At 53.7% G+C, this 57,671-nt stretch carries 47 protein-coding genes and 1 other annotated feature (1 of these 48 only partly in view); of the genes, 26 read left to right on the forward strand and 21 right to left on the reverse strand.

Annotation, left to right across the window (positions count from 1 at the left end):
- Positions 1–628 (reverse strand): tRNA isopentenyl-2-thiomethyl-A-37 hydroxylase MiaE (locus ED901_RS11560; RefSeq protein WP_122095977.1); only part of this gene is annotated, 628 nt, incomplete at its 3' end.
- 180 nt (positions 629–808) lie between these two features.
- Between ED901_RS11560 and purE the strand changes: the two genes are divergently transcribed.
- Both purE and purK read left to right on the forward strand, forming a co-directional pair.
- Positions 809–1,318, forward strand: a complete 510-nt coding sequence (purE, locus tag ED901_RS11565; RefSeq protein WP_122095978.1) for a 5-(carboxyamino)imidazole ribonucleotide mutase — start codon at positions 809–811, stop codon at positions 1,316–1,318.
- Positions 1,315–2,379, forward strand: a complete 1,065-nt coding sequence (purK, locus tag ED901_RS11570) for a 5-(carboxyamino)imidazole ribonucleotide synthase (protein WP_122095979.1) — start codon at positions 1,315–1,317, stop codon at positions 2,377–2,379. Before purE ends, purK begins: the two co-directional genes overlap by 4 nt.
- A 41-nt stretch (positions 2,380–2,420) precedes the next feature.
- Here purK and ybbP read toward each other — a convergent pair whose 3' ends face one another.
- Positions 2,421–4,853 (reverse strand): putative ABC transporter permease subunit YbbP, encoded by a 2,433-nt coding sequence (gene ybbP / locus ED901_RS11575; protein ID WP_122095980.1) that lies wholly within the window; start codon positions 4,851–4,853, stop codon positions 2,421–2,423.
- Complete coding sequence (gene ybbA, locus ED901_RS11580; RefSeq protein WP_056771257.1) at positions 4,850–5,536, reverse strand: putative ABC transporter ATP-binding protein YbbA; 687 nt, start codon at positions 5,534–5,536, stop codon at positions 4,850–4,852. Before ybbA ends, ybbP begins: the two co-directional genes overlap by 4 nt.
- Between ybbA and tesA the strand changes: the two genes are divergently transcribed.
- The 6 genes from tesA (at position 5,507) to ED901_RS11610 (ending at position 15,933) form a co-directional block, all read left to right on the forward strand.
- Positions 5,507–6,136 (forward strand): multifunctional acyl-CoA thioesterase I/protease I/lysophospholipase L1, encoded by a 630-nt coding sequence (gene tesA, locus ED901_RS11585; protein ID WP_122096121.1) that lies wholly within the window; start codon positions 5,507–5,509, stop codon positions 6,134–6,136. The genes ybbA and tesA overlap by 30 nt on opposite strands.
- A 121-nt stretch (positions 6,137–6,257) precedes the next feature.
- Positions 6,258–7,034 (forward strand): SDR family oxidoreductase, encoded by a 777-nt coding sequence (locus ED901_RS11590; RefSeq protein ID WP_056771250.1) that lies wholly within the window; start codon positions 6,258–6,260, stop codon positions 7,032–7,034.
- Positions 7,035–7,121: 87 nt separating this feature from the next.
- Complete coding sequence (locus ED901_RS11595) at positions 7,122–7,979, forward strand: co-chaperone YbbN (protein ID WP_122095981.1); 858 nt, start codon at positions 7,122–7,124, stop codon at positions 7,977–7,979.
- A 369-nt stretch (positions 7,980–8,348) separates the two neighbouring features.
- The gene (locus tag ED901_RS11600; protein WP_256370284.1) at positions 8,349–14,318 is read left to right on the forward strand and encodes a S6 family peptidase; all 5,970 of its coding nucleotides are present in this window, start codon (positions 8,349–8,351) and stop codon (positions 14,316–14,318) included.
- A 239-nt stretch (positions 14,319–14,557) separates the two neighbouring features.
- On the forward strand, positions 14,558–15,478 hold the full coding sequence (locus tag ED901_RS11605) for an SPFH domain-containing protein (protein WP_056771239.1): 921 nt from the start codon (positions 14,558–14,560) through the stop codon (positions 15,476–15,478).
- On the forward strand, positions 15,478–15,933 hold the full coding sequence (locus ED901_RS11610) for an NfeD family protein (RefSeq protein WP_122095983.1): 456 nt from the start codon (positions 15,478–15,480) through the stop codon (positions 15,931–15,933). The genes ED901_RS11605 and ED901_RS11610 overlap by 1 nt, the downstream gene beginning before the upstream one ends.
- Here ED901_RS11610 and cueR read toward each other — a convergent pair.
- The 3 genes from cueR to ED901_RS11625 all read right to left on the reverse strand — a co-directional run bounded on the left by cueR (position 15,930) and on the right by ED901_RS11625 (position 18,081).
- The gene (cueR, locus tag ED901_RS11615) at positions 15,930–16,331 is read right to left on the reverse strand and encodes a Cu(I)-responsive transcriptional regulator (RefSeq protein WP_056771234.1); all 402 of its coding nucleotides are present in this window, start codon (positions 16,329–16,331) and stop codon (positions 15,930–15,932) included. The two genes, ED901_RS11610 and cueR, sit on opposite strands and share 4 nt — an antisense overlap.
- Before the next feature lie 72 nt (positions 16,332–16,403).
- Positions 16,404–17,189 carry a molybdenum ABC transporter permease gene (locus ED901_RS11620; protein WP_122095984.1) on the reverse strand — a complete coding sequence of 262 codons (786 nt, stop codon included), beginning with the start codon at positions 17,187–17,189 and terminating at the stop codon, positions 16,404–16,406.
- The gene (locus ED901_RS11625) at positions 17,161–18,081 is read right to left on the reverse strand and encodes an extracellular solute-binding protein (protein ID WP_122095985.1); all 921 of its coding nucleotides are present in this window, start codon (positions 18,079–18,081) and stop codon (positions 17,161–17,163) included. The genes ED901_RS11620 and ED901_RS11625 overlap by 29 nt, the downstream gene beginning before the upstream one ends.
- Positions 18,082–18,265: 184 nt before the next feature.
- Between ED901_RS11625 and copA the strand changes: the two genes are divergently transcribed.
- From copA to ED901_RS11655, 6 genes are all read left to right on the forward strand, one after another.
- Positions 18,266–20,773 carry a copper-exporting P-type ATPase CopA gene (gene copA, locus ED901_RS11630; RefSeq protein WP_122095986.1) on the forward strand — a complete coding sequence of 836 codons (2,508 nt, stop codon included), beginning with the start codon at positions 18,266–18,268 and terminating at the stop codon, positions 20,771–20,773.
- Between the two features lie 77 nt (positions 20,774–20,850).
- Positions 20,851–21,651 carry a TraB/GumN family protein gene (locus tag ED901_RS11635; RefSeq protein WP_122095987.1) on the forward strand — a complete coding sequence of 267 codons (801 nt, stop codon included), beginning with the start codon at positions 20,851–20,853 and terminating at the stop codon, positions 21,649–21,651.
- A gap of 248 nt (positions 21,652–21,899) precedes the next feature.
- Positions 21,900–22,379: a Cys-tRNA(Pro)/Cys-tRNA(Cys) deacylase YbaK gene (gene ybaK / locus ED901_RS11640; protein WP_122095988.1), complete on the forward strand. Its 480-nt coding sequence runs from the start codon at positions 21,900–21,902 to the stop codon at positions 22,377–22,379.
- Positions 22,380–22,421: 42 nt separating this feature from the next.
- Positions 22,422–23,639 carry an MFS transporter gene (locus ED901_RS11645; RefSeq protein ID WP_056771217.1) on the forward strand — a complete coding sequence of 406 codons (1,218 nt, stop codon included), beginning with the start codon at positions 22,422–22,424 and terminating at the stop codon, positions 23,637–23,639.
- A gap of 230 nt (positions 23,640–23,869) precedes the next feature.
- Positions 23,870–25,561: a YbaL family putative K(+) efflux transporter gene (gene ybaL / locus ED901_RS11650; protein WP_056771213.1), complete on the forward strand. Its 1,692-nt coding sequence runs from the start codon at positions 23,870–23,872 to the stop codon at positions 25,559–25,561.
- Between the two features lie 158 nt (positions 25,562–25,719).
- Entirely contained in the window at positions 25,720–26,955 is a 1,236-nt protein-coding gene (locus tag ED901_RS11655) for a sensor domain-containing diguanylate cyclase (RefSeq protein WP_122095989.1), read from the forward strand.
- Positions 26,956–26,992: 37 nt separating this feature from the next.
- Here ED901_RS11655 and ED901_RS11660 read toward each other — a convergent pair whose 3' ends face one another.
- The 7 genes from ED901_RS11660 to dnaX all read right to left on the reverse strand — a co-directional run bounded on the left by ED901_RS11660 (position 26,993) and on the right by dnaX (position 35,352).
- Positions 26,993–28,312, reverse strand: coding sequence for an inosine/guanosine kinase (locus tag ED901_RS11660; RefSeq protein ID WP_056771206.1), 1,320 nt, complete (start codon positions 28,310–28,312; stop codon positions 26,993–26,995).
- A 38-nt stretch (positions 28,313–28,350) separates the two neighbouring features.
- Positions 28,351–29,313, reverse strand: coding sequence for a ferrochelatase (gene hemH, locus ED901_RS11665; RefSeq protein ID WP_056771203.1), 963 nt, complete (start codon positions 29,311–29,313; stop codon positions 28,351–28,353).
- Between the two features lie 225 nt (positions 29,314–29,538).
- Complete coding sequence (adk, locus tag ED901_RS11670) at positions 29,539–30,183, reverse strand: adenylate kinase (protein ID WP_122095990.1); 645 nt, start codon at positions 30,181–30,183, stop codon at positions 29,539–29,541.
- 182 nt (positions 30,184–30,365) lie between these two features.
- Positions 30,366–32,231: a molecular chaperone HtpG gene (htpG, locus tag ED901_RS11675; RefSeq protein WP_056771993.1), complete on the reverse strand. Its 1,866-nt coding sequence runs from the start codon at positions 32,229–32,231 to the stop codon at positions 30,366–30,368.
- Between the two features lie 171 nt (positions 32,232–32,402).
- Positions 32,403–33,008 (reverse strand): recombination mediator RecR, encoded by a 606-nt coding sequence (gene recR / locus ED901_RS11680; protein WP_056771197.1) that lies wholly within the window; start codon positions 33,006–33,008, stop codon positions 32,403–32,405.
- Entirely contained in the window at positions 33,008–33,337 is a 330-nt protein-coding gene (locus tag ED901_RS11685; RefSeq protein WP_056771195.1) for a YbaB/EbfC family nucleoid-associated protein, read from the reverse strand. Before ED901_RS11685 ends, recR begins: the two co-directional genes overlap by 1 nt.
- Before the next feature lie 41 nt (positions 33,338–33,378).
- Positions 33,379–35,352, reverse strand: coding sequence for a DNA polymerase III subunit gamma/tau (gene dnaX / locus ED901_RS11690; protein WP_122095992.1), 1,974 nt, complete (start codon positions 35,350–35,352; stop codon positions 33,379–33,381).
- Positions 33,982–34,046 (reverse strand) — a sequence feature (DnaX frameshifting element). (Overlaps the previous gene by 65 nt.)
- 321 nt (positions 35,353–35,673) lie before the next feature.
- On the opposite strand from dnaX, the gene ED901_RS11700 reads away from it, so the two are divergent.
- Complete coding sequence (locus tag ED901_RS11700) at positions 35,674–37,737, forward strand: alpha-amylase (protein ID WP_122095993.1); 2,064 nt, start codon at positions 35,674–35,676, stop codon at positions 37,735–37,737.
- Between the two features lie 62 nt (positions 37,738–37,799).
- Here the strand turns inward: ED901_RS11700 and apt are convergent, their stop codons facing one another.
- Positions 37,800–38,351 carry an adenine phosphoribosyltransferase gene (gene apt / locus ED901_RS11705; protein WP_056771179.1) on the reverse strand — a complete coding sequence of 184 codons (552 nt, stop codon included), beginning with the start codon at positions 38,349–38,351 and terminating at the stop codon, positions 37,800–37,802.
- Between the two features lie 184 nt (positions 38,352–38,535).
- Entirely contained in the window at positions 38,536–38,904 is a 369-nt protein-coding gene (locus ED901_RS11710) for a DUF454 family protein (RefSeq protein WP_122095994.1), read from the reverse strand.
- A 104-nt stretch (positions 38,905–39,008) separates the two neighbouring features.
- On the opposite strand from ED901_RS11710, the gene priC reads away from it, so the two are divergent.
- The gene (gene priC, locus ED901_RS11715) at positions 39,009–39,545 is read left to right on the forward strand and encodes a primosomal replication protein PriC (protein WP_056771173.1); all 537 of its coding nucleotides are present in this window, start codon (positions 39,009–39,011) and stop codon (positions 39,543–39,545) included.
- Between the two features lie 95 nt (positions 39,546–39,640).
- On the forward strand, positions 39,641–39,814 hold the full coding sequence (gene rsmS / locus ED901_RS11720) for a pleiotropic regulatory protein RsmS (protein ID WP_072158052.1): 174 nt from the start codon (positions 39,641–39,643) through the stop codon (positions 39,812–39,814).
- Between the two features lie 75 nt (positions 39,815–39,889).
- Here rsmS and mscK read toward each other — a convergent pair whose 3' ends face one another.
- Both mscK and acrR read right to left on the reverse strand, forming a co-directional pair.
- Complete coding sequence (gene mscK, locus ED901_RS11725; protein WP_122095995.1) at positions 39,890–43,285, reverse strand: mechanosensitive channel MscK; 3,396 nt, start codon at positions 43,283–43,285, stop codon at positions 39,890–39,892.
- Between the two features lie 164 nt (positions 43,286–43,449).
- Entirely contained in the window at positions 43,450–44,097 is a 648-nt protein-coding gene (acrR, locus tag ED901_RS11730) for a multidrug efflux transporter transcriptional repressor AcrR (protein ID WP_122095996.1), read from the reverse strand.
- Positions 44,098–44,238: 141 nt separating this feature from the next.
- Here acrR and ED901_RS11735 point away from each other — a divergent pair, with 141 nt between their 5' ends.
- From ED901_RS11735 to ykgO, 4 genes are all read left to right on the forward strand, one after another.
- Positions 44,239–45,414 (forward strand): efflux RND transporter periplasmic adaptor subunit, encoded by a 1,176-nt coding sequence (locus ED901_RS11735; protein WP_056771160.1) that lies wholly within the window; start codon positions 44,239–44,241, stop codon positions 45,412–45,414.
- Between the two features lie 16 nt (positions 45,415–45,430).
- Positions 45,431–48,583 carry a multidrug efflux RND transporter permease subunit AcrB gene (gene acrB, locus ED901_RS11740; RefSeq protein ID WP_122095997.1) on the forward strand — a complete coding sequence of 1,051 codons (3,153 nt, stop codon included), beginning with the start codon at positions 45,431–45,433 and terminating at the stop codon, positions 48,581–48,583.
- Between the two features lie 121 nt (positions 48,584–48,704).
- Positions 48,705–48,959 carry a type B 50S ribosomal protein L31 gene (locus tag ED901_RS11745; RefSeq protein ID WP_056771154.1) on the forward strand — a complete coding sequence of 85 codons (255 nt, stop codon included), beginning with the start codon at positions 48,705–48,707 and terminating at the stop codon, positions 48,957–48,959.
- A gap of 21 nt (positions 48,960–48,980) precedes the next feature.
- The gene (gene ykgO / locus ED901_RS11750) at positions 48,981–49,121 is read left to right on the forward strand and encodes a type B 50S ribosomal protein L36 (RefSeq protein ID WP_015698299.1); all 141 of its coding nucleotides are present in this window, start codon (positions 48,981–48,983) and stop codon (positions 49,119–49,121) included.
- Between the two features lie 123 nt (positions 49,122–49,244).
- Here ykgO and ED901_RS11755 read toward each other — a convergent pair whose 3' ends face one another.
- From ED901_RS11755 to ED901_RS11765, 3 genes are read right to left on the reverse strand one after another with little or no spacing between them, the layout of a single operon-like run.
- Positions 49,245–50,123 carry a metal ABC transporter substrate-binding protein gene (locus tag ED901_RS11755; protein WP_056771151.1) on the reverse strand — a complete coding sequence of 293 codons (879 nt, stop codon included), beginning with the start codon at positions 50,121–50,123 and terminating at the stop codon, positions 49,245–49,247.
- 43 nt (positions 50,124–50,166) lie between these two features.
- Positions 50,167–51,024, reverse strand: coding sequence for a metal ABC transporter permease (locus tag ED901_RS11760; RefSeq protein WP_056771149.1), 858 nt, complete (start codon positions 51,022–51,024; stop codon positions 50,167–50,169).
- A complete protein-coding gene (locus ED901_RS11765; RefSeq protein WP_205965092.1) occupies positions 51,021–51,749 on the reverse strand; it encodes a metal ABC transporter ATP-binding protein in 729 nt (242 codons plus the stop codon). The genes ED901_RS11760 and ED901_RS11765 overlap by 4 nt, the downstream gene beginning before the upstream one ends.
- Positions 51,750–52,105: 356 nt before the next feature.
- On the opposite strand from ED901_RS11765, the gene ED901_RS11770 reads away from it, so the two are divergent.
- The 3 genes from ED901_RS11770 to ED901_RS11780 all read left to right on the forward strand — a co-directional run bounded on the left by ED901_RS11770 (position 52,106) and on the right by ED901_RS11780 (position 53,319).
- Positions 52,106–52,459 (forward strand): hypothetical protein, encoded by a 354-nt coding sequence (locus tag ED901_RS11770; RefSeq protein ID WP_122095999.1) that lies wholly within the window; start codon positions 52,106–52,108, stop codon positions 52,457–52,459.
- A gap of 242 nt (positions 52,460–52,701) precedes the next feature.
- Positions 52,702–53,070: an Hha toxicity modulator TomB gene (gene tomB / locus ED901_RS11775; RefSeq protein ID WP_056771141.1), complete on the forward strand. Its 369-nt coding sequence runs from the start codon at positions 52,702–52,704 to the stop codon at positions 53,068–53,070.
- A gap of 45 nt (positions 53,071–53,115) precedes the next feature.
- Complete coding sequence (locus tag ED901_RS11780) at positions 53,116–53,319, forward strand: HHA domain-containing protein (protein WP_056771138.1); 204 nt, start codon at positions 53,116–53,118, stop codon at positions 53,317–53,319.
- Positions 53,320–53,402: 83 nt separating this feature from the next.
- On the opposite strand, the gene ED901_RS11785 is transcribed toward ED901_RS11780, so the two are convergent.
- A complete protein-coding gene (locus tag ED901_RS11785; protein ID WP_122096000.1) occupies positions 53,403–54,350 on the reverse strand; it encodes a LysR family transcriptional regulator in 948 nt (315 codons plus the stop codon).
- Positions 54,351–54,490: 140 nt separating this feature from the next.
- Between ED901_RS11785 and ED901_RS11790 the strand changes: the two genes are divergently transcribed.
- Both ED901_RS11790 and ED901_RS11795 read left to right on the forward strand, forming a co-directional pair.
- Positions 54,491–56,278, forward strand: a complete 1,788-nt coding sequence (locus ED901_RS11790; protein WP_122096001.1) for an adenine deaminase — start codon at positions 54,491–54,493, stop codon at positions 56,276–56,278.
- A gap of 70 nt (positions 56,279–56,348) precedes the next feature.
- Positions 56,349–57,671: the 5' portion of an NCS2 family permease gene (locus ED901_RS11795; RefSeq protein ID WP_056771129.1), read on the forward strand. It continues 27 nt past the right edge of the window; 1,323 of the gene's 1,350 nt are visible here — the first part of the coding sequence; the start codon lies at positions 56,349–56,351; the stop codon falls past the right edge of the window.

Raw genomic sequence — 57,671 nt, forward strand, 5'->3', positions numbered from 1 at the left:
TTCCCGTTTTAAGGCTGCACACCGGCGTACCACTGTGGAAACGGAATTGCTCATCCGGCGTCAAAATCAGTTCCGCTTCTATTCTGCCAAAAAACTCTACCCGATCGCTGATGTCCCCTCCGGCATATTGCTCCGCCAGCGCCAGATAATCGGCAAAATGACGTGATTCTGAGCGCAGCAGCGAAGTGTAAAAACGCGACAACGTGTCATCGAGATGCGGCGCGATTTTCGCAAAACGCTCGCACGAACGCGCTTCGATGTACGCCCCGATAATCAGGCGGTCGACCAGAATATTTAAATCATCATGATGACGGGTGTGTTTAATCATCCCGCTGGCGTAGCGCGACGGTGAAAGCTGAGTGTAGGTGACATTGCGTTTTTGCATGATTTCCACCACCTGCTCGAAATGATGAAGTTCTTCCCGCGCCAGGCGCGCCGCGCAAAACAGCAGTTCAGTGCGATCCAGATATTTCGTCATCAGGCTCATCGCCGTGGCCGCCGCTTTTTTTTCACAGTTGGCGTGATCAATCAGCATCACCGCCTGATTTTCCAGCGCCACATCCACCCACAAAGCCGGTGTTTCACAGTGCAAAAAATCATAAATCGGTGCCAGTAAAGCCTGCGTCATCATTCAGTTTCCAGTGTTGATTGCTCATCATAGTGTGGTCCGGATTATACAAATCTGCCCGCCACTTCTCATCAAAAATGCACCGTATTCCGGCGACGCAACCGTTTTCCTTGCTCCGTGAGCATGATATCATTTGCGCCCTCGCAGTTTCTATTTCCGAATCACAGGAGCTTTACAGACATGTCATCCAACGTTACCCCGGCAAAAATCGCCATCGTTATGGGGTCTAAAAGTGACTGGGCGACCATGCAGTTCGCCGCCGAAGTCCTCACAACGCTGAATATTCCTTTCCATGTCGATATTGTCTCCGCACACCGCACGCCGGACAAATTATTCACTTTCGCTGAACAGGCTTCGGCGAATGGCTTTGATGTGATCATCGCGGGTGCAGGCGGCGCGGCGCATTTACCCGGTATGCTGGCAGCGAAAACGCTGGTGCCGGTGCTCGGTGTGCCGGTGCAAAGTGCTGCGCTGAGCGGCATCGACAGCCTGTATTCCATCGTACAAATGCCGCGCGGTATTCCGGTTGGGACACTGGCGATTGGTAAAGCCGGTGCGGCAAATGCTGCGCTGCTGGCCGCACAGATTCTCGCGCTGCACGATGCTGAGATTGCGAAAAGTCTGGCTGCATGGCGCACCGCTCAAACCGATGAAGTGCTGAATAATCCCGATCCACGGGAGCAAGCATGAAGCCGGTTTGCGTGCTCGGAAACGGCCAGTTAGGCAGAATGCTGCGTCAGGCCGGTGAACCGCTGGGGATCGCCGTTTTTCCCGTCGGCCTGGATGCTGAACCGGAAGCCGTGCCGTATCAGCAAAGCGTTATTACGGCTGAAATCGAACGCTGGCCGGAAACCGCGCTGACCCGCGAACTGGCGACACACAATGCGTTTGTTAACCGCGAAATCTTCCCGCGTCTGGCCGACCGCCTGACGCAAAAGCAGTTGCTCGATCAGCTCGGTCTGGCAACCGCACCGTGGCAGTTACTGGCCGATGCCGCCGAATGGCCGCAGGTATTCTCCGAAATTGGCGAACTGGCGATTGTGAAACGTCGCGTCGGCGGTTACGACGGTCGCGGTCAGTGGCGTTTGCGCTCCGGCGAAGAAAATACGCTGCCGCAGGATTGCTACGGTGAATGCATCGTTGAACAGGGCATCAATTTTTCCGGCGAAGTGTCGCTGGTCGGTGCGCGGGGTCACGACGGCAAAACCGTGTTTTACCCGCTGACCCATAACCTGCATCAGGATGGCATTCTGCGCACCAGCGTCGCACTGCCGCAGCCGGACGCCGCCCTGCAACAGCAGGCGGAACGCATGTTGTCAGCCATCCTCAACGAACTGAATTACGTCGGCGTGATGGCGATGGAATGTTTCGTGGTCAGTGAAGGTTTGCTGATTAACGAGCTGGCCCCGCGCGTGCACAACAGCGGTCACTGGACGCAAAACGGTGCATCCTACAGCCAGTTTGAAATGCACCTGCGCGCGATCCTCGGTCTGCCGTTGCCGCAACCGGTGGTCAGTACGCCGTCGGTGATGGTGAATCTGATTGGTACGGAGGTGTCAGAAGCATGGCTGAGCCTGCCGCTGGTCAATCTGCACTGGTATGAGAAGGAAGTGCGTCCTGGGCGTAAAGTCGGACACCTGAATCTCAACGACGCCAGCGCCAGCCTGCTGAAAGACAATCTCAACGCACTGATCCCGATGCTGCCGGCAGAATACGCCAGCGGTATTGAATGGGCGATTGAAAAGCTGTGATTTTCAGGCTTCCTCCCCTGCAAAGGGGAGGAATTTAAACACTACGAATCATATTGCCTGAACAACGCCCTTCCCCGCAGTAACCGCACACCCAGCCAGCCACCGCAGACCGACAGCAGCAACGCGCTCACCACCGGTACGGCGATCCACATCAGGTAATTCGGTTCCCACGGGAAATCGAACACTTTGCGTTGCAGCAGCCACAATGCGGCTTCCGCACCGATGGCGGCAGCGACACCGGCCACCAGCCCGAGCACGGCAAACTCACACCACAGCGTGCGATGCAGCATCTTTTTGCTGGCGCCCAGCGTGCGGTAAACGATCAGCTCCTGACGGCGCTGACGCATGCCGACCTGAATCTGCGCCAGCAGCAGTAAGCCGCCGCACAGCATCACCAGAATCACCATCACTTCCAGCGCCCTGCTCACCTGCTGCAATACCTGCCCCACCTGACGCAGGATCGAGCCGATATCCATCAGGCTCACCGTCGGGAACTGGCGATTGAGCTGCGTGATGGTGCGGTCATCGCCGTGATAACGGAAGCTGGTCAGCCAGCTTTGCGGCTGGCCGTCGAGCGCGCCCGGCGGGAAGATAAAGTAGAAATTCGGCTTCAGGCTGTCCCAGTCCACTTTTCGCAGGCTGGTGATTTTGGCGCTGAACTCCTGGGTATCGCCGCTGAACGTGACGGTATCGCCGAGTTTCAGCCCCAGACGCCCCGCCAGCCCTTCGTCGATCGACACTTCACCGGCTTTCGGCGGCCCGTTGCCTGCCACCAGCGGATTATGATCCGGCAGCCCTTCCATCCAGGTCAGATTCAGTTCACGGTTTACGGCTTCACCGCCCGCGTCGTCCGGTTTGATGATCTCGGTGGCGACCTTGTCGTTAATCCCGGTCAGGCGAACCCGCACAATCGGATAGAAGGTTTCCGGCTGCGCTTTATGCTGATGCAGGAAATCCGTCACCTGCGGAATTTGCTCTTTGGTGATATTGAGCAGGAAGTAATTCGGGCTGTCCGGCGGCAGCTGTTGCTCCCAGCGATCCAGCAAATCCCCGCGCATCACCAGCAGCAAAGCCAGCAACATAAACGACATGGAGAACGCCGCCAGTTGGCTGAGCGTCACCCACGGCTGTCGCAGCAGACGGTTAACGGCTAAACGCAGCGGCAACTGACGGAAAGTTAGACGGCGCAGTAACAACAGCGCCCCCCAGCCAATCACGCCCAGCAGCAACGACAGCACCAGCACGCCAGCCAGCAAAGACCACAGCAGCGAACTTCCGCCCATCAGCGCTGCCAGCAGACCGACCACCACCAGAATCATGACCGGCAGGAAGTAGCGCAGCGGCCAGACGTTGGCGACCACATCATTACGCAGCACGCGCAATGGCTGGGTAGCCAGTAACTGGCGATAAGGGCGAATACCAATCAGGAAAGAGATCACCACCATCGCGCCCATCGACCAGACCCACGGCCAGACACCGGCGGGAGGAAGCGCCGCGGGCAGTACCGGGGCCAGAACTTTCATCAGCACCGCTTCAAATGCCAGACCGACCAGACTGCCGCAAATTCCCGCCAGCACCATTACCGCAACCCACTGGCCGATGATCAGCCTGCGCAGGGCTTTTTTCCCCGCGCCGAGGGTTTTGAGCACCGCCACCAGATCGTAACGGCTGCGGCAGTAATGCCCCATCGACACGGCAATGGCGGCAATCGACAGCATCAGCGTCAGCAATGCTGATAACGTCAGGAACTGCTGCGAGCGCTGCAACGATTTCCCCAGCGCACCGTCGGAATCTTCCATCCCGGTCCAGCGCTGATCGGGTTTCAGCAGCCCTTTTATCGCATCGCCATAGATCTGAATCGCCTGCGGCGAACCGGCAAACATATAGCGGTAGGTCAGGCGGCTGCCCGGCTGAACCGCGCCGGTTTTCGGCACATCCGCCAGATTCATGATCACCCGTGGCGCGGTCTGGAACGGGTTGAAGCCCGAATCCGGCTCCTGCACCACCACGCCGGCAATTTTCAGCGTGGAGTCACCCACGTCCAGATTGTCACCCACTTTCACGTTGAGCAGCGCCAGCAGACGCGGCGCAACCAGCACGGTGCCCGGCTCAGGTTTCAGCCCGGCGGGTTCGGTTTGCAACGTGCCATACAGCGGGTAAGCCAGATCGGTGGCTTTTACCGCCGCCAGCTGCGGCGTTTCACCGGCAAACGTCATGGTCATGAAAGAGAGCTGACGGCTGACCTTCAGCCCCTGCTTTTCCGCGTCCTGCAACCAGGCTTCGGTGATCGGTCGGGCGGAGCGCAGCACGCGGTCACCGGCGATAAACTCGCGGCTTTGCTGACTCAGCCCTTTGTCCATACGTTCACTGATGCTGCCGAGCGCCAGCACGCAGGCCACCGCCAGCGTCAGTGCCAGCCAGACAATCAGCAGCGAAGGCGAACGCCATTCGCGCCAGAACCAGCGCCAGATCATGCTTCCTCCCACAACTTCCCGTCACGCAGACGCAAGCGCCGCTGGCAACGCGCCGCCAGTTGCTCGTCGTGGGTGACCAGAATAAGGGTGGTGGCCGCATCGCGGTTCAGGGAGAACAGCAGATCGACAATGCGTTCGCCGGTCGCACGATCCAGATTGCCGGTCGGCTCATCGGCGAACAGCAGTTTAGGTTTTCCGATAAATGCCCGCGCCAGCGCCACGCGTTGCTGCTCGCCGCCCGAAAGTTGCGCAGGCAGATGGTGCAGACGCCCGCCGAGCCCGAGACTTTCCAGTAACTGCACCGCCTGCTGACGGCTGTTGCTGTCGCTTTCGCCGCGCAGCAATGCCGGAAGCTGGACGTTTTCCAGCGCGTTGAGCGTCGGCACCAGCATGAAGGACTGAAACACGAAGCCCACATTTTTTGCCCGCAGCGCGGCGCGACCTTCTTCGTTAAGTTTACTGAGAGATTTGCCGAGCAAAACCACATCGCCGCTGGTGCCGTCATCCAGCCCGGCAAGAATGCCCAGCAGGGTGGATTTACCGGAACCGGATTCCCCAATCAGCGCAATTGTCTGCGCCGGTTTGACAACCAGCTCCACACCGGACAGGATGGTGAGCTGTCCTTCACCCTGACCGACGTGCTTATTAAGATGATGAACTTCAAGAACGTTTTCCGCTGGCATCTCCCCTTCCTTATGTTGTTAGGATTACTGAGTTTTCGCGCCGTTGCTGCTGATAACTTGCTGATTATTGGCGACAGTTTAAGTGCTGTCTATCGCCTGCCTGTAGCCGAATCATGGCCGTCACTGCTGAATAAAAAATGGCAAAAAGAAGGGGGGAAACCCACCATTATTAACGCCAGCATCAGCGGAGATACCGCCGAACAAGGGCTGGCGCGATTGTCTGCGCTGCTGCAACAACATCATCCGCGCTGGGTGCTGATTGAGTTGGGTGCCAACGACGGTTTACGCGGATTCCCGCCACAAACCATTTCGCAAACCCTGACCCAAATTATCGCTCAGGTTAAACACGCCGATGCCCAGCCGTTGCTGATGCAAATCCGCCTGCCGCCAAACTATGGCCGCCGCTACGGTGATGCGTTCTATGCCATCTATCCGGCGCTGGCGAAGCAGGAGAATATCCCGCTGGTGCCGTTCTTTATGGAACAGGTCGCCGTGAAACCGGAATGGATGCAGGATGACGGCTTGCACCCGGCGCTGGCAGCCCAGTCGTTTATTGCCGACTGGATGTCTGAAAAACTCACGCCGCTGCTGACGCATTAGGTTTAAAATACGAAAAATAAAATAATACCGGGACGTGAGTAAAACCAGGACGTTACCTTTTTCACCCGACTCCCTAGTAAATCACAGCCATAAAAAATAGGGACACCTCACAGGTAAAGTTATGCAAAAAGCAGTATTAATCACCGGTTGTTCCAGCGGTATCGGGCTGGTGGCTGCACAAGATTTGCGCAGCCGTGGTTACCGGGTGCTGGCTGCATGCCGGAAACCGCAGGATATCGACACACTTCAGCAGATGGGTTTTGAAACCATACCGCTGGATCTTGATGATGAAGAGAGCGTCATACACGCCGCCGCGCAGGTGATCGCGTTGACCGGCAACCGCCTTTATGGCCTGTTCAATAATGCCGGATATGGCGTTTACGGCCCGCTGAACAGCATCAGCCGTGCGCAGTTCGAGAAACAATTCTCCACCAACCTGTTCGGCACACATCAGCTGACTCAACTTTTGTTGCCCGCCATGCTGCCGCACGGCGAAGGCCGCATAATCCAGACCAGTTCGGTGATGGGGCTGATTACCACGCCCCGCCGTGGCGTTTATGCCGCCAGTAAATTCGCGCTGGAAGCCTGGTCCGACACGCTGCGCATGGAGCTGCACGGCACGGGCATTCAGGTCAGCCTGATTGAACCCGGCCCGCTCAGCAGCAATTTCACCGCCAACGTCAGTCAGTCACAAGCGGACCAGCCGGTAGAAAATCCGGGCATCGCCCGTCGTTTTACGCTCAAGCCGGAGGCGGTTTTACCCAAACTGCACCATGCTTTAGAGAACCCGCGTGCGCGCCTGCGTTATCCGGTGACCCTGGTCGCCCATGCGCTGACGGTGCTCAAACGCCTGTTGCCCGGCCGGTTGCTGGATAAAATATTGCGCGGAAACAGCTAAGTAAAAGCGCCGGGGGGTTGAAGCAGTAAGAGTCGCCCCCATCTCATTTTTAACGCTTTAAACGCCTTAGTCAGAGAGAACGAATTCATGCTTGCACAACCTACGATTATTGATATTGACGAAACAAACCTGCAACAGGCACTGGAGCAATCCATGTCTGTACCGGTGATGTTCTATTTCTGGTCAGAACGCAGCCAGCATTGCCTGCAGCTCGGGCCGATTCTCGACAAACTGGCGGTGGAATATGCCGGTCAGCTGATTCTGGCGAAGGTCGATTGCGATGTGCAGCAAATGGTCGCTCAGCAGTTTGGTCTGCGTTCAATTCCGGCGGTTTACCTGTTTAAAGACGGTCAGCCAGTCGATGGTTTCCAGGGCCCGCAGCCGGAAGAAGTGATCCGCGAACTGCTGCAAAAAGTGCTGCCGAAAGAAGAAGAGCTGAAGCTGGCTCAGGCACAGGAACTGTTGCAGGCAGGCAATGCGGCTGAAGCCCTGCCGCTGCTCAAAGAGGCATGGCAACTGAGCAATCAGCGCAGTGATATCGGCCTGTTGCTGGCTGAAACGCACATTCATCTCAACCGTAGTGATGACGCCGAGGCCGTACTGGCCACCATTCCGTTGCAGGACAAAGATTCCCGCTATCAGGGGCTGGTCGCACAAATCGAGCTGATCAAACAGGCAGCGGATACCCCGGAAATTCAGCAACTTCAGCAGGAGCTGTCGCAGGATCCTGATAATGCAGAGCTCATTGTTAAACTCAGCCTGCAACTGCATCAGGTTGGCCGCAACGAAGAAGCGCTGGAACTGCTGATGGCGCCGCTGAAGAAAGATTTAGCCGCGGCTAACGGCGCGGCGCGTAAAACGCTGATGGATATCCTGGCCGCACTTGGCACCGGTGATGCCCTGGCTGCGAAATATCGACGTCAGTTATATTCCTTGCTTTACTGATTCATCAGAATTTTAATTTAAAAATGCCGGCCTTGCGCCGGCTTTTTTATTTCCACGTATTAAGAAGAAGTTACATATTCCATCACAATATAAAATATATTCAGCGCTTTTAATTTGATATGTGAATGTATTTATTTTCTCTTAAAGAAGAATACATCCTTACAATCACGTGATATTCTCGCCGCCCTAAAAACATCGAAGGCAGATGTTATTCGCAAAATAATTAAACGATCAGCGCAGAACCTGAAAATAATTGTCAGCAAAAACAATTCAATAAAACCGTTATTATCCATCGAGCATGAGTAATATTATTTACATGGAGTTTGTTATATGAAGTTTAAAAAAGGATTGATTTCTTCAATATTATTCATGGGGCAAATTAGTGATGCGTCAGCTGCCTTAATGCGTGATGATATCAATGTTCAGGTTTACCGGGATTACGCGGAGAACCGTGGCGTATTTTTCCCCGGCGCAGTTAACGTTCCGGTCTATCATATTGACGGTTCCATGAGTGGTACGCTTAACGTTATCCCTGATTTCAGTTCGAATGCTGATGGCGGTTTTTCAACGCTTATCTCTGCACAGGTCGCCCCCTCTGCTGTCCATGTTGGTTATACGGACAATCTCACTTTCGGCAAACGATTCCAGCAATTAGATGCCACCCTTTTCAGCGGTGCCGAGAAAGCCGAAAGCTACACCTTAATGAACGAAGTGACCAAACGCGCTTATGATGTGGAGGCAACTGACGATTATAAAATTACACGTCTGCGCACCCTCGTGACCGATGCGGCCCCTTCAGAATTATTTACCGATACGTCGCAAATAAAAAAAGGACTTGTTATTGCCCGTGTGGGTGGCGGGACTTTTGCCGTTGCTCTGGACAAAAATACGATTCAGGATCTGGGTTATGGGCCAATGGCAGGCGGCACAAACATCATCGAAACCGTGAGCCTTAATGGCCAGGTATACAACCTAAGAATAACGCTGACAGAAGCGCAGAAGACCGCTCTTGATGTCGGCACTCTGGGCGGTGACAGTGGCAGTGGCGTATGGGGATGGGATACAAAATCTCAGAGCTGGAAACTGGTGGCGATCAACTCGGCTGGCGGCGGAACGAAAGGCTACGGAAAGACGAGTTTCTTCAGGACAGCCCCGCAGTGGACGCTGGACACCATGGAAAGCTTTAACGATGCGGCGATTAGCACGTTAAATAGCTCGGATATTATTTACGCAGGCGCACAAGACAGTAAAAGTGGCGAAGGTTATTTGACGCTCAATGGTAACGATATTCTTTACCACGGAATACGCACAGATATCGCCGCTTCCGCCTTAGTCAATAATGACTTCAAAAGTAACAAGAACCTTATATTTGGTGGCGCGGGCGGCACTATCCAGCTCACGGAAAAAAACCTGAATTTAGGTGCAGGATCGATAACCTTTAATTCAGATTACATTCTTTCCGACGGCGGCGATAATAACCGCCGGTTAAACAGCGCGGGCTATATTATCAACGCGGGTGCGGTCGTCACCAGTTTACTTACCGGCGGCGTCGGCGATATCTGGCGTAAAATTGGCGATGGCACGCTGATCATTGCCGGTAACGGGAATAATCAGGCCGGTTTAAATGTTGGCGATGGCCTGACTATTCTGCAACGCGTGGGCGGTTCCGCGCTGAAAACCCTGCATATCGGCAGCGGACGCGCCATCGTCCGGCTGGGTGCTGCCGATCAGCTGGTGGGGACGCAGGTTGGCTTCGGCACGCGCGGCGGGATCCTTGATCTCTACGGTCAGTCGCTGAGCTGGAATGACATTATCCACATGGACAACGGCGCGACCATTGCCGCCACCAAATCCGGCGCGCAGTCCACCTTCACCTTCACCGGTAGCGGACCAAAAACGTTCCTCGGGAACTTCATCGACGGCGGCTCACTGAGCGACGGGCTGCTGCATCTGGTGTATGCGCCAGCGACGAAAGATTCTTCCTGGACACTGAAAGGCTATATCGATACACGCGGCGGAATGGATATCACCTCCGGTAATCTGGCGGTTCAGGGCGCGCTGACGCTGCATGCCGGCGGCTATATCGATCCGACCCAGTATGAGAAAGCCAGCTTTGATCTGGGCGACAGCCTGGTCAATCTTACTGATGCCAGTTTCACCGTAGGCCGCAACGCCACGGCACGCGGACGTTTTGTGCTTGATGATAAATCGACTCTGATCGTCGATTCCCGTGGTGAGACGAGCAGCGATGCTCAGGGCGTGCTTGAAGGCGCATATTTAGACGGCAGCGTGAATTTAACCACCAAAAACTCAACCCTGCGCGTGACGCCTGATGACAAATTCAGGGTACAAGTCAATGCCGATCTAAGCGGGCAAGGCCGGATTATCAAAGAAGGTGCAGGCACCCTTTTTCTCACCGGCATCAATACGCTCACCGGAAGCAGCCTGATTTCAGAAGGCCGCGTGATCGTCAACACCCTCGCCAGCCTGGGTACTCAGCGTGACGGCTGGATCATCGAAAAAACCGGCGTGCTCGATGCAGGCAACAACGCCGGCAGCATTGCTTCCATTTTAAACACCATTTCTGCTGCATCCCGTGGCGTGCTGGCGCTGAGCGGTTCAATCACCTCCGCCGCTGATATGAAGAGCCTGAAGGATGAGTTGTATATCGGCAGCAGCGGCTATTTGTCGCTGGGTACTTTCGGGCAAAACCTGACTGCGGGCGCTGATACATTCTATCTGGGCGGCGGTGATGGTGAAGTCGGCATCAAAGGCAACCTCACAACGGGAGACTCGCTGTTCCTGGGGAACGGGGAAAGCAGCGGCATTGTTCGTATAGAAAGTCACAACGCCAACTGGGTGGGCGACATTGATTTGCGGCGCGGAATTACCCTTATCGGTGATTTTGATGATTCCCTTGGCAATGGCACACTGAGCGTGGGTTACGGCGCGATCGCAGGTTCGAAATTTATCTCAAATATCTCCCACGATTCTGCCGGGATGATCAACATCGATCAGGCGCAACGTTTTGGTTACGACCTCAGCAATTTCGAGCGGTTAGCGCTGGGTGCGCTGGCAGGCGAGACGCTGACGATCGACCAGCCGCTGATTGCCTCCCAAAATGGCTATTACTTCTCAGGTACCGGTAATGTGCTGGTAAACAGCGCTCTGGATAAAAACAGCGATCTCAGCATTGATGCGCAAGATAACCAGGGCGGTATTATCACCCTCAACCATGCCTCTGATCTGGAAGGCATGGTGAACGTGCGTGGTTTTAACGCCAGCAATATGGCTTCAGCGAAAAGTGACATGACCCTGAAAATGGGCGTTGATGAGGCGATTGGCGGCAAAGCACACGTAATGTTAGAAGATGGCGGCGTTCTGGATCTGAACGGCCATACGGCTTCCCTGAATATTGAGAAAAGCAGCACACTGTCAAAAATTACTTCCTCGCAAACTCAAAGCGATTCCACACTGAATCTTCTGGTTAATTCAGATACCACACTGAACAGTTCCATTTCCGGTTCCCGTATTCACCTGAACAAAATGGGGCTCGGTACGCTCATTGTGGCCGGGGATAATACCTTCAGCGGAGAGACGTTGTTAACCGCCGGGAAAACGCGGCTCAATGGCAGCCATGCCTTTGGTCTGAAGACGAATGCCGTGACCATCGCGAAAGATGCGGTGCTCGATCTGTATGGCAACAGCATTGAAAACACCCTAACCCTGGATTCTGGCAGTTTGCTCAATACGCACTCCGGAGCTGTCAGCATTGGGGGGATTAACCTTCAAAATGACAGTGCGATAACCCTCAACGGGACATCGGACAGAGCAACCATTGGCTCTTACCGGCTAAACGGCCATCACCTTACTGTCAATAATACGCTGACGAAGTTAGATGCATTCGTTTTTGATGACGGCGATATCACGTTCAATAAAAGTAAAGTGGAATGGAACGCTAACAACAGTCTGCTAAGTCATAGCACCGGCTCCTTCACGGTCGGAAACGGAACCACCCTCGAGTTGCGAGATGTGGATCAAACATCCGGGCCTTCAAAAACACTGGTACTCGATGGCGGTATCATCGCTTCAGGCACGAACGGCAATGGTGGCGGAGGCGGGGCAAAACTTCGTAGTGACATTAATGTCGCCAGTAGCGGAACGTTAGTGGGAAACAACACCGCATTTGACATTATGTTCCGCATTTTTGGCTCACTGACAGGCAAAGGGACACTCACTATTGCGGGCAGTCAATCCGTAGGGTTACTTGGCGATACATCGGCCTTTACCGGCAAAATTTATATACAAAACAAAAGTACTTTACGTCTGTTGCCGGAAATGGACACCTCATTATCAGCCAGCATGGAGAGTCAGGGGGCTGGGAAGATTATTAAAGATGGAACCCGCAAACTCACATTAAGCGGTAACAATCATCTCTATATGAATGAACTGGAGATTAAAGCCGGCGATTTGGTATTCACGAATGCCGACTCCTTAACCGGTGGCAAAATTAAAATGACCGGCGGGAACCTGGGGTTCACCAGTGATGAAAACCTGATCCTCAATAACGCCATCAGCGGCACATCCGGCAGCCTGGTTAAACAAGGCACGGGCAGCGTCGTTCTCAATGCGGTGAATACGTTCAACCAAAAAACAGTGGTTGAAGACGGCACGCTGGTGGTGGGTGATGCCCTGCATGCCAGCGCGCAGTTAGCCGGGAATATAGAGGTTAATCCTTTCGGCACATTGCAAGGTTACGGCACGGTTGGCGGAAATGTCTCCAACAGCGGCCTTGTACGACCGGCGGGTGCAGGGAACACCTTCAACGTTAAAGGCAAATACACCCAGACGGCGGATGCGACGTTGTTCATCGATATCGATCCCCTGCTGGGTGCTTCAAAACTTGCCGTTACTGGGATGGCAGAACTTGCCGGACACCTGCAAACGCTCTTCGCACCAGGCACATACACTGAACAGGCGTATGAAATTCTGACCGCCGCGGGCGGCGTCACCGGAGTGTTTGCCGATAACCTTCAGGTGGGCAACGACGTGATGAGTCAGTCGCTGACTTATGCGGCCAACGGCGTGACCCTGACGACAGTGGCGAACCCGGTTAATCCTGTTAACCCGGTAAATCCTGTTAACCCGGTTAACCCTGTTAATCCCGTTAATCCTGTTAACCCGGTTGATCCGGTTACCCCTGTTAACCCGGTTGATCCTGTAGACCCTGTTAATCCGGTCGACCCGATTGACCCCGCTGATCCGGTTATCCCTGTCGATCCGATTGACCCTATTGACCCCGCTGATCCGGTTATCCCTGCCGATCCGACTGATGATGTTACGCCGCAGCCAAGGTTTGTCGTGCGTCCGTCAAATATTCACGCCTATGACCCGCAACTGATGGCTATCGGCTTGCAGAAATCCACGCAATGGAGCCTGCACCAGGTGGACTGGGCATTAAATCCGTTCGTTAAATCGGGCTGCGATATGTCCGGGCAATGCTTCAGTGACGATGCGATGTGGATTATGCCGCACACCAGCAAGGGTTCCGGCAGTTCCGGTCTGAGTGCGGATATTAATGGCATTTCTATCGGCGGATATATTGAGAGTCACGCCACCCGCGTGGGCGTCTCTGTCGATTACTCGGATTATGACCTCTCATCCGACGGCGCCTCTTCTTCTGCCAGTCGCTACGCCGTGAATGTGTTTGCATCCGAAAAATTACGTGACATCGTGCTGTCCGGCTCGCTGGGATATACGCACTCCCCTACCGATACCACACGTCAGGTCACCCGCAGCGGCATCTCTCTGGGCGAAGGTAAAAGCTCAGTGTCCGCCGAGGCGATAACCACGGCCCTCAGCGCCAGCTTACCGCTGACGTTGGGTGACATGAGCATCGTTCCTCAAATCGGCATAGAAGGCCTGAACGTTTATTATTCTGGCTTTGATGAAAGCATGTCAGCGAATAATGAAATGTTCGATTCAGTCATCGGCAAGATGAAAGTTCGCGGTGACGCCGATCGCTACACCAGCGTGCAGCCGAACATCGGCGTCAGCGTTTCCAACACCTATGTTGTTGCGGGCAAAGAAGTCACTCCGAATCTGAACCTGACCTACCGAAGGGAATTGATGAATGACAACGACAGTCAGGTCTACAGCAATGACGGCACGCTATTCACTGTTTCCGGCAATACGTTAGGCCGTGATATTGCGGAGTATTCCGCTGGCGTTGACGTGAAACTCACACCGAATTTGCGGGCAACGCTCAGTTACACCGGTAGCCACCAGCAGGGATACCAGTATCAGGAAGGCATGGCTCAGGTGAAATACAGTTTCTGATGACAGAGGAAACAGAAATTCACCCTGCTTTATGACATCAGCACTCCTCAAAGGCCGCCGATTTTTCGCGGCCTTTTCATTATGTTCATTCACAGCAATCTTCTTTATTAATACGAAGCCTTATTGAATTGTGCGACAATTCGCCATGCGCCTGACCGTTTGGTGAGTGCGCCAGGGAGATATTTTATCGGGATGTTCCAGCCGGAATATTCAGGACTCAATTTACAGGAGTTTCATCTATGTTTGATCTCATTCCCATTCCAATCCTTATCCTGATCGTCCTTGCCGTGCTGGTGGTTTTTGCCGGCATCAAAATCGTGCCGCAGGGCTACCAGTGGACCGTCGAACGTTTCGGGCGTTACACCAAAACGTTGATGCCGGGGCTGAACCTGGTGGTGCCTTTCGTTGATCGCGTTGGTCGCCGGATCAACATGATGGAACAGGTACTGGATATTCCGTCTCAGGAAGTGATTTCCCGCGATAACGCCAATGTCGCCATCGACGCCGTCTGCTTTATTCAGGTGATCGACCCGGCGCGCGCAGCCTATGAAGTCAGCAACCTGGAGCAGGCCATTGTGAACCTCACAATGACAAACTTCCGTACCGTACTCGGCTCAATGGAGCTCGATGAGATGCTGTCACAACGCGACAACATCAACGCACGTTTGCTGCATATCGTCGATGAAGCCACTAATCCATGGGGCGTGAAAATTACCCGCATCGAAATTCGCGACGTGCGTCCACCGGCAGAGCTTATCTCTGCCATGAACGCGCAGATGAAAGCCGAACGTACGAAACGCGCCGATATTCTTGAAGCCGAAGGTGTGCGCCAGTCGGCGATCCTGCGGGCTGAAGGTGAAAAACAATCGCAGATCCTCAAAGCGGAAGGTGAGCGGCAGTCAGCGTTCTTACAGGCTGAAGCCCGTGAACGTGCGGCAGAAGCCGAAGCCCAGGCGACCAAAATGGTGTCAGAAGCCATCGCTGCCGGCAGCGTCCATGCCATCAATTACTTTGTGGCACAGAAATACACCGACGCACTGACAAAAATTGGTTCTGCCAACAACAGCAAAGTGATCATGATGCCGCTGGATGCCAGCAGCCTGATGGGCTCGATTGGTGGTATCGCTGAATTACTGAAAGAATCAAAAGGCGAAAAATAATGCTGCAAAACCTGATGGCGACACCGCATCTGTTCTGGCTGTCGCTCGGCGGTCTGTTACTGGCGGCTGAGCTGGTCGGGGCGAGCGGTTATTTACTGTGGAGCGGCGTGGCAGCCGCGCTGGTAGGGTTAATCACCTGGATCCTGCCCCTGCCGTGGGAATGGCAAGGTGTGGCTTTTGCACTGCTCACCGTTATCGCAGCCTGGCTGTGGTGGAAATGGCTCAACCAGCGCATGGATAAAAACAGTGCCAATGCTTCATTAAACCAGCGCGGGCAGCAGATGGTCGGTACCTATGCCACCGTCATTGAGCCGGCGGTGAATCACTTCACCCGTGTAAAAGTCGGTGACAGCAGCTGGCGCGCGGTGTGTACTTCGCCACTCAACGTCGGTGACGAAGTGATGATCACCGGTGTGGAAGGCGCGACGCTGCGCGTGGAGCCTCACCGCCGTTAACGGGTGTGGCAGCAGCCGCTGAGGTTGTCGATGATCGGGCAACTGGCGCCGTCGTCACCCGGACAGGATTCCGCCAGCGTCAGCAGACGCTGGCGCATCACGTTCAGTTCTTCAATGTGCCGCGCAATATCTGCGGCCTTTTCCAGCGTCCTCGCTTTCACATCCGCACTGTGCCGCTCCGGATTATGAAATAACGCGATCAACTCCTGACACTCATCCAGCGTGAACCCGACCTGCCGCGCCTGTCGCAGCAGCGTCAGCTCTTCAATGTGTTTTTGCGCATAGCGGCGATAGCCGTTATCACCACGCATCGGCGCAGTCACCAGCCCCTTCTCTTCGTAAAAACGAATCGCTTTGCTGGTCAGCCCGGTTTTTTTTGCCACATCACTGATATTCATTTCGCCTCCACGACGTGCTGGTTTTTGCGCAACAGTTCACCATCATACGCCTGGTATGCCCATTCGCAGAAATCAGCGGTAATGAATGGCCTGTTTTTTAGTGCGCAGAAGCAGCCACATTGGCAGCGGCAAGGTGACAATCAGCAGGATCCACAACAGGGAATAGACCGACGTCACGCCGTCGTTTTGCAGGTTGATAAACATTTTGACCGGAATGCCCTGCGGGAAATAGCAGAACACCATCACGATGCCAAACTCCCCGATGGCGCGCACCCAGGCTATCGCCACGCCAGCGGCAATTCCACGTGAGGCCAGCGGCAATGTCAGGCGAACCAAAACCTGAAACGGTGAGGCACCGAGCGTATTCCCGGCTTCTTCGACATCTTTCGGCACGGCTTCCAGCGCACCTCTGGCGGATAAAATGAAATAGGGTAACGCGCCATAAATCTGCGCCAACACAAAGGCTGGCGCATTATTATTGAGGGTCATGCCGATGGCAGACAGTATTTCACCCACCGAGCCGTAAGGTCCGTACACCGACACCAGCAAAATCCCCATCGCCAGCGGCGGCGTCAGCAGCGGGATCAACACCAGCATTTCCACCAGAACACGCCAGCGCGATGCAGTTTTTGCCAGCCAGTAAGCCACCGGAAGTCCGAGCAGAATAATCAGCCCTACTGACACCAGACTGAGCCCGAGAGACACCGCCACCGCGTGGCTGTCGCCGTAAGCCAGATGAAAATCCGACCACGGCGTCAGGAACAACAGTGTAATAAACGGCACCAGCAGCAACGCCAGCGCGGGAACCGCCAGACCTGACGCGCGCAACTTAGAGGTTTCCGCCTTTCGGTTTGTCATAGCCATTTTGTTTAAACAGCTGCTGCGCCTCCGCGCTTTGCAGGTAGCGGATGAACTCTTTGGCCAGTTCAGGGTGCGGGGCGTTGTTCAGCACCACGGCGTAGAAGACCAGCGGTTGCGTGCTCAGGGTTTTCTCTTTTCCGGTCGCGTCTTTCACGCTGAAAGTGACCTTGCTGTACCAGTCTTTCGACATCTGCGGATTACTGAGGTTAATTTCATCGGGCAATTTGATGTACGGCAAGTGAGCAGAAATAGTGGCACTTTCGTAACCTGAGGCCGCATCAACCTGCCCCGCTTCCAGGCGGGTCAGTAATCCGCCTTCACCGGAAATCTGTTTAGGATTTTGCACATCCCCCAGCACCGCTTTTTCCAGCCCCGGTTGTTTGTAATAATTTTCCGCCAGCATCAGGGTGAAAATGATGTTCTGCCCCTGCGGATCGCTGACCGGATCGGTACGACCGAATTGCAGCCCCGGCGTCTGTAACACTTTCCACCACGGCTCTGCGCCCGCTTTACCGTCTTTAATCGCGGTAAATTTTTCGGCGTATTTGCCTTTCGGGTTGTAGGCGATCACCATGCTGGTGCTGGCAACCGGAACAGCCTGCCCGGCAAGCCCGGCTTTTTGCAGGATTTCAACCGGCCCCGGCGTGATAGAAACGAAAACATCCGCCACCACTTTTTTAGACGCCAGCAGATTCGCCATGCCGTAAGCGCCCTGCCCCTGTCCCTGATAATTCACATTTTTTTGCTTTGCAAAATCTGGACCCAGAAATTTATCCATCACCACGCCCATCGAACCGGCGTACGTCACACGAAAATCCTCCGCCGCCTGTGTGGACTGTGCCGCCAGCAAACCGGCCATCAGCAGAAACGTTGTTTGCATCTTTGCCATTGTCTTTCCCTTATTACCCACCGCTATATAGTTAGGTAGATAACGATAATCCATCAGAGAGGGAGATTCCTAAATAAACTGTTAATGAACAAGAACGCGAAAGCGAAAAATGCAGGCTTGACCTTCCCCTTGCTGGAAGGTTTATCCTCTGTCCTTAGTGAAGTTAACCCTGAGGAAATTCATCATGACGACGACCGTATTATCGCTGCAAGGCTTGTCCTGCGGGCACTGCGTGGCTTCAACGCGTAAAGCGCTGGAAGCTGTGGAAGGCACCACTGCCGTTGAAGTCTCTCTGGATAAAGCCATCGTCAAAGGCGATGCCAGCAGCCAGAGCCTGGTCGATGCCGTTGTTAACGCCGGTTATGAAGCGCAGGTTGTGGAGGACGCCTCCCCAAAATCTGAGCCGCTGACCGATAAGGCGAACGTTTTGCCGGAACCCCTGTCAGCGGCGGCGTCATCTGTTCCGGCATCCGATGAGAGCGTGCAGCTGTTACTCAGCGGCATGAGCTGCGCCAGCTGTGTCAGTAAAGTGCAGAAGGCGCTGGAAGGCGTCAGCGGCGTCGAACGGGCGCGGGTCAATCTGGCGGAACGCAGTGCGCTGGTCAGCGGTGACGTTGATCAGTCAGCGCTGATTGCCGCCGTTGAACGCGCAGGTTACGGCGCTGAAATTATTATTGATGAAACCAAACGCCGCGAGCGCCAGCAACAGACCGCGCGCAGCAGCATGATCCGTTTCAGCTGGCAGGCTGCTCTCGGTCTGGCCGCCGGTATTCCACTGATGCTGTGGGGGCTGCTCGGCGGTGAAATGATGGTCACCGACGCCAGCCAGACTGGCTGGTTAATCGTCGGCATTCTGACGCTGGTGATCATGGTTGTCGCGGGCGGGCATTTTTACCGCAGCGCCTGGAACAGCCTGATGCACGGCAGCGCCAATATGGACACGCTGGTATCGCTCGGCACCGGCGCGGCGTGGATATTCTCCTTCGCCGTCTGCCTGTGGCCGGAGGCGTTCCCGATGCAGGCCCGCCATCTTTACTTTGAAGCCAGCGTCATGATTATCGGCCTGATCAATCTCGGCCACGCGCTGGAGCAACGCGGACGCCAGCGTTCGTCTCAGGCGCTTGAACGTTTGCTGGATCTTACCCCGCCCACGGCCCGCGTGGTCACCGCGCAGGGTGAAAAAAACCTGCCGCTGGCCGAGGTTCAGCAGGGCATGACGCTGCGCCTGACTACCGGCGATCGTGTGCCGGTTGACGGTGAAATTCAAAGCGGCGAAGCCTGGATGGATGAGGCCATGCTGACCGGTGAACCGGTTCCGCGGCAGAAATCGCAGGGTGAAAAAGTGCATGCGGGTACGCTGGTAAAAGATGGCAGCGTGCTGTTTCGCGCAGACGCCATTGGCAGCCAGACCACCCTGTCGCGCATCATCAAACTGGTGCGCGAGGCGCAAAGCAGTAAACCGGAAATCGGCAAACTGGCCGACAAAATCTCTGCCGTTTTCGTGCCTGCCGTGGTGCTGATTGCGCTGTTCAGCGGTGCTGTCTGGTATTTCTTTGGCCCTCAGCCACAGCTGATGTATACGCTGGTGATTGTGACCACGGTGCTTATCATCGCCTGCCCTTGCGCACTGGGACTGGCAACGCCGATGTCGATTACTGCGGGTGTGGGCCGCGCGGCGGAATTTGGCGTGCTGGTACGTGATGCCGATGCACTGCAAAAAGCCAGCACCCTCTCCACGCTGGTTTTCGACAAAACCGGCACGCTGACCGAAGGCCAGCCGAAAGTGACGGATATTCATACGTTTGGTGATATCAGCGAGCCTCAGGCGCTGCGCTTTGCTGCCGCACTGGAACAGGGATCGCATCACCCGCTGGCGCAGGCCATTGTCGAAAAAGCGCAAGATCAGGCCATTCCCGACGTGCAGAACTTCCGCACGCTCGGCGGTCTGGGTTTACGGGGTGAAACGGAAGGCAAAACGCTTCTGCTGGGCAATCAGGCGCTGATGCAGGAAAACGGCATTGACGTTCAGGTTACCGACGCGTTGCTCAATGCAATGACCGCGCAAGGCGCAACGCCGGTTCTGCTGGCGGTTGACGGGCACCTCGCTGCGCTGTTCGCCCTGCGCGATCCGCTGCGCGAGGACAGCGTCAGCGCCTTGCAGCGTCTGCATCAGCTCGGTTATCAGCTGGTGATGCTGACCGGCGACAACCCGCGCACCGCGCAGGCCATTGCCGCACAGGCGGGTATCGATACGGTGATTGCCGGTGTGCGGCCGGAAGGCAAAGCTGATGCCATCAAAGCCTTGCAGGCCAAAGGCCAGCAGGTGGCAATGATTGGCGATGGCATTAACGATGCCCCCGCGCTGGCACAGGCGGACGTCGGCATCGCAATGGGCGGTGGCAGCGATGTGGCTATTGAAACCGCCGCAATTACCCTGATGCGCCCCAGCCTGCACGGCGTTGCCGATGCACTGGCGATGTCTCAGGCCACACTGCGCAATATGAAACAGAACCTGCTCGGTGCCTTTATCTACAACGTGATTGGGATACCCGTGGCCGCCGGCGTGCTGTATCCGCTGACCGGTACGTTGCTCAGCCCGGTGATTGCGGGCGCGGCGATGGCGCTGTCATCCATCACTGTGGTGGCGAACGCGAACCGACTGTTAAGGTTCACACCGAAAAAACCGGCCTAAAAAACAAGACGTTTCCTCTGTTCGCTCAACCGCTGACGCGTTAGCATGGTCTTTCATTTTTCGGGAGACCATGCGATATGGCGAAGTTTTTCAATCAGGCATTCAGCTGGCTCCGCAGGCTGTTCCCCGTCGAGTATTCCTATCCCGCCCTTGATATTCAGCTTCCCAGCAACCGCTTTTTACATCTGGTGGGCAGCATTCATATGGGCACCCAGGACATGCAGCCTTTGCCCGCGCAGTTATTACGCCGCCTGCAAAAAGCCGATGCGCTGATCGTCGAGGCCGATATCAGTGGCACCGAGTCTCCTTTTGCGATGTCAGGTGAGTTTCCGCCGCTGGCGGAACGCCTTCCTGAATCACACTATCTGCACGTCGAACGCCTGTGCGAAGAGCTGGGCGTCTCTATGTGGACGCTGAATCCGCTGCCCTCGTGGCAGGTCGCGCTGATGTTGCAGGCCACTCAGGCCCAGCGCCTCGGGTTACGCGGAAATTACGGCATTGATTATCAGCTTTTGCAAAAAGCCAAACTGCAAAACACCCCGGTGATTGAGCTGGAGGGGCCACAGGAACAGTTCGCGTTGTTGCAGCAACTTCCCGACGACGGTCTGGGGCTTTTGGAAGATACGCTGACCCACTGGCATACCAACGCCCGGCTGCTGCAAACCATGATCAGCTGGTGGCTGGATACCAAACCGGTGATGGCGTTAGATCAGTTGCCGAACACTTTCAGCGGCGATCTTTACGACGTGCTGATGAATCAGCGAAATATTCGCTGGAAGCAACTGCTGCTGGAACTGCCGCCGGGGCATTACGTGGTGGCCGTCGGCGCGCTGCATTTGTATGGCGAGGGGAACCTGCCGGAGCTGCTGAAAGGATAAAAAAATGGCCGGGTTTTAAGGCCGGCCAGTCAAAGAGGAATTTCATTTTATTTTTATAGCTACAGTGCCTGCCCTTGCGGACGCGACACCGGCGGGCACAGGGTAACAACCTGTGTTGGGTCTTGGCAATAACCATTCATTGCACTACTATTTCTCCCTCGCTTAATAATCATACTTTATTGTTAAATTTCATCGAATTGAACTGCCGACGATTTTTCGAACAAAAAAGTAATCAGAGATGAAAGATCATGACCCCAGCGGTACTTCTTCTGGAAAAAAATAAAGTCAGCTTCACTCTTCATTCGTATGAGCACAGCAGCGACGAAACCCACTTCGGCGATGAAGCGGTGAAAAAGCTGGGGCTGGATGCGCGTCAGGTCTACAAAACCCTGCTGGTTTCCCTGAACGGAGACGCTAAAAACCTGGCCGTGGCGGTAACGCCGGTGGCGTCCATGCTGGATCTGAAGAAGGTGGCGAAAGCCCTCGGGGGGAAAAAAGCCGACATGGCGGATCCGGCCATCGCGCAGCGCGTGACCGGTTATCTGGTCGGCGGCATCAGCCCGCTCGGGCAGAAAAAACTGTTGCCGACGGTGATCGACAGTCCGGCGCAGACTTTTTCCACCATTTATGTTTCAGGCGGTAAACGCGGGCTTGATATTGAGCTGGCGGCAGGCGATCTTTGCCGGTTACTGAAAGGCCAGTTTGCTGAGATCGCCAAAGTCGACTGACCCCCGGCCCCCTTCTGCACAGAACATTAAGGTTTACGCGCCATGACCGACAATACGGCAACGCCGGACAGCCCGCAGAAAGACGCAGTCAAAAAGACTGCGTTTTCTATTCTGGCGGCGATCAGCGTTTCTCATCTGCTTAATGACATGATCCAGTCGCTGATCCTCGCGATTTATCCGTTGCTGCAAAATGAGTTTTCGCTCAGCTTCACCCAGATAGGCATGATCACGCTGACCTATCAGATCACGGCTTCTTTGCTGCAACCGCTGATCGGTTATTACACCGACAAACACCCGCAGCCCTACTCCCTGCCCGTCGGCATGGGGTTCACCCTCTCCGGCCTGCTGTTGCTGGCTGTCGCGCAGAGTTTCCCGGTGGTTCTGCTGGCCGCCGCGCTGGTCGGCACCGGCTCCTCGGTTTTCCACCCGGAGTCTTCCCGCGTGGCGCGCATGGCTTCCGGCGGACGTCATGGCCTGGCGCAATCGCTGTTTCAGGTCGGTGGAAATTTCGGGGCTTCCCTTGGGCCGTTACTGGCGGCGCTGATCATTGCGCCTTACGGTAAAGGCAACGTTGCCTGGTTCTCACTGGCGGCGTTACTGGGCATTGTGGTGTTACTGCAAATCAGCAAGTGGTACCGCCAGCAGAATCAGATCGCCAAAAAGCGCGGGCCGGTGAAAATGAACATCACCGTCCTGCCACGCAAAACGGTGGCAATGTCGCTGGGCATTCTGCTGATACTGGTATTTTCAAAATATTTCTACCTGACCAGTATCAGCAGTTATTACACCTTCTACCTGATCCATAAATTTGGTGTATCGGTGCAAAGTGCTCAGATTCACCTGTTTGTTTTCCTGTTTGCCGTCGCAGCAGGCACCATCATCGGCGGGCCGGTGGGAGATAAGATTGGGCGCAAATACGTCATATGGGCGTCAATTCTCGGCGTCGCGCCATTTACCCTACTTTTGCCCCACGCCAACCTGATGTGGACCAGCGTACTGAGCGTGATTATTGGCGTGATCCTCGCCTCGGCGTTTTCGGCGATTCTGGTGTTTGCACAAGAGTTAATGCCAGGAAAAGTCGGTATGGTTTCCGGGCTGTTCTTCGGGCTGGCCTTTGGTATGGGCGGTCTGGGCGCTGCGGTACTGGGCTATGTGGCAGACATCACCAGCATTGAGCTGGTGTATCAGATTTGTGCCTTCCTGCCGTTGCTTGGGATATTCACCGCCTTCCTGCCGAATCTGGAAAATCACCGCGCCTGATAGCCTGCCTTTCGCTGCCGGCAACCTAAATGCCGGCGGCTTCTTATCCCTTCTCCACTTGAGCTTTGTCGGATAAAACCCATTTAAATCATCCGTTGGGATTTTTTTTGTTGTCTGCGGGGGATTTACTGCAAAAAAGGCCAAAATTCCTCAACGCCGGAACGATTTTTACCATAAACTTAGAAACAATCTGCAACACATTGCTTTGTGCATCACCAGAAGGAGTCTGAATGCATCATTCTACGCCCTTGATTACCACGATTGTCGGTGGCCTGGTACTGGCCTTTCTTTTTGGCATGATCGCCAATCGTTTACGTATTTCTCCTCTGGTTGGCTATCTCGCCGCGGGCGTGCTGGCCGGACCTTTCACACCTGGCTTTGTTGCTGATACCTCTCTTGCTCCCGAACTGGCTGAAATTGGCGTGATTTTGCTGATGTTTGGCGTCGGGTTGCATTTCTCTCTGAAAGATTTACTGGCCGTAAAGGCGATAGCCATTCCCGGCGCTGTAGCGCAAATCGCGGTAGCGACGCTGCTTGGGATGGGGTTATCACACCTTATGGGCTGGGACCTCGCCACCGGGCTGGTGTTCGGGCTCTGCCTGTCTACCGCCAGTACCGTGGTGCTGTTGCGCGCTCTGGAAGAACGGCAACTTATTGAAAGTCAGCGCGGGCAAATCGCCATCGGCTGGTTGATTGTTGAAGATTTAGTGATGGTGCTGACGCTGGTGCTGCTGCCGGCCTTCAGCGGTATGCTGGAAAGTCATCACTCCAGCCCGGTGGAACTGCTGACCGGCCTGGCGGTGACTATCGGTAAAGTGATCGCGTTTATGGTGCTGATGATGGTGGTCGGACGCCGCGTGGTACCGTGGATCCTGGCGAAAACCGCCAGCACCGGTTCACGCGAACTGTTCACGCTGTCGGTTCTGGCGCTGGCGCTGGGTATCGCTTACGGCGCGGTTGAAATCTTTGATGTCTCGTTCGCGCTCGGTGCGTTCTTCGCCGGGATGGTGCTCAACGAATCCGAACTGAGCCAGCGTGCCGCGCACGACACCCTGCCGCTGCGCGACGCTTTTGCGGTGCTGTTCTTCGTGTCGGTGGGCATGCTGTTCGACCCGATGATTCTGGTTCGCGAACCGCTGACGGTGATCGCAACCCTGGCGATTATCGTATTCGGTAAATCCATCGCTGCCTTCCTGCTGGTGATGATGTTCGGGCACTCCAGACGCACCGCGCTGACCATCTCCGTCAGCCTGGCGCAGATTGGTGAGTTCGCCTTTATTCTTGCCGGCCTCGGGATTTCACTGGGGCTGCTCTCCGAGCATGGTCGCAATCTGGTGCTGGCGGGGGCCATATTGTCGATAATGTTTAACCCGCTGTTGTTTACGCTGCTGGAAAAATATCTGGCGAAAACAGAAACCATCGAAGATCAGAGCGTCGAAGAAGCGGTAGAAGACGAGAAGCAAATCCCGTTCGATTTGTGCAATCACGCGCTGCTGGTCGGCTATGGCCGCGTTGGCAGCCTGCTCGGTGAGAAACTTCAGGCCGCCGGTATTCCGCTGGTGGTGATTGAAAACTCCCGCCCGCGCGTTGAAGCGCTGCGTGAACAAGGTATCAGTACGGTGCTGGGCAACGCCGCCAATCAGGAAATCATGGATCTGGCGCGTCTCGACTGCGCGCGCTGGCTGCTGGTGACCATTCCTAACGGTTATGAAGCCGGAGAAATTGTCGCTTCAGCCCGCACCAAACGGCCAAATATCGAAATTATTGCCCGCGCGCATTACGATGACGAAGTGACCTACATTCTCGAACGCGGTGCCGATCGCGTGGTGATGGGCGAACGTGAGATCGCCAACAGCATGCTGGGCATGCTGCAGATCGACATCATGACCGAAGACGAGAAACGGCCATTTTGTCCGGTGTGATGACGCCTTAACAACGTAATGAATCAGGGGTGCAGTCCTGCGGCTGCGCCCTTTTTGTTGCCCGTTTTTTTCCCTTTTATCTCTGTAACATAAAAAACGCCAAATCAGATCATTTCGCGGTATTCTGTGGTTACGCCAAATATTGATCGGTCGTCGCAATGTCGTTACCCCATCTGGAAACGTTAAACATATTGAGTACGCCGATCTGGGTTGTTTCGGCGCAAAGTCAGCACATCCTTTTTGCCAATATCGCTGCCAGAAAGCTGGCAGGCAACAGCCTGCTGGGGCCGCTGCGTAACGGCCAGTTTTCCGTTCATTCTCACCAGTCTCTCGATGCTTATTTGCCAAATCTGGCAAAGGGCGATCAGATTGTCGAAATCTGGACGATCCACAAAGAAGGCCGCGCATTTCCGCTGACCTGCCGCTTATCCTCGATACCGCTTGATGGCAGTGAATATGCCATTGTGTTCGAAGGTGCCCACACGTCCGCCGCCAATGTTCCGGTACCCGTTCCCAGCAACACACGCTATCGCCGCGATGAAAGTGGTTTCTATGAGCGTTTCTTTCAGACCAACAGCGCCCCGATGTTGTTAATCGATCCCGCCAATAATGGGCAGATTGTCGATGCCAATCAGGCCGCCACCCGTTTTTATGGCTATACGCGTGACGAAATCTGCATGAAACACACCTGGGAAATCAATGCGATGGGGCTGGACGTACTGCCGGTGATGCATGAAATTGCCCGACTGCCCGGCGGGCACAAGCCGCTGACGTTCGTGCATAAACTGGCGGACGGCAATTTGCGTCACGTCCAGACCTATGCCGGGCCGGTGGAGCTGAACGCGGTACGGCTGATGTTGTGCATCATTCATGACATCACTGAGCAAAAACGGCTTGAGCAGGAACTGGAACATGCAGCGCTTCGTGATCCGCTCACCGGGCTGGGTAACCGTCGTCAGTTCATGCAGCTGGTGGAGAATGCGCGCACGCAAAATCCGCAGCGGACACACAATTTCAGCCTGATGCTGGTGGACGCCGATCATTTCAAAACGATCAACGATCAGTACGGGCATAACAAAGGCGATGATGCGCTGGTGATGCTGGCCAGAACGCTGGAAACCGGGATCCGCGAAAGCGATACGGTCTTCCGCTGGGGCGGTGAGGAGTTCCTGATTTTGCTGCCGCTGACGCCTCTGGAAGGCGCGATGATCGTTGCCGAAGCCCTGCGTGAAAGAGTGCAGCAGTTATCGCAGCCGGAAATGCCTGCGCTGACAGTCAGCGTGGGCGTGGCGCAGTACGAAGCGGGTGAAGATTTTACCAGCCTGTTTAAACGTGTGGATGACGCGCTGTATCGCGCCAAAACGTCAGGCCGTAATCAGGTGCAGGCAGGATAATCAGAAAGCCGGACGGGGGTCACCCCGCCCGCTTCGCTCAGCGTTCCCAGTAACTCTCTTCCAGACTGTCCTCACGTTCCGGCAGGCCACGCGTCAGACGCGGTGAATGCTGGTTAAGCACCTGATAACTCACACGGTTGGCGTATTTACACACCTGTGCCAGCGAGGAATAGGTCAGATACTCGCGCGAATGCTTGCTGGAATTGGGAACAGACGTGCGGTGAAAACCGTTCGCCGCAATGTCATGCAACAGCGCCGATAATGCGCCATCGCCTGCCCCGTTGGTATTCATGATTTTTTCCGGGCCGCCCATGTAGGGCGCGATGTGGGAATAAATCTTCAGCGGTTGCTCACAACATTCACGGCGCATCGCACGGCTGAATTCGTATTGGTTAAATTCGGCAATCGCCCCCGGCAGCAGGGGATGCTGCGTGGTACGTTTGAACGCTTCTTCGGTATAACTCGCCATAAACAGGCCGTTCGGCCCGGCGGTACACAACACCAGATCGACCCAGTCCAGCGCCTTATCGGCGGCCATCAGCGGATCTTTCATGCCGGTCAGTGCAAATCCTTCATCTTCGTTCATCGCCAGAATCGAGACATGATCGCGCAGAAAATCGCGCCATGCCTGCGGATCATCTGCAATCACATATTGCGTGCCGAGCGTTAATACCACCGGCACATGATATTTTTTCGCGTACTCAATCGCCTGCATGGTGGCTTGCGGAATAGGCTCACCGGGTTTGCTGCGTAACAGGTATGAGGTCAACAGCAGCGCGGAGGCGCCGGCGATGACGTCTTCCGGTACGCTTTCGGCTTTCAGTCCGTTCATCTTGCCCGGACTGATGGCAAACGTACGTTCGCCGGTGTCGCTGATGAGCGTAAAGCATCGGCCGATCGCGCCATCGACGCCCTGCAGGAAGTTAAGATCTACACGACTTGAGGTGTTGCACAGGTAGCGGTAGGCGTAATCACCGATTCTGACGTTGTTACACATCACCCCCAGCAGAACCGAGCGGTCATCGGCCAGCACGGAATAGTTGTGCAGCGTATTGCCCACAGTGCCGCCTGCAAACTGATGCGTAATCAGCGCGTTTGCCATCAGTTCCTGGTAAAGCGCTTCCGACATGTCATCATCAAGAATATTGGACTCGCCGGGCGTCAGACCGTAACGGGCGACAAAACTTTCATCCACGCGCGCTTCGATATCCACCATCGTCTGATCGATACCAACAATATAGGATGCCCCGCCCTCGGATTCCGGCTGCATCGCCTGCAGCATAGAATCACGCAGTAATGGGTCACGCGCGCTGACCGGAAAATAGTGTTTTGACTTACGCTTACCAGGAAATTTCATTGCTTGTTCTCAGGAAATTCAAAAAGCTCAGCCTTCCATCAGAAGTGCTGAGTGACCAGTTGTTGCAGCAGATCGATATGCTCCGGCTGGTCGTTTAAGGCGTCAATATATTCGAAGCGCTCGCCGCCTGCATGCATAAAAATCTCACGATTCTCTTCTTTGATCTCTTCCAGCGTCTCCAGACAATCCGAGGCGAAGCCGGGACAGATAATCTGAATAGACTTAACGCCCTGAGCCGGAAGGCCTTTGAGGGTTTCGTCCGTGTACGGCGTCAGCCACGGTTCACGGCCAAAGCGCGACTGGAAAGTCAGCATAATTTTGCCGGTCGGCAGTTGCAGCGCATCGGTCAGCGCCTGCGCGGTGTCGCGGCAGCGCTGTTCGTAATCATCACCTTCCGCCACAAAACGCTTTGGAATACCGTGGAAGGACAACACCAGACGGTCCGGTTCGCCATGTTGCGCGAAAGAACGTTCGATACTGGCTTTCAGCGCGGAGATGTAGGCCGGATGGGTGGCGTAATCACGAATAAAGCTCAGGGAAGGCAGACGGCGCTGTGATTTCAGCACCCGCGCTACGCCGTCGAAAACGGCGGCACTGGTGGAGCAGGAATATTGCGGATACAGCGGCAGCACCACCATTTTGGTCACGCCCTGCGCCAGCAGTTTTTCGATCGGATCTTTCATGCCCGGCTTGCCGTAGCTCATCGCCAGTTCAACCGGCGTACCCGGCAAGCGCTCGGCCAGGGCTTTTTGCTGTCGACGGCTGAAAACCATCAGCGGCGAGCCTTCTTCCATCCACACGGATTTGTACAGCTTGGATACGCGCGGAGAACGCAAAGGCAAAATCACCAGATTCAGGATTGGCCACCAGAGCAGGCGGGGTGTATCTACGACGCGGATATCACTCAAAAACTCACCCAGGTATTTTTTTACGGCCTTAGGCGTCGGTGCTTCAGGTGTTCCGAGATTAACCAGGAGAACCCCGAATTTGGTCTGCGTCATGCTGAATTTCCTAAATTGATGGCGTTGAAGCCAGAGTGAAAAATCATGGGCGCTCCCGTTTACGGTAGCTCAGGAAGAAGCGCACGTCATTGTAACGAAAACAAAGGCGATCGGAACAACGGCAATGGCTATCAATGCGAATTGTGACTATTTCTGGCGGGGGATGGCGTAAAAACAAACGGGGCGACCTAAGTCACCCCGTTAACAGAACCGGTGCAGCGGGAATCAGCTTAAGATAGCCGCGAGTTCGTCACGCACGGCAGAAACCTGCTGGGTGCCGTCAATTTTGACGTAGCGGGTGTTGCCTGCTTCTGCTTCTTTACCGTAGTAGGACACCAGTGGCTCAGTCAGCTCATGGTATTCCACCAGGCGTTTACGCACGGTTTCTTCCTGATCGTCTTTACGGGTGATCAGGTCTTCGCCGGTCACATCGTCTTTACCTTCCACTTTTGGCGGATTGTACTGGATGTGATACACACGGCCAGAGCCCGGATGTACGCGACGACCGACGATGCGATCCACAATCAGTTCGTCAGGTACGTCGAATTCCAGCACGTAATCGACATTGATGCCCGCTTCTTTCATGGCATCAGCCTGCGGAATGGTGCGAGGGAAACCGTCTAACAGGAAACCGTTACGGCAATCTTCCTGCTGAATACGTTCTTTCACCAGAGCGATAACCAGTTCGTCCGTCACCAGTTTACCGGCGTCCATAATCTCTTTTGCTTTCTTGCCGAGCTCACTTCCGGCCTTCACAGCGGCGCGCAACATATCACCGGTAGAAATCTGAGGAATACCAAATTTCTCCATGATGAATTGGGCCTGAGTACCCTTACCTGCGCCCGGAGCGCCCAGCAGAATGATACGCATTGCGTAAATCCCCTTGCATGTAATTTTTATGAATCTCGAAAAACGGTCAACCATACCATTCTGAGCGCTTTTGCTCAAGGAACAACCCCTACGGGCACTGGGGTTAACGCGGCAGATTAGGGGGCGACCATAAAAAAAGGGCCTCGTTTTCACGACGCCCTTTTCACTTTTATTTCAGCAGATTACGCCTGCAACAGCGTATTCATACGGCGAATAAACAGGTTTGGATCTTCCAGCGTGCCGCGTTCTGCGAACAGCGCCTGATCCAGCAACAGTTCGATCCACTCACTGAACTGGTCTTCGTCAGCCACATCAGACGCACGTTTTACCAGCGCATGTTCAGGGTTCAGCTCGAAGATGTATTTCACTTCAGGCGCTTCCTGACCGGCAGCGGCAAACAGTTTGGCCATTTGCGTGGTCATCTCGTCAGCACCGGTGGTCACAATGGCTGGCGTATCGGTCAGACGGTGCGTCAGACGCACTTCTTTCACACGCTCACCCAGCAGCGTTTTCACGCGCTCAACGAACGGCTCCAGCGCTTTTTCCGCTTCTTTCTGCTCTTCGCTTTCGTCAGCCAGTTTGTCCAGTGTGTCGTCAGCCTTGCTGACAGACTGGAAGACTTTGCCATCGAACTCAGTCAGATAGCTCATCATCCATTCGTCGATGCGGTCGGACAGCAACAGAACTTCGATGCCTTTCTTACGGAACAGTTCCAGATGCGGACTGCTCTTCGCAGCGGCGTAACTGTCGGCTGTGATGTAATAAATCTTGTCCTGACCTTCCACCATGCCCGCCACATACTCTTCCAGCGACAGAGTCTGCTCACTGCTGTCGTTGCGGGTGCTGGCGAAACGCAGCAGTTTGGCGATGGTTTCTTTGTTCGCGCCGTCTTCTGCCGGACCTTCTTTCAATACCAGACCAAACTGTTTCCAGAATTGCAGGTATTTTTCGTTGTCGTCTTTCGCCAGTTTTTCCAGCATTTGCAGAACACGTTTGGTCAGCGCACTGCGCAGGTTCTGAGTAATGCGGCTGTCCTGAAGAATTTCGCGGGACACGTTCAGCGGCAGATCGTTGGAATCTATCAGACCACGCACGAAACGCAGGTAGTTCGGCATGAACTGCTCGGCTTCGTCCATGATAAACACGCGCTGAACATACAGTTTCAGGCCGTGCTTGTGATCGCGGTTCCACATATCCCACGGTGCCTGTGAAGGGATGTACAGCAGGCTGGTGTATTCCTGCTTACCTTCAACGCGGTTGTGGCTCCAGCTCAGCGGATCACTGAAGTCATGGGAAATATGTTTGTAGAACTCAACGTATTCTTCGTCGGTGACTTCAGACTTGCCACGGGTCCACAGGGCCTGTGCCTTGTTGATTTGTTCCCAGGTGACAGTGCCGTCTTCTTCGTTACGGGTTTCAACTTCAACCGGCAACGCAATATGGTCAGAGTATTTGCTGATGATGGAGCGCACGCGCCAGTCATCAAGGAATTCGTCCTGATCTTCGCGCAGATGCAGGGTGATTTCAGTCCCGCGATCGGCTTTCTCGATATCCGCCAGGGTATATTCACCTTCACCGGCAGATTCCCAGAACACGCCTTCGTCAGCGCTGGCACCGGCCGCACGGGTGCGCACGGTCACTTTGTCGGCCACGATAAAGGCAGAGTAGAAACCGACGCCAAACTGGCCGATCAGCTGGCTGTCTTTCGCCTGCTCAGAACCGACAGATTGCAGGAAAGCTTTGGTGCCGGATTTGGCGATAGTACCGAGGTTGTCGATGACTTCATCGCGGCTCATACCGATACCGTTGTCGCTCAGCGTCAGGGTGCGTTTTTCTTTATCAAACGCCAGACGCACGTGCAGTTCGCCATCGCCTTCATATAACTCAGGCGTGGACAGCGCGCGAAAGCGCAGTTTGTCAGCCGCATCGGAAGCGTTGGAGATTAACTCACGCAGGAAAATTTCTTTGTTTGAATACAGAGAATGGATCATCAGATGAAGAAGTTGTTTTACTTCAGACTGGAATCCGCGTGTCTCTTGTCCTTTCATACTCATCAAATTACCTCAATCCAGATACTGTTATTGACCAAATCAGACGTTGAGGAATAAGTGGGGTTAGGGACGGGGGTTTTCAAGCATGCGGCAAAATAATTTAGAAGAAATTCAGCAGGACAGGAGAAAGTAAACCGGGCGCGCTGTGCTGCGCCCGATCCATAACAGTCAGAACTTGAACGGATTACGTCCGGCGAGAGAATGTGACAGCGTGGTGCCGTCCACCATATCCAGTTCGCCACCGACCGGCACACCGTGCGCGATACGGCTCGCCAGCACGCCGTACTGGCCGCACATTTCAGCGATGTAGTTGGCCGTCGCTTCACCTTCGACCGTCGGGTTAGTCGCAAGGATCACTTCCTGAATGTTTTCACTTTCAAGACGCTCTTCCATACGGCCCAGACCAATGTCGTCCGGCCCGATGCCATCAAGCGGTGACAGGTGACCCATCAGCACAAAATAGCGACCAGAGAACTGACCGGTTTGTTCTATCGCGTGAATGTCTGCCGGGCTTTCCACCACGCAAATCTGGCCGTTTTCTTTACGCCGTGGATTGGCGCAAATCGTACAGATTTCCTGCTCGGTGAACGTACGGCAATCGGCACAGTGGCCGATTTCAGACATCGCACGCGTTAAAGACTGCGCCAGCCGCATTCCGCCGCTGCGATCGCGTTGCAGCAGCTGAAATGCCATACGTTGCGCAGACTTCGGACCAACGCCCGGCAGGCAACGCAACGCCTCCATTAAAGATTCAAGGAGAGGGCTGGTTTGCATCAGAACGGCATCTTAAAGCCTGGTGGCAACTGCATGCCGCCAGACACGGCTGCCATTTTTTCTTTCTGAGTTTCTTCGATACGACGTGCAGCATCGTTGAACGCCGCAGCGATCAAATCTTCCAGCATGTCTTTATCGTCTTCCAGCAGGCTTGGATCGATTTCAACGCGACGCACATTATGCGCACCGTTGATGGTGATTTTTACCAGGCCAGCGCCTGATTCACCGGTGACTTCCAGCAGAGCGATTTCCGCCTGAGCCTGTTGCATTTTTTCCTGCATTTGCTGGGCCTGTTTCATCAGGTTACCAATGCCGCCTTTTCCAAACATAGTCTTCTCTCTCAGCAATGGCCGCGTCACAATCGCGGCGTTTAAATTGGGCGGATACTTTCTTCATCAAGCTCTGCGTCGAAGAACCGGCGCAGTGTCTGAATGTTGTTATCCGCAATAATTGACTGACGCGCCTGCGCCAGTTTTTCTTCATAAATGGCCTGTCGCCACTCAAGCGGCGTTTTCACCGCCAGATTATCATCTTCCAGCACGGTGAGTTCAACCGGTGTCTGATGCAGCGCCGATAAGGCCTCCGCCAGCACTTTCTGCGCGGACGGCGAATTCAGATGCTTTTGCGAAGAACGCAGGTGCAGGCAGATTTTGCCCGGTTCCGGCTGTTCCCGGTACGCATTCAGCGCCAGTTGCTGAACCAGTTTCGGAATGGTCAGACGGCTGATTTCGGCCGCCCATTCATCACGTTCAATTGCTTCTTCTGCCAGACGGGAAGCCAGTTCCGGCGATTTTTCATGCTCAAGAGCCGTTCGCAAGGCCTTCGGCGTGGCCACTGGCTCGGAGGACTCTTCCGGCTCAGTCAGCGCTTTCCAGCGGTACGCTTCTTCTTTGACCGGCGCAGCGGGCTCTTTCTTCGCGCTGGCCTGTGTCTGCGCACGTTCAGTCACCGAAGCGAGGCGCTCCAGTGCTGAGTTTGCCGGCCGCGCTTTTCCTGGCGCTGCCGGCTCAGCTTTTTTTGGGGTGGTACTCCCCTGCTGCCTGAGTAATTGTGTTCGCGCCTGCAACAGCTGTGCGGTGGAATCCGGCATCGAAGCCGGTTCTGCGCTGCCGTGCGGCGGTGGTGAATCATTGTGGCCCTGCTGCGGCGACGGCTGCTGCGGTGTTGCAGCGCGCGGCGCGGCATGCTGTGCTGGTGCGTGAGGTTGCGGCGCAACGTAAGCAGGTGCCGGTTGCGGAGCCGGTTCAGCAATGATCACCTTCGGATGGAAGGCCAGCGCGCGCAGCAGCGTCATTTCAACGCCCATGCGTTTGTCCGGCGCGTACGCCAGCTCTTTGCGGCCAATCAGTAAGGTCTGGTAATAAAGCTGAACGTCAGCCGGCGGAATGACACGCGCCAGTTCACGCAGGCGTTGTTCAATCGCCGCGTAATGATTATCGAGCACTGACGGCAACAGCTGAACCATGGCAATGCGGTGCAGCAGCGCCAGCGTTTCAACCAGCAGATTTTCCCAGTCCACGCCACGGGACGCGGCTTGCTCGACCTGCGCCATCATCTGACCGCCATCGGCGCTGACCAGCGCTTCCAGCATCGCCAGTGGCTGTTCATCGTCGAGGGTGCCGAGCATTTGTGCCACGGTTTCGGTGGTCACCGCGCCCTGCCCCATGGCGATGGCCTGATCGGTCAGGCTCAGCGCATCACGCATACTGCCGTCGGCAGCACGGGAAAGCAGCTGAAGCGCGCGCGGTTCAGTGGCAATGGTTTCCTGCGTTAATACGTTTTCGAGCTGTTTGCGGATTTGTTCCGGATCCAGCGCTTTCAGATGGAACTGCAAACAACGCGATAAAATCGTGACCGGTAATTTCTGCGGATCGGTCGTCGCCAGCAGGAATTTGACGTGCGCGGGCGGCTCTTCCAGCGTTTTCAACAGCGCATTAAAGCTGTGACGCGAGAGCATGTGAACTTCGTCAATCAGATAGACTTTGAAGCGGCCACGGGCCGGCGCGTACTGGACGTTATCCAGTAATTCGCGGGTATCTTCGACTTTCGTCCGGGAGGCGGCGTCGATTTCGATCAGATCAACAAAACGGCCCTGTTCGATCTCGCGGCAGTTATCACACACGCCGCATGGCGTGGAGGTGATGCCGGTTTCGCAGTTCAGTCCTTTCGCCAGCAGACGGGCAATGGTGGTTTTCCCCACGCCACGGGTACCGGAAAACAGGTAGGCGTGATGGATGCGCCCGAGCGACAGGCCATTAGCCAGTGCGGTCAGCACATGTTCCTGTCCGACGACGTCGGCAAAAGTTTGGGGGCGCCACTTACGGGCAAGAACCTGATAGCTCATTAACACTTCATCGTTGATTTATAATGAATAATTTGACGATACACGAAAAAACATCGTTTAACCCGTCTTTCTGCGCTGGTCTGCGAAACGGAGACTGAGGACTCAGCATAATGATGCCGGAGCCAGACTGCCACTTCTTAGTGTACCAGCAGGGTCGCCATCATTCCTATTACTTTACTTTTTGCGCAGCGCGCCGCAGTTTCTCCGCCTTCGTCCTCCTCCTGATAATTCGCGTCAGGGGATGAGGGCAAATTTTGTGCACTGATTACACTCAATTCACCTCTGTTCCGATAATGCTTCCTGCCCCGCGTAAGGAGAGCCATGAAACGCCTGACACTGCCGTTATTACTGCTCGTTTCCCCTGCTGCCCACAGCTGGACGCTGCAAGGGTTCCCCACGTTTGCCGAACCGGTGAGCGGAATATTCATCAGCCACGCCGCGCTACCCAAAGGTCAGCGCGCACTGGAATTACATCAGGATAATCAGTGCTGGCAACCCACCGGCGCGGTAAAGCTTAACGAGATGCTGTCGCTGCAACCCTGTGAAAACAATGCGCCGGTTAGCTGGAAACAGTTCCGCGCAGGGGATTATCAGGTGCGGATTGATACCCGCAGCGGCACCCCCACGCTTCAGCTGAGCCTGAAAACGGTGCAGGAAAGTGTCGCCGCCGTGACAAAAACCTGTCCGCGATGGGATGGCAAACCGCTGAACGTCGATGTCTCGGGCACATTTGCCGACGGCGAAACGGTGCGCGACTTTTATTCCGGCCAGACCGCACAGGTCACCGGCGGTCACATCACGATGACACCCGATCCGGCCAGCGGCGGCCTGCTGTTGCTCGAATCTGCGGAGCACAAAAAACCCGCCGCCTTTAGCTGGAAAAACGCCACGGTCTATTTCGTGCTGACCGACAGATTCGAAAACGGCAATCCGGATAACGATCACAGCTATGGCCGTCACAGTGACGGAATGCAGGAAATTGGCACCTTCCACGGCGGCGATCTGGCCGGGCTGACCGGCAAGCTGGATTATATGCAACAACTGGGCGTGAACGCGCTGTGGATCAGTTCTCCGCTGGAGCAGATCCACGGCTGGGTCGGCGGCGGCACCAAAGGCGATTTCCCGCATTATGCCTATCACGGCTATTACACCCTCGACTGGACAAAACTGGACGCCAATATGGGCACCGGCGAAGACTTGCAAAAACTGGTCAGCGAGGCGCACAAACGCGGGATCCGCATTCTGTTTGACGTGGTGGTCAATCACACCGGTTACGCCACGCTGGCGGATATGCAAACCTATCATTTCGGCTCGTTATATCTGAAAGGCAACGACATCGAAAAAACGCTCGGCAAAAACTGGACCGACTGGAAACCCGGCCCCGGCCAGAACTGGCACAGTTTTAATGATGACATCAATTTCAGTGACAAAGACGGCTGGAGCACCTGGTGGGGCAAAAAATGGATCCGCACCGACATTGGCGATTATGACTCACCCGGTTATGACGATCTGACCATGTCGCTGGCGTTCCTGCCGGATATCAAAACCGAATCCACACAAGCCAGCGGCCTGCCCGTTTTCTATCGTAACAAGCCAGACACCGCCGCCCGTGAAATTCCGGGGGCAACGCCGCGTGATTATCTGGTGACCTGGCTCAGCCAGTGGGTGCGGGATTACGGCATTGACGGATTCCGTGTCGATACCGCTAAACACGTGGAAAAACCGACGCTGGCCTTACTCAAAGCCCGCTCAGCCGAAGCGCTGAAACAGTGGAAAGCCGCCAATCCCTCCCAGGCGCTGGACGACACGCCATTCTGGATGACCGGTGAAGCCTGGGGTCACGGCGTAATGAAAAGTGATTATTACGACAATGGCTTTGACGCAATGATTAACTTTGATTTTCAGGATCAGGCCGCGGCGGCGCTGAGCTGTTTTGCCAATATCGATGCAACTTATCAGCAGATGGCAGAAAAAATGCAGGATGTTAATGTGCTGAGCTATCTCTCATCCCACGATACCCGGCTGTTTTTTGCGGCTGATGCCAAAGGATCTCTGTCTTTGCAGCAACGCGCTGCCGATGTGCTCCTGCTGGCACCCGGCGCGGTGCAGATCTTTTACGGCGATGAAAGCGGACGACAGTCTGGCCCGACGGGCTCGGACCCTTTGCAGGGAACGCGATCTGACATGAACTGGCAAGAACTGACCGGCGCGAAACAGGCGCTGCTCACGCACTGGCAAAAGCTGGGCATATTCAGGGAGCGGCATCCGGCGGTCGGCGCAGGGGTACAGAAATCGCAGCAGACGGCGCAATATTACGCCTTCAGCCGTCAGCATGATGACGATAAAGTGATGGTGGTCTGGGCGGGAGAAAGCGGAAAAGAGTAACGCAGAAAGCAAAAGGCCTCGCGTTAACGGCGAGGCCAGTTCACATCAACTGTTTATATCAATCAATGCCCGTCGAAAGAAACCAGGCTGTAACAGTGAATGTTCAGGGAGTTCAGGCGTTTTTCACCGCCCAGTTCCGGCAGATTGATGATGAAAGCAGCATCGGTCACTTCCCCACCCAGACGGCGGATCAGTTTCGCGGTGGCTTCAATGGTGCCACCCGTTGCCAGCAGATCGTCGATCACCAGAATTTTTTCGCCCGGCTGAATGGCATCCACGTGGATTTCCAGACTGTCAGTGCCGTATTCCAGATCGTAGGTTTCGCTGATGGTTTCACGCGGTAATTTACCCGGTTTGCGCACGGGCACGAAGCCTACGCCCAGAACCAATGCCACCGGGGCGCCAAACAGGAAACCACGTGCTTCGGTGCCCACCACTTTGGTGACACCAGCATCGCGGTAACGATCGGCCAGTAATTTAATGCTTTCAGCGTACGCTTTCGGGTCTTCCAGCAAGCTGGTGACGTCGCGGAACAGTATGCCTGGCTTAGGGTAGTCAGGGATGGTTTTAATACTGTCTTTAATAAACTGAAGCTGCTGTGCGGTAGCGGTCATAATGTCATTGCCTGATATAGCTGCTGTTCATACTTAAACGCGGGCGGTCAAATGTCCCCCGTCATGCTCTGTAAAAAGCATGTCGTCTAAGGAAGGAAATTGGGAGCGCACCGACGTACGAGATGCCCAAATCTATGCAAAGCCGCTTTAAAAAGCAACCCGCAGCCGGACATGATCGCCTTTTTTATTGCTCAAGGTCAACCACTGGTAATCGCCACATCATAAACAGCAGCATAAACATCATGCAGAGCAATAAAATACGCACCCATAATAACGGCACGAAATATATCGAGACGGCGAAAGTGACCAGAATCAGGGCAACCGCTTTGGGTTTTGCCCCTTTCGGCAATGCGCGATGTTGTTGCCAGTGGCGCAGATAGCTACCGAACCATGAACGGTGCAGCAGCCAGTGATGAAAACGCGGCGACGAGCGGGCAAAACACCAGGCGGCCAGCAAAAGAAACGGTGTGGTGGGCAGTAATGGCAGCACCACACCCAGCGTCGCCAGCACCACGCAGATCCAGCCAGCGATAATCAGTAGTACGCGTTTCATTCAATTCCTTTTAATTCGGATAAACCACGGCAAGTATTGCTCCGGCCAGTGTAAACTGACGCGGCAAAGCTGTCATATTTGCGAACTATCAATGGAGATTTCCCGTGAGCACAGAACGAATTTTACATGTCCTTGATCAGCAGATCGAAACACTATCGCGGGAAATTGAACCTATCGGCCATGTCTCCGCCACGCAGGCGCGCTTCGATATCGCCCTTTTTTCCACCAAAGGCACGCGTCTGCGGGATTATCTGGCAGAAATCAAAAATAATTTGCGTCAGCTGAATCAGGAAGTGGCAGAAAAGCGTTCCGCTCAGGTGGCTTTTATCGCAGAGCGGCTGGTGGCACAAATCACCGCCATGCAACGTGAACTCGCCACCCAGACCCTGCGGAAAACGCATCAGACACCTGAACGTAAAAGTCATGATAACTACACCAAACTGGCGGAAACACAGCAGTTTGAGCGTCGGCTGATTGCGATGATTGAGGACCGGGAAACGACGCTGGGACAACTGTCGACGTTCAGCGATCAGCAGCGCGTACAAAAGGAGCTGGCGGCATTAGAGGGACGGCTTATGCGTTGCCGCCAGGCGCTGGCAAAAATCGAGCGCCAGATTGAAAGACAGGAAAAAGGTTTTTGAATCTTTATCACATTTTTTTAATCCGGCCTGCTAACCCGGCCTTTTGTTATCTATAATGATAAGTCCAAAACCTGCTAATTATAATGTTGGCCAATATGTCAGTAGAAAATGCGCCTCCCGAACTTCAGCTTGCTGTCGATCTGATTTACCTGCTCGAGTGCAATGAAATCGCCCCTGAAACCGCCCTTGCCGCACTGGAAATTGTGCAGCGCGATTATCAGGAAAAGCTGAAAAACAGCAAAAGTTCGCTTTCAGTGAGTTACCTGTAAACCGTCAGCCTCGCTGAGCGCCGACCTGTGGCTGGTCAGGGGATCTGATACTTTCCCCTGATTTGCACTCCCTGCCTAACCTTGCGTGACCGCGTCCGGTTCATCTCCCGGCTGCCTCATCATCCGCTTCACTTCCTGAATTTCATTACCGTCCTGATTATGCAAATACACTTCGAGCTGATTGAAGGCGATATTGATGCCGTTCTCACGGCAAAGTTTATCAATGCTGCGGTTCAGTTCATCGACGGTGTAACTGCGGTCACCCAATTCACGGACGTACACGCGCAATTCATGATCCAGCGTGCTTGCGCCGAAGTTAAGGAAAAATACCAGCGGCGAAGGATCGTTCATTACCCGCGGGTTTTCATGCGCCGCCTGCAATAAAATCTCCTTCACTTTGTCGAGGTCTGACCCGTACGCCACGCCGATTTTTATCAGCACGCGGGTCACGGTATCGGTCAGCGACCAGTTGATCAGCCTTTCGGTCACGAAGGCTTTGTTGGGAATAATCACTTCTTTACGATCAAAGTCAGTGATGGTGGTGGCGCGGATCCGGATCCGGCTCACCGTGCCGGAGAAGCTGCCGATAGTCACGGTATCGCCGATACGTACCGGGCGCTCAAACAGGATGATCAGGCCGGAGACGAAGTTGGCGAAAATTTCCTGTAAGCCGAAACCAAGACCCACCGACAGCGCGGCCACCAGCCATTGTAATTTGTCCCAGGAAACACCGAGCGATCCGAGCGCAGTCACGGCACCGATCACCGTGATCGAATAGGTGAGGATCGTCGTAATCGCGTAAGAGGTGCCCTGCCGCAGTTGCAACCGCGAGAGAACCACCACTTCAAGCAAGCCCGGTAAGTTGCGCGTGAGCACATAAGCGACAATCACCGCCAGGAAGCCGAGCAGTAAATTCCCCAGCGTCACAGTTTGCTGTGTCACCGTGCCCGCGACCGTGCCGGAGTAATGCCACAGCGAAATACTGTCGAGATAAGAGATGACCGTCAGTAAATCCGACCAGATCCAATAGAACACTGACGCGAAAATAAAGAACAGCACCATGGTGGTCAGTCGCAATGACTGCTGGTTGATCTGATCCAGCCTCAGCGGAGGTTCTTCGAGCGGTTCATTTCCTTCCACGCCGTCTTTGACCGCCGTGGTCTGACGCCGTGCCAGCGCACGCCGGTACGCCAGACGCCGTGCCGCCACGCTCAGTCCGCGCAGCGCAGTAAGGTAGATAATGTTCCAGAATATCAGCAGATACAGGCTGTCAAGCCAGCGCCCGGCCAGACGCAGCGTGGTGTAAAAATACCCCGTGACCACCAGCCCGACGAGGAAAGCCGGCGCCAGCGCGATGGCCGTCACCATGACCAGACGAATGCTGTGTGAGTCTTTATCCCGCCAGCCGTCGCGCGCGATCGGAAAGACCAGCACCGTCAGCGCAATAAGCGTCAGGAAAATCACCACCTGCCCGATGATGTCATCCACCAGACCGAGCGGCGCTTTTTCACCACGCACCGACCAGAAAATCAGTGGCAGCATCACCAGACTCAGGCGGATCACCGAGCGGCGGTAATGCGCGCACGTCGTCGCGGGCATCGCGAAGTGGCGCTCATTGATTCCACCGGGTTTAAGTATGCGATAGCAGAATCCCATCACCAGCTGGAAAACGGCCAGCCGCTGCGAGAGCGTCCATAAGAAGTCGTTGAGTGCGATATCGCACTGCGAAAACCAGTAGCCAACACCGAGCATCAGTAATACGCCCGGCAACACGTTGAGCACCATCAGCAACAGCGCCTGCGGCGTGTGCATCTGGCTGTCGCGCCTGAGCTGCCCGACATCGTTACTCAGGCTTTCGATCCGCTGATTGATGTATTTTCTTCGCCACAGCAGCACAAGGATCGCCACCAGCAACGGAACGGTGACCGGCAACGAGTGAATCGCGCCAAGCATCAGCTCGCCACGGGGAATGCTGATGCTCAGACTGCTCAGCTGGTTTTTGACGTCACCGGGCAGCGATTTGATGAACTCCCAGTTCATCGGCTTATTACTGCTTACCCAGAAAATTTGCTGCGTCAGCGTTTCGGTCAAAGACTGGTTGATGCTGAGCAACTGCTGCTGATTAATCTGCAAATTAATCGCCAGCGAAAGCTGATTACCGAGCTGTTTATTCAGCTGATCCAGCAATTCACGGCGCATATCGACGATCTGATCTAACGCGTCGCTGATATCTTCATTAATGGTTTCTTTACTGTTGCTGACCACGCCCTGAATGTAGCTGTCACCCTGAAAAAGCGCATCACGCTGCTGGTTAATTTTGAACTGTTCCAGGCGTAAATCTGCAATACGCGTACTCATGTCGGTCACCAGCCCTGAAGGCGGGATGGTATTTTGCTGCTGCTGATAAAGGATTCGCGACAACAGGAGGCTGCCCTTGAGCACGTTAATCTGTTCTTTCAGGTCGTGCTCCGCCTGCGCTGAACGGTCCAGCCAGTTTTTCACCGTGATGTTGTTTTGCACCAGCTGATTGCCCTCTTCGGTCGCGGCAATCAGACGCTCACTCAGCTTGCGGTTGATGTCCAGCTCCTGCGCCACCAGCGGGTCGTTCTGAATATTGGAGGTGTCGTCCGGCGTCTGGGCTTCTTTCGCGGTGCGCTCGGAGAGGATCAGGCGCTTACCGTTCACCACCTCCTGTAATAACTGAGCGGTATGTTCAAGCTGATTAATATGCGCATTGGTGTAATCACGTTGTTTTTGCAGTAAATCTTGCAACGTGGTGTTGGCTTCAAGACTTTTACGTTGCAAATCAATCTGCGCATTCAGCAATGCCTGCTGGGTCACCAGCATGGTTTGCTGCGTATTACGTAAATCCTGCTGCCCTGGCGACATCCCGTTAAGCTGATTACGGATTTTCTGGATGGCCATGGAATAGGAATACATGGCGTTCTGTACCCTTTCCGGCTGGGTTTGCAGGGAGATTAACTGGGTGTTGAACGTCGAGAGATCTTCCTGTGAAGACTGAAGATCGTCGAGGGTATCGTTAAGACGGTTCTCCAGCTGGCGCAGGGCCAGAGAAGAAAGCTGCGCTTTATTCACGTCGTCTTTCGCGCTGTTTTTGAGTTGATCGAGCCCGTCCATTGCCGCGCGCAATTTCTGTGGCGCTTCGGTCACCTGCTGATGCAATTGCGTGGCATCCTGCTTCACGCGATCCAGCGCATCAAGATACTCAAGGGTGTGAATCAAATCCTGTTGTGACAATTTATCAACCGGCGTGAGATTTTTTTGCCGGTTAAGGGCATCGAGCTGGTTTTGCACTTCATTGCGGGAGGGAACATCGTTACTTGCCGCCAGAGAAGGAAGCGAGAAAAGTAAAAGTGCTGCGCACATAATGAGCGAATAAATACGAATTATCCCGTGTTTTTTCCGGGTTAATGTGCGGTCAGAAGGTGCAGTCAGAAACCGGATCAACATACGTAAACTTCAACTCATTTACCGAATGAATAGATGGTGACGACAATAGCAGCCTTCAGTTTGAAAGGAAGGGGAAAAGCGTTTCAGAATACAACATGCGATGGGCGATATTTTACATAGAATAAGGGATAAAGATTGCAGGCTTATTATTTTTACAGAAATGATTAATGCGGCGTTTTAGTTGAAATGAGATAGGAGGAATGGCGAAGCATATCAAGATAGGTATCGATGAATCTGCCGGCATTGGCTTCTAAATCAAAGCTTTCCGGTATAAATAACCAGTTTTCCATCAGACCCGTGATGTAAGCGCGCAGGATAATGGCCGCCTGGCGGGTATCCAGTTCGGCGGGCAACTGTTTTTCATCAATGCAGCGCAGTAGAATACGTTCAATTTTACCGTACCCTTCCATATAAAGTGATTTGCGCGCTTCGTGTACCGACGTCATCTCCCCAACAAATTCACATTTATGGAATATAATCTCCATCAGTGCTTTACGTTGTGTATCGGTCACCGTAGAAACAAGAATGTAAATTAAGATTTCGCGCAAAATGCGCAGTGGATTATTCGGAAACTTTGTCTGATACTCTACTTCGAGCACTTTTATACGGGATTCATAGGCTTCCCAAATCGCGTTAAACAGTTCTACTTTGTTCCTGAAATGCCAATAAATTGCGCCCCGCGTCACACCGGCTGCATTCGCAATATCAGTCAGTGATGTCGACGATACCCCACGGGCAGAAAACTCTCGCACAGCAGCATCCAGAATCTGTTGTCTGGTTTCCAGCGCCTGTGATTTGGTTTTTCGTGCCATAGGTTTATCTTTCAGGGGAGTTTGATTTACATACATTCTTGAATGTATGTAACATAGCATGCACATACTAAAAGCGCAGCAATGGATTTGGAATGTTGTGATCCATTGGACAATTTGAAATCGGACACTTGAGGTTTATTTATGAACAAAAACAGAGGGTTAACGCCTCTGGCGGTAGTTCTGATGCTATCCGGAAGCATAGCACTTACAGGATGTAACGATAAAGAAGCTCAACAAGGCGCACCCCATGCTCCGCAGGTTGGCGTCGTTACCCTGAAAACTGAACCGCTGAATGTGACTACCGAACTTCCAGGTCGTACTGCTGCTTTCCGCATTGCTGAAGTACGTCCGCAAGTTGGCGGTATCATTCTGAAACGCAACTTTGTTGAAGGCAGCGAAGTCAAAGCTGGCACCTCTTTATATCAAATTGATCCAGCCACTTATCAGGCCGCGTATGACAGCGCTAAAGGCGATCTGGTTAAAGCTCAGGCCAACGCACAGATTTCCCGCGTGACCGTGAATCGCTACAAACCTCTGCTCGGCACCAACTACATCAGTAAGCAAGATTACGACACCGCAGTCGCAACCGCTGCGCAAGCTGATGCTGCCGTGGTCAGTGCTAAAGCGGCCGTCGAAACCGCCCGTATCAATCTGGCTTACACCAAAGTCACCTCCCCTATCAGCGGACGTATCGGTATTTCGTCTGTGACTGAAGGTGCGCTGGTGTCAAACGGTCAGGCGACTGCGCTGGCGACCGTGCAACAACTCGATCCTATCTACGTTGACGTGACTCAGTCGAGCAACGATTTCCTGCGTCTGAAACAGGAACTGGCTGACGGCTCCCTGAAACAAGCCAACGGTAAAGCACAAGTCAAACTGCTGATGGACAACGGTAAGGAATATTCACAGGCGGGTACATTAGAATTCTCTGATGTGACTGTTGATGAAACCACGGGCTCTATTACGCTGCGTGCCATCTTCCCGAATCCACAGGACTCACTGCTGCCAGGTATGTTTGTGCGCGCGCGTCTGGATGAAGGCGTAAACAACAACGCTCTGCTGGTTCCTCAGCAAGGTATTACCCGTAACCCACGTGGTGATGCAACGGCGATGGTGATTGGTGCTGACAACAAAGTTGAGCTTCGTACCGTGACGACCACACAAGCAATCGGCGATAAATGGGTTGTGACCGATGGCCTGAAAAGTGGCGATAAAGTCATCGTAACAGGTCTGCAAAAAATTAAGCCGGGCGTACAGGTTACTGCACAGGAAGTTGATCAAAAAGCAGCTGCATCCGATACAGCGACGAAGTCTTAATAGGAGCCGGTAATTCATGGCTAAGTTTTTTATAGATCGTCCCATCTTTGCATGGGTGATCGCCATCATCATCATGTTGGCAGGGGCATTGGCAATTCTTAAATTGCCTATCGCACAGTATCCAACGGTTGCGCCACCGGCTATCCAGCTGACCGCAACTTATCCGGGCGCCGATGCGCAAACGGTTCAGGATACGGTCACCCAGGTTATTGAACAGAACATGAACGGTATCGACAACATGATGTACATGTCGTCGACCAGTGACTCTTCAGGTACTGTCCAGATCACTCTTACGTTTGCTTCCGGTACCGATGCGGATATCGCACAGGTTCAGGTTCAGAACAAACTGCAGCTGGCAACGCCGTTGCTGCCGCAGGAAGTTCAGCAACAGGGTATTTCCGTAGAGAAATCGAGCAGCAGCTTCCTGATGGTCGCAGGCTTTATTTCTAATAACGGCACAATGACGCAGGATGATATCGCCGACTACGTGGGTTCGAACATCAAAGACCCGGTCAGCCGTACATCAGGCGTAGGTGACGTTCAGCTGTTTGGTGCTCAGTACGCGATGCGTATCTGGATGGATCCGAACAAACTGAACAACTTCCAGCTGACGCCGGTTGATGTCATCAATGCCATTAAAATCCAGAACAACCAGATTGCAGCAGGTCAGCTCGGTGGTACACCGCCGGTTCCTGGTCAGCAGCTGAACTCCTCTATCGTGGCTCAGACACGTCTGAAGTCCGCCGATGAGTTCGGTAAAATCATTCTGAAAGTGAATCAGGACGGCTCTCAGGTTCGCCTGAAAGACGTGGCGAAGATTGAACTGGGTGGTGAAAACTACGACGTTATTGCCCGCTTCAACGGACAACCTGCTTCCGGTTTGGGTATCAAACTGGCGACCGGCGCGAACGCCCTTGATACAGCCGCATCGGTCAAGGCAACGCTGGCTAAACTGCAGCCGTTCTTCCCGGCAGGCCTGGAAGTTGTTTATCCTTATGACACCACGCCGTTTGTAAAAATCTCGATTAAAGAAGTGGGTAAAACACTGTTCGAGGCCATCGTCCTGGTATTCCTGGTGATGTTCTTGTTCCTGCAAAACTTCCGCGCAACGCTGATCCCAACGATTGCCGTTCCGGTGGTATTGCTCGGTACGTTTGCCGTCCTTTCTGCGTTTGGCTATTCGATAAACACCCTGACGATGTTCGGGATGGTGCTCGCGATAGGCTTGCTCGTCGATGACGCCATCGTCGTGGTCGAGAACGTCGAGCGCGTCATGGTTGAAGATGGGCTGCCACCGAAAGAAGCTACCAAGAAATCCATGGAGCAAATCCAGGGTGCACTGGTGGGGATCGCGATGGTGCTGTCCGCAGTATTCATCCCGATGGCCTTCTTCGGCGGTTCGACCGGGGTTATCTATCGTCAGTTCTCCATCACCATCGTATCTGCCATGGTGCTGTCGGTTCTGGTGGCAATGATTCTGACGCCGGCGCTTTGTGCGACCATGCTTAAGCCGATTGCCAAAGGCGAGCACCACGAGAAGAAAGGTTTCTTCGGCTGGTTTAACAAGAAATTTGAGCAAAGTACGCACCACTACACCGACAGCGTGGGTAACATTCTGCGCAGCACGGGCCGTTATCTGGTGATTTACCTGCTGATCGTTGTCGGCATGGCATTCCTGTTCATTCGCCTGCCAACCTCCTTCCTTCCGGAAGAAGACCAGGGCGTATTCCTGACCATGGCACAGTTGCCTGCAGGTGCAACCCAGGAACGTACACAGAAAGTGCTCGATGAAGTCAGCGATTACTATCTGACGAAAGAAAAAGCCAACGTAAACTCCGTGTTTACCGTTAACGGCTTTGGTTTCGCGGGTCGTGGTCAGAACACCGGTATCGCGTTCGTCAGTCTTAAAGACTGGTCTGAGCGTAGCGGCGCTGAAAACAAAGTTCCTGCGATTGCAGGCCGTGCAATGGGCGCATTCAGCACCATTAAAGATGCCATGGTGTTCCCGTTCAACTTACCGGCAATTGTTGAGTTGGGTACGGCGACAGGCTTCGACTTCCAGCTGATTGACCAGGCTAACCTCGGGCATGACAAACTGACGCAGGCACGTAACCAGTTGCTGGGCATGATTGCTGAGCATCCGGACTTGCTGACTCAGGTTCGTCCGAACGGTCTGGAAGATACTCCACAATATAAAATCGAAATTGATCAGGAAAAAGCCACGGCGCTTGGCGTGTCTATTTCCGACATCAACACCACGTTAGGTGCTTCGATTGGTGGTAGCTACGTCAACGACTTTATCGACCGTGGTCGCGTGAAGAAAGTGTACGTGCAGGCTGAAAACAAGTACCGCATGTTGCCTTCAGACATTAACAATCTGTACGTCCGCGGCAGCGCGGGTCAGATGGTGCCGTTCTCCGCGTTCTCCAGCGCGAAATGGGAATACGGTTCACCGCGTCTGGAACGTTATAACGGTTTGCCATCGATGGAAATCCTTGGTCAGCCAGCTCCGGGCAAGAGTAGTGGTGATGCCATGGCGATGATGGAGTCTCTGGCTTCTAAACTGCCAAGCGGCATCGGCTATGACTGGACGGGTCTGTCTTATCAGGAACGTTTATCCGGTAACCAGGCTCCGGCGTTGTACGCTATCTCGCTGATTGTCGTGTTCCTGTGTCTGGCGGCGTTGTATGAGAGCTGGTCGATTCCATTCTCGGTCATGCTGGTCGTTCCACTCGGTGTTGTGGGTGCGCTTCTGGCAGCAACGATGCGCGGTCTGAGCAACGACGTTTACTTCCAGGTGGGTCTGTTAACCACCATAGGGCTGTCAGCGAAGAACGCCATATTGATTGTTGAGTTCGCCAAAGACCTCATGGATAAAGAAGGTAAAGGGCTGATCGAGTCAACGCTGGAAGCCGTCCGTATGCGTCTGCGTCCGATACTGATGACGTCACTGGCCTTCATCCTCGGTGTAATGCCGCTGGTTATCAGCTCCGGCGCAGGTTCCGGTTCTCAGAACGCCGTAGGTACCGGCGTTATGGGCGGGATGATCACGGCAACGCTGTTGGCGATCTTCTTTGTTCCGGTCTTCTTCGTGGTGGTTCGCCGCCGCTTCGGTAAGAAGAATGAAGACATTGAACATACGCATAAAGTAGAGCATCCGACGCTGTAACCGGATCCCCTACCCTGACGAAAGGCCGCTTATGCGGCCTTTTTTTTCGTCTGATGCTTGAACATGAAAACAGATGGGCGCATACTTATTGTTATAGTATAACATAACATTTAGAGGCATTATGAAACCCGCTATCCATCCTGCTTACCGCACGGTTGTATTTCACGACACCAGCGCTAACGAATACTTCAAAGTCGGTTCGACCATCTCGACTGACCGTACCATTGATCTGGAAGGTGTCACTTTCCCCTATATCACTATTGAAGTGTCTTCCGCATCGCATCCGTACTACACCGGCAAGCAGAAAGAGTATTCAAAAGAAGGCAGCACCGCACGCTTCAACCAGCGTTTCGGCAGCTTCCTCGGTAAGAAGTAATCAGCATCAGGGAGAATTTTTATGCAGGTTCTGAGTTCACTACGTTCGGCTAAAAAACGTCATCCGGATTGCCGCGTTGTTCGTCGTAAAGGACGAATTTATGTGATTTGCAAAAGCAATCCACGGTTTAAAGCCGTGCAAGGCAAGAAGAAAAAACGCTAAGCGCTGTCTCATACGGCCTTACGCCTGAAAAAACAAAAGCCCCGTCGCTTGCCCGACGGGGCTTTTTCTATGCTAAGACATGATGTAAATCTCCCCACGTACAAACCGTGGGGAGGGTAGTTCTTATTTCATGCTGGCGACAATTGTCTCAACGTTATGTTTGAACGCTTTGACGTAAGTCGTTGCCGGGCCTTGTGGCCCTGACAGCGCTTCCGGATACAACTCCCCACCCGGTTGTGCTCCGCTGGCGGCAGCAATCTGCTTCACCAGGCGCGGATCGGTCTGATTCTCGATGAAATAGGTTTTTACCTTCTCATCTTTGATCTGCTTAATCAAAGACGCCACACCGCTGGCGCTGGCTTCCGATTCAGTTGAAAAGCCTACCGGCGCCATAAAACTCACATGGTATTCCTGACCGAAATAACCGAAAGCATCATGGCTTGTCAGCACTTTACGTTTTGACTGAGGAATGCCGGCGAACTCGGTTTTCGCCCACGAATCCAGTTTTTGCAGTTGTTCAATGTAGGCCTTACCACGCTGACGGAAATAATCAGCATCTTGCGGATCGGCTTTGATCAACGCATTCATCACGTTAGTCGCATAAATCACACCATTTGCCATACTGTTCCAGGCATGTGGATCTGTGATTTGCTTTCCGTCTTCTTCCATTTTACGGGAATTGACACCTTCAGATGCCGTCACCAGATGGCCTTTGTAGCCCGATGCCGTCACCAGACGATCGATCCAACCTTCCAGCCCTAAGCCACTGACGAAAACGACATCAGAGGCGTTGATGGCTTTGCTGTCCTTTGGCGAGGGTTCGAAACTGTGCGGATCACCATCCGGTCCCACCAGCGAAGTGACCTTCACGTGCTCGCCTCCCACCTCCTGAACAATGTCACCCAGAATAGAAAAACTGGTCACCGCATTCACGGTTTTCGCCATCGCCAGCGGGCTCGACAGCAGGGCAGCTACTGCGAGTGATACAGGTAATACTTTCATCATGTCCCCTTAATTGTGGTACTGCATTTTCATTGTTTTACTGCTAACAACGCGAGGCCGTTAACATCCCGCCCCGCCTTCCAAATAATACTGAAATAAAGAAAATCACCGTTGCGCTGAGGACGATCGCCGGTCCGGCGGGCAATGAGGCGTAATAAGACCAGATCAGCCCGACAACGCTGGAGAGGATGCCGATAATCATCGCGCTCAGAAGAGTGTGAGGTAAATCCCGTGCCCAGAATCGCGCGCTGGCCGCGGGTAACATCATCAACCCGACGGACATCAGCGTGCCGAGGATTTGAAAACCGGCCACCAGATTGATCACCACCAGCGCCAGAAAAATGCCGTGGATCACCGCCAGCCATTTTCCGGCGCTGACCCGCAAGAATAACGAGTCAAAAGACTCAATCACCAGTGCGCGATAAATGCAGGCGAGCATCAGTAATGACGCGCTGCTGATGATCCCAACCATGATCATCGCGGAAGAATCGATGGCCAAAATGGAGCCAAAAAGCACATGCAGCAGGTCAACGCTCGACCCCCGCAACGAAACCAAGGTGACGCCCAGGGCAAGCGAACCGAGATAGAACCCGGCAAAACTGGCATCTTCTTTCAATTGCGTTTTACGACTCACCAGCCCCGATAACATCGCGACCGCTAACCCGGCAATAAATCCGCCAATGCCCATCGCCACCAGTGACATACCCGAAATCAGATAACCGATCGCCGCGCCCGGTAAAACGGCATGAGAAAGCGCATCCCCCACCAGGCTCATGCGACGTAACAGAAGGAAAACACCCAAAGGCGTGGCGCTTATCGATAACGCAATACACGCGATCAAAGCACGGCGCATGAATCCGAATTCAATAAACGGGTCGGCAAGCAAATGGAAAAGCATCATGAATTTGCGACTCCCGCCGCCAGAGCAAAAGGTTCTACCGAGACACAGGCATGCGACGGGTTGGGGAAATGGCTCAGAACCTCGCGGGCGCTTCCCCACAGATTCTGCTGAGCACTGAGGTAGAGCACGTCAGGAAAATGCCGCGCTACCATAGAAATATCATGCAAAACCGCGATGACGGTCTTACCTTCCTGATGCCATTGCGCAATCACATTTAACAACAGCGCGGTGGTCTGGCTGTCAATGCCGGTAAAAGGCTCATCAAGCATAATCAGGGGCGCCTGCTGGACCAGCAAGCGGGCAAACAAGGTGCGTTGCAGTTGTCCGCCGGAGAGCGAACCTACCGGGTAATGTTCCATTCCGGTCATGCCAACGGTTTCCAGCGCCTGCGCAACATTTGCCGCAGACTGCCGGTTAATACCACCAAATAAACCGCTCTGCGGCCAGCACCCCATGGCGACAAGATCCACAACGCTGATGGGAAATCCGCGATCCAGTTCAGTCTGCTGAGGTAAGTAGGCCAGGCGCGGCCGCTGGCCCTGACTGAAAGTAAAATCTCCCGTAATCGCCTGTTGCAGGCCTGCCACTGTTTTTAAGAAAGTCGATTTACCGGCACCGTTAGCGCCAATCACCGCCGTCAGCGAACCCGTTAAAAATCGTCCACTTAGCGGCATCGCAACAGCGCGGCGGTCATAGCCGACTTCAAGATTGTTAACGAAAATCATGGTAGCGAAATCGCCCAGTAAATTGCGGTCCAGAGAACAACGAGCACGGCCAAAACCCCCATGCAGCGTAGTGGCGAAGAAATGGTAAAGAGTGTTTTAGTCATGGCGCCCCCAAATAGTTATAATATAACATCACATGAAGGCGTTTTTATCAATACATGAACTGTTTCAGTTTCTTAACGGCGTGAAGTCCCCCAAAACTGTAAGAAAAGGGTAAAAAATAATGTACATATCCTAAACATGATGAAAATCAACTGACTATGCGTAAAGGCATTGGAAATTTTTTTTTCCACTAAATCCACAGAATACTCAAAGTATGTAATAATGAAGAGATACAGGTTTAGAGGATAAAAGGCGTGCGGAAAATCATTCCCGGTAATATTTATGGGCAAAATCCGTCTCTTAAAACGTTACAAGAGATTATTGAACGTTCTTTATCTGAAATTGAAGAACCTTTAATTGGCGATTTATCTTATTTTTCTGAAAATGCCCGTTATGAGCCGAATTCCATGGAAATCGTGTCTATAACTCAAACAGGCAAAAGCATATATTCAATGAGTTACAGGTTCAAATGGACGATTTTCAATGGATGCCTGGACATTAATGCTGATGAATTCACAACGCAAAATGTCACATTCTCAGTCACCTCTGAAGGGCTTGAGTTTGATATTATTGATATGTCCAGAGGAACAACTTCAGACGAATTGTAAGTTTGAGTAATACGTTTGCACAGCGTTCTAAAAATGAATTATATTTAAACCGTTGACTGTAGAATTATCCCATGTAAAACCTCCTGTCTGAGTCCGTTTTATTGTGATTGTTACTGATGTTTAACTCATGATGTGTAGTTCTTAAAAAGTGTAGTGAGAGCTGTTTCCTGTAAGCCATTAAGTTTTGTTGTTTACTCACAGAGTGTTATCAACACCGAATAAACCATTACGGAGGGGATGATATGGATGAGTACTCGCCTAAGCGGCACGATATCGCTCAGTTACGATTCCTGAATGAAATGTTGTATGATGAAGGGATTGCGACACTGGGTGACAGTCATCATGGTTGGGTCAATGACCCTACATCAGCTGTTAACCTGCAACTCAACGAACTGATAGAACACATTGCATCTTTTGTGATGAGTTTTAAAATTAAGTACCCCGACGATAACCATTTAAGTGATCTGGTTGAAGAGTATCTGGATGATACCTACACCCTCTTCAGTAATTATGGAATTAACGATTCTGATTTACGCCAATGGCAAAAGACCAAAAAGCGATTATTCAGAATGTTCTCAGGGGACTACATCTGTACCCTAATGAAGACTTGAGTAATAATTTATATGTTGTCATCAGAAAAAAATGAAAAGGCTACGATGAACAAAATCGACTATTTGATGCGTTTAAGAAAATGCACCACTATTGATACGCTTGAACGTGTTATTGAAAAAAATAAGTATGAGCTTTCCGACGACGAACTCGAATTGTTTTACTCGGCAGCTGACCATCGTCTGGCTGAACTGACGATGAATAAGCTATACGATAAAATCCCCGTTGCCGTATGGAAGTTTGTACGTTAAGTGCTTGCACTGAGCCGAATTATCGTGCGGCTCAGTGTTTATTATTTCAGCAATACTACGTTAGCGTTGTTAAACAATTTTCCTCACAGCACTCTTTCATTCTTTTCTTTGATTCGTTGATGAAACGTCTTTAAGAGAAATTGAAAACACTGTTCTGTTTTTGCTGATCGTAATGGAACCGGTTTACGCATCATGGCGACCGTTCGACTTAACATTGGCTGCTGCAAGTGGATCACCGTTAATTCATTATCGTTCAGCGTTGCCGTGTATAATTCCGGTAAAATCGCCAATGCCATGCGCGACCGTACCAGTCCATATAACGTTTCCTGAAAATCTACCCGGTAGCTGACGCGTAAATTCAGATGATGACTCTCATTCATCGCCGTCACCAGCCTGCTTACATTTCCTTTTGAAAACAACGCAATGTCCCTTTTTGCCAGTTGCCGCCACGGGATGTTATGCCCTTCTGCCAGCGCATCATCACGCCTGATCACCACGACAAACGGATCTTCGAGCAGCGGATATATTGCTATCGATTCCGGTACGGTACTGTCGGTAGCGCCGATACCAAAATCAACAGAACCGTTCTCGAGTTCCAATAATAATGCGTCATTTGTCAGGTCATGGAATTCCACACGCATATCAGGGAAATATTCAGATAATAATTGTGGCACCGCCGGAAATAATAATGTGCTGACGGAAGGCACTAATCCGATACGTAAAGTTCCATCTCCGCCCTGGTGCATAATTTGCTGCATATCATCGAACACGCTGTGAGCAGTATTCAATAAGCGTTCTGCATACGGCAGCACAGCTTCGCCCTGCTCAGTCAGCCTGACGTTCTGCGCCGTCCGGTGCAATAACTTCCCACCCAACACGGATTCAATTTGTCGCAGCGCACTGCTTAACGCAGGTTGGCTGATTGCCAGACGGTTCGCCGTTTCAGTAAAACTGCGCAATTGCGCCAGCGTCACAAAATATTGAATTTGCTTGAGAGACAGCGCAGGCAGACGACGCCAGGGTTCAGACATAATGTGCAGAGGTTCCGGTCAAAATAGAAAACGTTTGCCCAGCATAACCGCATCTTATAATCGGATAAAATAAATCATCTGTGCAAAGCCCCTTCCTCTCCCTACATTAGCCACATCATTCTGCAAATCCGGAAACTGCTATGACCGAGAACCTCGCTTCCCTGCCCTTACGCCAGCGGGCGATTGATGCCGCATTAGGGAAAATTCCTTTTGACCATTTGCTGATCAACGCAAAGATCGTCGACATGGTGACGGGTGAGGTCCGTAATGCAGACGTGGGTCTGGTCGGTCACATGATTGCCAGTGTCCACCCACGTGGAAAATTTACCCGGTCGGAAAATATTGATGACTTATCAGGTCTTTATCTTTCACCCGGCCTTATCGATACCCATGTTCACATTGAAAGCTCCCACCTGCCCCCTGAAAAATATGCGGAGATCGTTGTCGCTCAGGGGACGACGACCGTGTTTTGGGATCCTCATGAGCTGGCAAATGTGCTGGGCGTGGCCGGCGTTGAGTACGCAGTCAAAGCCAGCCGGGGTTTGCCATTGCGTGTGATTTGCGCGGCGCCTTCCAGCGTGCCTTCAACGCCGGGTCTGGAAATGTCGGGTGCAGATTTCAAAGGCCAGGAAATGCAAACCATGCTGAGCTGGCCCGAAGTTGCCGGCGTCGCGGAAGTCATGGATATGTATGGCGTGCTGAACGGCAGCGAACGCATGATGGAAATCCTTGATGCCGGATTACGCAGCGGCAAACTGATCGAAGGCCATGCGCGCGGGCTTAAAGACGAGCAGCTCCAGGCCTATCTGGCGGCAGGTGTGACTTCCGATCATGAACTGACCTCAGCGGAAGATGCGCTGGAGAAATTGCGCGCAGGCCTGACTCTGCAAATTCGTGGTTCTCATCCTTATCTGCTGCCGGATATTGCTGCCGCTCTGCTGGCCTTACCGCATCTTTCCTCGCAAATTACGCTGTGTACTGACGACGTGCCACCGGATCATCTGCTGGAAAAAGGCGGACTGATCGCGCTGGTCAAACTGCTGATCTCCTTTGGCTTACGTGCTGAAGACGTGTTGAGAATGGCGACATTTAACGCCGCCATCCGTATGCGCCGCTCAGATCTCGGGCTGATTGCCGCTGGCCGCACTGCTGACATTATTGCATTCGACTCTCTTGAGACGCTCAACCCGCGCAAAGTGTATGTCGCCGGAAACTGCGTTGCAGAACACGGGGAAATGTTATTCAGCCCCGCTGCCGCCAGTGACGTTATCCCGCCACGCGACACCATGCGCCTGCAAAAAGTGGCCGAAGCTGATTTCCATTTTAAAATCCCCGGACTGAAAAAAGGTAAGGCGCGCTTACGTAACATCAAGGGCGCTCGCTTCACGCAATGGAGCGAAGTGATTGTGGAAGTCAAAAGCGGAGTCGTACAAATTCCGGAAGGTTTCAGCCTGATTTGGGTACAGCACCGGCATGGGCGTCATGAAGCCACGCCGAAAATGGCGTTGCTGGAAGGCTGGGGAGAATTACGCGGAGCGATAGCCACCTCTTACTCCCATGACTCACATAATCTCGTGGTTATTGGCCGTCATCCCGCCGACATGATGCTGGCCGCCAATCAGCTGATCGCCAGCGGCGGCGGTATGGCGCTGAGCCAGAACGCGACGTTGCTGGCCAGTGTCGATATGCCGATTGCCGGAATGCTCTCAGATTTACCCGCAGACGTGCTGGCCGCACAGTTTAAAAACCTTCGCGAGCTTAGCGCGCAGATCGCTGACTGGGAGCCGCCGTACCGGGTCTTTAAAGCGATCGAAGGAACCTGTCTCGCCTGTAATGCTGGGCCACATCTGACGGATTTAGGGCTGACGGATGGCGGATTGCGCGAGATTGTCGATCATGTTTTGGAAATCTGGCCCGACGAGGCCTGATCTTTATTAATAAGAAACACAAAAAAAACAGCACGCACCACTCATTAATGACGATGTTCAGGGGAATTTTATGACCGACAGCTCTGTGAAAAATGTGACAGCCTCATCGGGTGAAAGCTGGTTGCAGCGCCGCTTTCAGCTTCGTCAGCGGGATACGAAAGCGAAAACCGAATGTCTGGCCGGGATCACCGGTTTTCTGGCAGCGGCTTATTTGCTGATAGTGATCCCCGGTCTGCTGGCGGCGGGTGGCATGGATAAAGGAGCCGCCACCACCGGCGTCATTTTGGTATTTGTGTTGGGCTCTTTGCTGATGGCGTTCTACGCGAATCTGCCGTTTATGGTTGGCCCTGGCATCGGCGGTTCGGTACTGGTCGGTATTACGCTGGCCGGAGACGGTATCACCTGGCCAATTGCGCTGGGTATCGCCTGCTGGTCAGGGATCTTATTTTTTGTGATGACGGTATTCGGCCTGCGTGAAGTCGTCACCCGCTCGGTTCCGCAATCCATCAAACTGGGTCTGACGGCGTCGATCGGTATTTTCGTCGCGCTGCTGGGTTTTCGTAATGCAGGCCTGGTGCTGGCCAATGCCAAAACGCACGCGCTGGCACTGGGCGATTTCACTTCTCCGGGTGCGCTGATTGCTTTGCTGGGTTTGCTGGTGGCAGTGGGTTTACAGGCTCGTAAAATCCCCGGCGCTATTCTCTGGGCGATTCTGCTGGCAACGGTGGCCGGGATCCCGTTTGGCGTAACGCATTTACCTGAACAGTGGATCGCTTTACCACATTCTCTCGCCCCGCTCTGGGGGAAAGTCGATCTGACTGGCGCTATCAATATCGCCTTCCTGCCATTTCTGTTTATCTTTTTCGCCTCAGAATTCTTCTCAACCATGGGCACCACGCTGGCGGTGGGCGGTGAAGCCGGACTGCTGGATGAACACGGCAACATGCCGCACATCAACCGGCCCTTTATGGTGGATTCGATTGCTGCGGCGCTGGGTCCGGTTGTCGGTATTCCTGCGGCAACCGCATTAATCGAATCCTCAGCGGCGGCTGAGGCGGGCGGGAAAACGGGTCTGACGGCGCTGGCGGCGGCGGTGATGTTCCTGCTGATGCTGCTGTTCACGCCGGTGGCACTGATGATCCCCAAAGAAGCGACCGCACCGGCGCTGATCCTCATCGGCCTGAATATGTTCAGTAATCTACGCAAAGTGGACTTAGCGAATTTCACCGATGCTTTACCGGTGCTGCTCATGGTGATGATTACCCTGATTTCCAACAGTTTTGGTACGGGCATCGCGGGCGGATTGCTGTTTTACATCATCATCAACGTGGTGGCAGGAAAAATGCGCGAAGTGCCGACAGGGCTGTATATCCTGGCAATCCCGCTGGTGTAT

Source organism: Rahnella sp. Larv3_ips (genome assembly GCF_003697865.1).
GTDB classification, from domain to species: Bacteria; Pseudomonadota; Gammaproteobacteria; order Enterobacterales; family Enterobacteriaceae; genus Rahnella; species Rahnella rivi.

Excerpts from the sequence above, each read along its gene's own strand:
- tomB (WP_056771141.1), top strand. The coding sequence starts at position 52,702 with ATGGATGAGTACTCGCCTAAGCGGCACGATATCGCTCAGTTACGATTC.
- ED901_RS11755 (WP_056771151.1), bottom strand. The coding sequence starts at position 50,123 with ATGAAAGTATTACCTGTATCACTCGCAGTAGCTGCCCTGCTGTCGAGC.
- recR (WP_056771197.1), bottom strand. The coding sequence starts at position 33,008 with ATGCAAACCAGCCCTCTCCTTGAATCTTTAATGGAGGCGTTGCGTTGC.
- tesA (WP_122096121.1), top strand. The coding sequence starts at position 5,507 with ATGAACTTCAAGAACGTTTTCCGCTGGCATCTCCCCTTCCTTATGTTG.
- ED901_RS11605 (WP_056771239.1), top strand. The coding sequence starts at position 14,558 with ATGTTTGATCTCATTCCCATTCCAATCCTTATCCTGATCGTCCTTGCC.
- rsmS (WP_072158052.1), top strand. The coding sequence starts at position 39,641 with ATGTCAGTAGAAAATGCGCCTCCCGAACTTCAGCTTGCTGTCGATCTG.
- ybaK (WP_122095988.1), top strand. The coding sequence starts at position 21,900 with ATGACCCCAGCGGTACTTCTTCTGGAAAAAAATAAAGTCAGCTTCACT.
- purE (WP_122095978.1), top strand. The coding sequence starts at position 809 with ATGTCATCCAACGTTACCCCGGCAAAAATCGCCATCGTTATGGGGTCT.
- ED901_RS11600 (WP_256370284.1), top strand. The coding sequence starts at position 8,349 with ATGGGGCAAATTAGTGATGCGTCAGCTGCCTTAATGCGTGATGATATC.
- dnaX (WP_122095992.1), bottom strand. The coding sequence starts at position 35,352 with ATGAGCTATCAGGTTCTTGCCCGTAAGTGGCGCCCCCAAACTTTTGCC.
- ED901_RS11625 (WP_122095985.1), bottom strand. The coding sequence starts at position 18,081 with ATGGCAAAGATGCAAACAACGTTTCTGCTGATGGCCGGTTTGCTGGCG.
- ED901_RS11645 (WP_056771217.1), top strand. The coding sequence starts at position 22,422 with ATGACCGACAATACGGCAACGCCGGACAGCCCGCAGAAAGACGCAGTC.
- ED901_RS11620 (WP_122095984.1), bottom strand. The coding sequence starts at position 17,189 with ATGACAAACCGAAAGGCGGAAACCTCTAAGTTGCGCGCGTCAGGTCTG.
- ED901_RS11780 (WP_056771138.1), top strand. The coding sequence starts at position 53,116 with ATGAACAAAATCGACTATTTGATGCGTTTAAGAAAATGCACCACTATT.
- apt (WP_056771179.1), bottom strand. The coding sequence starts at position 38,351 with ATGACCGCTACCGCACAGCAGCTTCAGTTTATTAAAGACAGTATTAAA.
- ED901_RS11790 (WP_122096001.1), top strand. The coding sequence starts at position 54,491 with ATGACCGAGAACCTCGCTTCCCTGCCCTTACGCCAGCGGGCGATTGAT.
- ybaL (WP_056771213.1), top strand. The coding sequence starts at position 23,870 with ATGCATCATTCTACGCCCTTGATTACCACGATTGTCGGTGGCCTGGTA.
- mscK (WP_122095995.1), bottom strand. The coding sequence starts at position 43,285 with ATGTTGATCCGGTTTCTGACTGCACCTTCTGACCGCACATTAACCCGG.
- copA (WP_122095986.1), top strand. The coding sequence starts at position 18,266 with ATGACGACGACCGTATTATCGCTGCAAGGCTTGTCCTGCGGGCACTGC.
- ED901_RS11660 (WP_056771206.1), bottom strand. The coding sequence starts at position 28,312 with ATGAAATTTCCTGGTAAGCGTAAGTCAAAACACTATTTTCCGGTCAGC.
- ED901_RS11635 (WP_122095987.1), top strand. The coding sequence starts at position 20,851 with ATGGCGAAGTTTTTCAATCAGGCATTCAGCTGGCTCCGCAGGCTGTTC.
- ED901_RS11655 (WP_122095989.1), top strand. The coding sequence starts at position 25,720 with ATGTCGTTACCCCATCTGGAAACGTTAAACATATTGAGTACGCCGATC.
- ED901_RS11700 (WP_122095993.1), top strand. The coding sequence starts at position 35,674 with ATGAAACGCCTGACACTGCCGTTATTACTGCTCGTTTCCCCTGCTGCC.
- ybbP (WP_122095980.1), bottom strand. The coding sequence starts at position 4,853 with ATGATCTGGCGCTGGTTCTGGCGCGAATGGCGTTCGCCTTCGCTGCTG.
- purK (WP_122095979.1), top strand. The coding sequence starts at position 1,315 with ATGAAGCCGGTTTGCGTGCTCGGAAACGGCCAGTTAGGCAGAATGCTG.
- ED901_RS11685 (WP_056771195.1), bottom strand. The coding sequence starts at position 33,337 with ATGTTTGGAAAAGGCGGCATTGGTAACCTGATGAAACAGGCCCAGCAA.
- ED901_RS11610 (WP_122095983.1), top strand. The coding sequence starts at position 15,478 with ATGCTGCAAAACCTGATGGCGACACCGCATCTGTTCTGGCTGTCGCTC.
- ybbA (WP_056771257.1), bottom strand. The coding sequence starts at position 5,536 with ATGCCAGCGGAAAACGTTCTTGAAGTTCATCATCTTAATAAGCACGTC.
- htpG (WP_056771993.1), bottom strand. The coding sequence starts at position 32,231 with ATGAAAGGACAAGAGACACGCGGATTCCAGTCTGAAGTAAAACAACTT.
- cueR (WP_056771234.1), bottom strand. The coding sequence starts at position 16,331 with ATGAATATCAGTGATGTGGCAAAAAAAACCGGGCTGACCAGCAAAGCG.
- ED901_RS11595 (WP_122095981.1), top strand. The coding sequence starts at position 7,122 with ATGCTTGCACAACCTACGATTATTGATATTGACGAAACAAACCTGCAA.
- hemH (WP_056771203.1), bottom strand. The coding sequence starts at position 29,313 with ATGACGCAGACCAAATTCGGGGTTCTCCTGGTTAATCTCGGAACACCT.
- ED901_RS11590 (WP_056771250.1), top strand. The coding sequence starts at position 6,258 with ATGCAAAAAGCAGTATTAATCACCGGTTGTTCCAGCGGTATCGGGCTG.
- ykgO (WP_015698299.1), top strand. The coding sequence starts at position 48,981 with ATGCAGGTTCTGAGTTCACTACGTTCGGCTAAAAAACGTCATCCGGAT.
- acrR (WP_122095996.1), bottom strand. The coding sequence starts at position 44,097 with ATGGCACGAAAAACCAAATCACAGGCGCTGGAAACCAGACAACAGATT.
- ED901_RS11765 (WP_205965092.1), bottom strand. The coding sequence starts at position 51,749 with ATGATTTTCGTTAACAATCTTGAAGTCGGCTATGACCGCCGCGCTGTT.
- adk (WP_122095990.1), bottom strand. The coding sequence starts at position 30,183 with ATGCGTATCATTCTGCTGGGCGCTCCGGGCGCAGGTAAGGGTACTCAG.
- ED901_RS11785 (WP_122096000.1), bottom strand. The coding sequence starts at position 54,350 with ATGTCTGAACCCTGGCGTCGTCTGCCTGCGCTGTCTCTCAAGCAAATT.
- ED901_RS11735 (WP_056771160.1), top strand. The coding sequence starts at position 44,239 with ATGAACAAAAACAGAGGGTTAACGCCTCTGGCGGTAGTTCTGATGCTA.
- ED901_RS11710 (WP_122095994.1), bottom strand. The coding sequence starts at position 38,904 with ATGAAACGCGTACTACTGATTATCGCTGGCTGGATCTGCGTGGTGCTG.
- ED901_RS11745 (WP_056771154.1), top strand. The coding sequence starts at position 48,705 with ATGAAACCCGCTATCCATCCTGCTTACCGCACGGTTGTATTTCACGAC.
- ED901_RS11760 (WP_056771149.1), bottom strand. The coding sequence starts at position 51,024 with ATGATGCTTTTCCATTTGCTTGCCGACCCGTTTATTGAATTCGGATTC.
- acrB (WP_122095997.1), top strand. The coding sequence starts at position 45,431 with ATGGCTAAGTTTTTTATAGATCGTCCCATCTTTGCATGGGTGATCGCC.